General features: G+C 66.6%; 58 protein-coding genes, 1 tRNA gene and 1 pseudogene (1 of these 60 running past the window's edge). 23 read left to right on the plus strand and 37 right to left on the minus strand.

Features of this window, described 5'->3' with window-relative positions; genetic code table 11:
• From P8R42_18020 to P8R42_18030, 3 genes are all read right to left on the minus strand, one after another.
• A partial coding sequence (locus P8R42_18020; protein MDG2306505.1) for an enoyl-CoA hydratase-related protein occupies nt 1-525 on the minus strand: 525 nt, incomplete at its 3' end.
• A 10-nt stretch (nt 526-535) separates the two neighbouring features.
• Nucleotides 536-1303: an SDR family oxidoreductase gene (locus P8R42_18025; protein ID MDG2306506.1), complete on the minus strand. Its 768-nt coding sequence runs from the start codon at nt 1301-1303 to the stop codon at nt 536-538.
• 2 nt (nt 1304-1305) lie between these two features.
• A complete protein-coding gene (locus tag P8R42_18030; protein MDG2306507.1) occupies nt 1306-2478 on the minus strand; it encodes a thiolase family protein in 1173 nt (390 codons plus the stop codon).
• Between the two features lie 234 nt (nt 2479-2712).
• On the opposite strand from P8R42_18030, the gene P8R42_18035 reads away from it, so the two are divergent.
• Nucleotides 2713-4098, plus strand: a complete 1386-nt coding sequence (locus P8R42_18035) for a sulfatase (GenBank protein ID MDG2306508.1) — start codon at nt 2713-2715, stop codon at nt 4096-4098.
• Between the two features lie 51 nt (nt 4099-4149).
• Here the strand turns inward: P8R42_18035 and P8R42_18040 are convergent, their stop codons facing one another.
• Nucleotides 4150-6048, minus strand: coding sequence for a ferrous iron transporter B (locus P8R42_18040; GenBank protein MDG2306509.1), 1899 nt, complete (start codon nt 6046-6048; stop codon nt 4150-4152).
• Nucleotides 6045-6317, minus strand: a complete 273-nt coding sequence (locus tag P8R42_18045) for a FeoA domain-containing protein (protein MDG2306510.1) — start codon at nt 6315-6317, stop codon at nt 6045-6047. Before P8R42_18045 ends, P8R42_18040 begins: the two co-directional genes overlap by 4 nt.
• A gap of 134 nt (nt 6318-6451) precedes the next feature.
• Between P8R42_18045 and P8R42_18050 the strand changes: the two genes are divergently transcribed.
• On the plus strand, nt 6452-7819 hold the full coding sequence (locus P8R42_18050) for an MATE family efflux transporter (GenBank protein ID MDG2306511.1): 1368 nt from the start codon (nt 6452-6454) through the stop codon (nt 7817-7819).
• A 558-nt stretch (nt 7820-8377) separates the two neighbouring features.
• Here P8R42_18050 and P8R42_18055 read toward each other — a convergent pair.
• Nucleotides 8378-8752, minus strand: coding sequence for a protease inhibitor I42 family protein (locus P8R42_18055; GenBank protein MDG2306512.1), 375 nt, complete (start codon nt 8750-8752; stop codon nt 8378-8380).
• Between the two features lie 115 nt (nt 8753-8867).
• Here P8R42_18055 and P8R42_18060 point away from each other — a divergent pair, with 115 nt between their 5' ends.
• Nucleotides 8868-9371: a hypothetical protein gene (locus tag P8R42_18060; GenBank protein MDG2306513.1), complete on the plus strand. Its 504-nt coding sequence runs from the start codon at nt 8868-8870 to the stop codon at nt 9369-9371.
• On the opposite strand, the gene P8R42_18065 is transcribed toward P8R42_18060, so the two are convergent.
• Complete coding sequence (locus tag P8R42_18065) at nt 9368-10189, minus strand: sterol desaturase family protein (protein MDG2306514.1); 822 nt, start codon at nt 10187-10189, stop codon at nt 9368-9370. The two genes, P8R42_18060 and P8R42_18065, sit on opposite strands and share 4 nt — an antisense overlap.
• A gap of 89 nt (nt 10190-10278) precedes the next feature.
• On the opposite strand from P8R42_18065, the gene P8R42_18070 reads away from it, so the two are divergent.
• Nucleotides 10279-11154 carry a methyltransferase domain-containing protein gene (locus tag P8R42_18070; GenBank protein ID MDG2306515.1) on the plus strand — a complete coding sequence of 292 codons (876 nt, stop codon included), beginning with the start codon at nt 10279-10281 and terminating at the stop codon, nt 11152-11154.
• Here P8R42_18070 and P8R42_18075 read toward each other — a convergent pair whose 3' ends face one another.
• The 8 genes and pseudogenes from P8R42_18075 to P8R42_18110 all read right to left on the minus strand — a co-directional run bounded on the left by P8R42_18075 (nt 11155) and on the right by P8R42_18110 (nt 20243).
• The gene (locus tag P8R42_18075) at nt 11155-12696 is read right to left on the minus strand and encodes an SGNH/GDSL hydrolase family protein (protein ID MDG2306516.1); all 1542 of its coding nucleotides are present in this window, start codon (nt 12694-12696) and stop codon (nt 11155-11157) included.
• 5 nt (nt 12697-12701) lie between these two features.
• A pseudogene (locus P8R42_18080) lies at nt 12702-13057 on the minus strand (glutathione binding-like protein).
• Nucleotides 13058-13063: 6 nt separating this feature from the next.
• Nucleotides 13064-14356, minus strand: coding sequence for an Hsp70 family protein (locus P8R42_18085; protein MDG2306517.1), 1293 nt, complete (start codon nt 14354-14356; stop codon nt 13064-13066).
• Between the two features lie 38 nt (nt 14357-14394).
• Complete coding sequence (locus P8R42_18090) at nt 14395-16287, minus strand: ABC transporter ATP-binding protein (GenBank protein MDG2306518.1); 1893 nt, start codon at nt 16285-16287, stop codon at nt 14395-14397.
• The gene (locus P8R42_18095; protein MDG2306519.1) at nt 16284-17246 is read right to left on the minus strand and encodes a COX15/CtaA family protein; all 963 of its coding nucleotides are present in this window, start codon (nt 17244-17246) and stop codon (nt 16284-16286) included. The genes P8R42_18090 and P8R42_18095 overlap by 4 nt, the downstream gene beginning before the upstream one ends.
• Nucleotides 17247-17300: 54 nt before the next feature.
• Nucleotides 17301-17654, minus strand: a complete 354-nt coding sequence (locus tag P8R42_18100; protein ID MDG2306520.1) for an SGNH/GDSL hydrolase family protein — start codon at nt 17652-17654, stop codon at nt 17301-17303.
• Between the two features lie 142 nt (nt 17655-17796).
• On the minus strand, nt 17797-19185 hold the full coding sequence (locus P8R42_18105; protein MDG2306521.1) for an MFS transporter: 1389 nt from the start codon (nt 19183-19185) through the stop codon (nt 17797-17799).
• A 41-nt stretch (nt 19186-19226) separates the two neighbouring features.
• Nucleotides 19227-20243: a hypothetical protein gene (locus P8R42_18110; GenBank protein MDG2306522.1), complete on the minus strand. Its 1017-nt coding sequence runs from the start codon at nt 20241-20243 to the stop codon at nt 19227-19229.
• 89 nt (nt 20244-20332) lie between these two features.
• Between P8R42_18110 and P8R42_18115 the strand changes: the two genes are divergently transcribed.
• Nucleotides 20333-21097: an SDR family oxidoreductase gene (locus P8R42_18115; GenBank protein MDG2306523.1), complete on the plus strand. Its 765-nt coding sequence runs from the start codon at nt 20333-20335 to the stop codon at nt 21095-21097.
• A gap of 487 nt (nt 21098-21584) precedes the next feature.
• Here P8R42_18115 and P8R42_18120 read toward each other — a convergent pair whose 3' ends face one another.
• The 4 genes from P8R42_18120 to P8R42_18135 form a co-directional block, all read right to left on the minus strand.
• Entirely contained in the window at nt 21585-22019 is a 435-nt protein-coding gene (locus tag P8R42_18120) for a rhodanese-like domain-containing protein (GenBank protein MDG2306524.1), read from the minus strand.
• Between the two features lie 34 nt (nt 22020-22053).
• On the minus strand, nt 22054-23490 hold the full coding sequence (locus P8R42_18125) for a YdiU family protein (protein MDG2306525.1): 1437 nt from the start codon (nt 23488-23490) through the stop codon (nt 22054-22056).
• Between the two features lie 64 nt (nt 23491-23554).
• Nucleotides 23555-23875 carry an iron donor protein CyaY gene (gene cyaY / locus P8R42_18130; protein ID MDG2306526.1) on the minus strand — a complete coding sequence of 107 codons (321 nt, stop codon included), beginning with the start codon at nt 23873-23875 and terminating at the stop codon, nt 23555-23557.
• Nucleotides 23872-24903, minus strand: coding sequence for a hypothetical protein (locus tag P8R42_18135; protein MDG2306527.1), 1032 nt, complete (start codon nt 24901-24903; stop codon nt 23872-23874). Before P8R42_18135 ends, cyaY begins: the two co-directional genes overlap by 4 nt.
• Here P8R42_18135 and P8R42_18140 point away from each other — a divergent pair.
• Entirely contained in the window at nt 24894-25484 is a 591-nt protein-coding gene (locus tag P8R42_18140; protein MDG2306528.1) for a hypothetical protein, read from the plus strand. The genes P8R42_18135 and P8R42_18140 overlap by 10 nt on opposite strands.
• Before the next feature lie 13 nt (nt 25485-25497).
• Here the strand turns inward: P8R42_18140 and P8R42_18145 are convergent, their stop codons facing one another.
• Nucleotides 25498-26721 (minus strand): PQQ-dependent sugar dehydrogenase, encoded by a 1224-nt coding sequence (locus tag P8R42_18145; GenBank protein MDG2306529.1) that lies wholly within the window; start codon nt 26719-26721, stop codon nt 25498-25500.
• A gap of 157 nt (nt 26722-26878) precedes the next feature.
• Here P8R42_18145 and P8R42_18150 point away from each other — a divergent pair, with 157 nt between their 5' ends.
• From P8R42_18150 to P8R42_18170, 5 genes are all read left to right on the plus strand, one after another.
• On the plus strand, nt 26879-27067 hold the full coding sequence (locus P8R42_18150; protein ID MDG2306530.1) for a hypothetical protein: 189 nt from the start codon (nt 26879-26881) through the stop codon (nt 27065-27067).
• A gap of 83 nt (nt 27068-27150) precedes the next feature.
• Nucleotides 27151-28338, plus strand: a complete 1188-nt coding sequence (locus P8R42_18155) for an efflux RND transporter periplasmic adaptor subunit (protein MDG2306531.1) — start codon at nt 27151-27153, stop codon at nt 28336-28338.
• A complete protein-coding gene (locus P8R42_18160) occupies nt 28338-29060 on the plus strand; it encodes a hypothetical protein (protein ID MDG2306532.1) in 723 nt (240 codons plus the stop codon). The genes P8R42_18155 and P8R42_18160 overlap by 1 nt, the downstream gene beginning before the upstream one ends.
• Nucleotides 29057-31084, plus strand: a complete 2028-nt coding sequence (locus P8R42_18165; protein ID MDG2306533.1) for a hypothetical protein — start codon at nt 29057-29059, stop codon at nt 31082-31084. Before P8R42_18160 ends, P8R42_18165 begins: the two co-directional genes overlap by 4 nt.
• Before the next feature lie 35 nt (nt 31085-31119).
• Nucleotides 31120-33159 (plus strand): hypothetical protein, encoded by a 2040-nt coding sequence (locus tag P8R42_18170; GenBank protein ID MDG2306534.1) that lies wholly within the window; start codon nt 31120-31122, stop codon nt 33157-33159.
• 508 nt (nt 33160-33667) lie between these two features.
• On the opposite strand, the gene P8R42_18175 is transcribed toward P8R42_18170, so the two are convergent.
• Nucleotides 33668-33949 (minus strand): hypothetical protein, encoded by a 282-nt coding sequence (locus tag P8R42_18175; protein MDG2306535.1) that lies wholly within the window; start codon nt 33947-33949, stop codon nt 33668-33670.
• A 66-nt stretch (nt 33950-34015) separates the two neighbouring features.
• Nucleotides 34016-35062 carry a 2-oxoglutarate and iron-dependent oxygenase domain-containing protein gene (locus P8R42_18180; GenBank protein MDG2306536.1) on the minus strand — a complete coding sequence of 349 codons (1047 nt, stop codon included), beginning with the start codon at nt 35060-35062 and terminating at the stop codon, nt 34016-34018.
• A 15-nt stretch (nt 35063-35077) separates the two neighbouring features.
• Between P8R42_18180 and P8R42_18185 the strand changes: the two genes are divergently transcribed.
• Nucleotides 35078-35269 carry a hypothetical protein gene (locus P8R42_18185; protein ID MDG2306537.1) on the plus strand — a complete coding sequence of 64 codons (192 nt, stop codon included), beginning with the start codon at nt 35078-35080 and terminating at the stop codon, nt 35267-35269.
• A gap of 92 nt (nt 35270-35361) precedes the next feature.
• A complete protein-coding gene (locus tag P8R42_18190) occupies nt 35362-35604 on the plus strand; it encodes a hypothetical protein (protein MDG2306538.1) in 243 nt (80 codons plus the stop codon).
• Between the two features lie 220 nt (nt 35605-35824).
• On the opposite strand, the gene P8R42_18195 is transcribed toward P8R42_18190, so the two are convergent.
• From P8R42_18195 to thiS, 6 genes are all read right to left on the minus strand, one after another.
• Nucleotides 35825-36730, minus strand: a complete 906-nt coding sequence (locus P8R42_18195; GenBank protein MDG2306539.1) for an alkaline phosphatase family protein — start codon at nt 36728-36730, stop codon at nt 35825-35827.
• A 160-nt stretch (nt 36731-36890) separates the two neighbouring features.
• Nucleotides 36891-36963, minus strand: a tRNA-Ala gene (locus P8R42_18200).
• 108 nt (nt 36964-37071) lie between these two features.
• Nucleotides 37072-37440, minus strand: coding sequence for an RNA polymerase-binding protein DksA (gene dksA / locus P8R42_18205; protein MDG2306540.1), 369 nt, complete (start codon nt 37438-37440; stop codon nt 37072-37074).
• 78 nt (nt 37441-37518) lie between these two features.
• The gene (thiE, locus tag P8R42_18210) at nt 37519-38145 is read right to left on the minus strand and encodes a thiamine phosphate synthase (GenBank protein MDG2306541.1); all 627 of its coding nucleotides are present in this window, start codon (nt 38143-38145) and stop codon (nt 37519-37521) included.
• A gap of 23 nt (nt 38146-38168) precedes the next feature.
• Entirely contained in the window at nt 38169-38942 is a 774-nt protein-coding gene (locus P8R42_18215) for a thiazole synthase (protein MDG2306542.1), read from the minus strand.
• Nucleotides 38943-38954: 12 nt separating this feature from the next.
• A complete protein-coding gene (gene thiS / locus P8R42_18220; protein MDG2306543.1) occupies nt 38955-39155 on the minus strand; it encodes a sulfur carrier protein ThiS in 201 nt (66 codons plus the stop codon).
• 64 nt (nt 39156-39219) lie between these two features.
• On the opposite strand from thiS, the gene alr reads away from it, so the two are divergent.
• The 4 genes from alr to P8R42_18240 are packed head-to-tail and all read left to right on the plus strand — an operon-like array spanning nt 39220 to nt 43777.
• Nucleotides 39220-40335, plus strand: coding sequence for an alanine racemase (alr, locus tag P8R42_18225; GenBank protein MDG2306544.1), 1116 nt, complete (start codon nt 39220-39222; stop codon nt 40333-40335).
• A complete protein-coding gene (purH, locus tag P8R42_18230) occupies nt 40332-41891 on the plus strand; it encodes a bifunctional phosphoribosylaminoimidazolecarboxamide formyltransferase/IMP cyclohydrolase (GenBank protein ID MDG2306545.1) in 1560 nt (519 codons plus the stop codon). The genes alr and purH overlap by 4 nt, the downstream gene beginning before the upstream one ends.
• 9 nt (nt 41892-41900) lie before the next feature.
• The gene (gene purD, locus P8R42_18235) at nt 41901-43181 is read left to right on the plus strand and encodes a phosphoribosylamine--glycine ligase (GenBank protein MDG2306546.1); all 1281 of its coding nucleotides are present in this window, start codon (nt 41901-41903) and stop codon (nt 43179-43181) included.
• Nucleotides 43178-43777 carry an L-threonylcarbamoyladenylate synthase gene (locus tag P8R42_18240; GenBank protein MDG2306547.1) on the plus strand — a complete coding sequence of 200 codons (600 nt, stop codon included), beginning with the start codon at nt 43178-43180 and terminating at the stop codon, nt 43775-43777. Before purD ends, P8R42_18240 begins: the two co-directional genes overlap by 4 nt.
• Before the next feature lie 161 nt (nt 43778-43938).
• Here the strand turns inward: P8R42_18240 and P8R42_18245 are convergent, their stop codons facing one another.
• Genes P8R42_18245 through P8R42_18255 form a run of 3 tightly spaced genes read right to left on the minus strand, consistent with a single transcriptional unit; the run spans nt 43939 to nt 46715 of the window.
• Nucleotides 43939-44520 carry a c-type cytochrome gene (locus P8R42_18245; GenBank protein ID MDG2306548.1) on the minus strand — a complete coding sequence of 194 codons (582 nt, stop codon included), beginning with the start codon at nt 44518-44520 and terminating at the stop codon, nt 43939-43941.
• A complete protein-coding gene (locus P8R42_18250; protein ID MDG2306549.1) occupies nt 44520-45653 on the minus strand; it encodes a sulfite oxidase in 1134 nt (377 codons plus the stop codon). Before P8R42_18250 ends, P8R42_18245 begins: the two co-directional genes overlap by 1 nt.
• Before the next feature lie 24 nt (nt 45654-45677).
• Entirely contained in the window at nt 45678-46715 is a 1038-nt protein-coding gene (locus tag P8R42_18255; protein MDG2306550.1) for a hypothetical protein, read from the minus strand.
• A 78-nt stretch (nt 46716-46793) separates the two neighbouring features.
• Between P8R42_18255 and P8R42_18260 the strand changes: the two genes are divergently transcribed.
• Together P8R42_18260 and P8R42_18265 are read left to right on the plus strand one after the other, a co-directional pair.
• Entirely contained in the window at nt 46794-47981 is a 1188-nt protein-coding gene (locus P8R42_18260) for a mandelate racemase/muconate lactonizing enzyme family protein (protein ID MDG2306551.1), read from the plus strand.
• Between the two features lie 78 nt (nt 47982-48059).
• Nucleotides 48060-49304 carry a DUF1015 domain-containing protein gene (locus P8R42_18265; GenBank protein MDG2306552.1) on the plus strand — a complete coding sequence of 415 codons (1245 nt, stop codon included), beginning with the start codon at nt 48060-48062 and terminating at the stop codon, nt 49302-49304.
• A 9-nt stretch (nt 49305-49313) separates the two neighbouring features.
• Here the strand turns inward: P8R42_18265 and P8R42_18270 are convergent, their stop codons facing one another.
• A complete protein-coding gene (locus P8R42_18270) occupies nt 49314-49622 on the minus strand; it encodes a hypothetical protein (protein ID MDG2306553.1) in 309 nt (102 codons plus the stop codon).
• Nucleotides 49623-49938: 316 nt separating this feature from the next.
• Between P8R42_18270 and P8R42_18275 the strand changes: the two genes are divergently transcribed.
• Complete coding sequence (locus tag P8R42_18275; protein ID MDG2306554.1) at nt 49939-50517, plus strand: hypothetical protein; 579 nt, start codon at nt 49939-49941, stop codon at nt 50515-50517.
• Between the two features lie 14 nt (nt 50518-50531).
• Here the strand turns inward: P8R42_18275 and P8R42_18280 are convergent, their stop codons facing one another.
• The 5 genes from P8R42_18280 to P8R42_18300 form a co-directional block, all read right to left on the minus strand.
• Nucleotides 50532-52046, minus strand: coding sequence for a carboxyl transferase domain-containing protein (locus tag P8R42_18280; protein ID MDG2306555.1), 1515 nt, complete (start codon nt 52044-52046; stop codon nt 50532-50534).
• A gap of 4 nt (nt 52047-52050) precedes the next feature.
• On the minus strand, nt 52051-52398 hold the full coding sequence (locus tag P8R42_18285) for a nitrile hydratase accessory protein (protein ID MDG2306556.1): 348 nt from the start codon (nt 52396-52398) through the stop codon (nt 52051-52053).
• 3 nt (nt 52399-52401) lie between these two features.
• Nucleotides 52402-53016, minus strand: a complete 615-nt coding sequence (gene nthA / locus P8R42_18290; protein MDG2306557.1) for a nitrile hydratase subunit alpha — start codon at nt 53014-53016, stop codon at nt 52402-52404.
• Between the two features lie 16 nt (nt 53017-53032).
• Entirely contained in the window at nt 53033-53674 is a 642-nt protein-coding gene (gene nthB / locus P8R42_18295; protein ID MDG2306558.1) for a nitrile hydratase subunit beta, read from the minus strand.
• Between the two features lie 114 nt (nt 53675-53788).
• On the minus strand, nt 53789-55108 hold the full coding sequence (locus P8R42_18300; protein ID MDG2306559.1) for a peptidoglycan DD-metalloendopeptidase family protein: 1320 nt from the start codon (nt 55106-55108) through the stop codon (nt 53789-53791).
• Nucleotides 55109-55351: 243 nt separating this feature from the next.
• Here P8R42_18300 and mltG point away from each other — a divergent pair, with 243 nt between their 5' ends.
• The 3 genes from mltG to hemW form a co-directional block, all read left to right on the plus strand.
• On the plus strand, nt 55352-56347 hold the full coding sequence (mltG, locus tag P8R42_18305) for an endolytic transglycosylase MltG (protein MDG2306560.1): 996 nt from the start codon (nt 55352-55354) through the stop codon (nt 56345-56347).
• A gap of 48 nt (nt 56348-56395) precedes the next feature.
• The gene (lexA, locus tag P8R42_18310) at nt 56396-57016 is read left to right on the plus strand and encodes a transcriptional repressor LexA (protein MDG2306561.1); all 621 of its coding nucleotides are present in this window, start codon (nt 56396-56398) and stop codon (nt 57014-57016) included.
• Nucleotides 57017-57201: 185 nt separating this feature from the next.
• Nucleotides 57202-57671, plus strand: the 5' end (the start) of a protein-coding gene (gene hemW, locus P8R42_18315; protein ID MDG2306562.1) for a radical SAM family heme chaperone HemW. 706 nt of this gene lie beyond the right edge of the window; only the first 470 of its 1176 coding nucleotides appear in the window; the start codon lies at nt 57202-57204; its stop codon lies off the right edge, out of view.

The raw sequence follows: 57671 nt of genomic DNA on the forward strand, positions 1-57671 counted from the left end.
CTCGGCGACGCGCGCCACGAGCCCCAGCTCGTGTGCCTTCTCCGCCGTGATCGGATCGGCCGTGAGGGCCATCTCCATCGCGACGGCGTAGGGGACACGCCTCGGCAGGCGCATGAGCGCCCCACCGGCCGCGAACAGGCCGACACCCACTTCGGGGATGCCCAGCCGCACGCCCTTCGCCGCGACCATGAGGTCACAGGTCAGAGCGACCTCGAGCCCACCGGCCAGGGCAAAGCCCTCGACTGCGGCGATCAGCGGCTTCTTGGCTCCGTCGGCGAGGAACTCACCGAAGCCCTCGGGCATGCCTCCATCGAGGAACGCCTTCAGGTCCATGCCAGAGCAGAACCCTTTTCCAGCGCCCGTGAGGACGCCGGCGGTGAGACCGGCGTCCTCGTCGAGCTGCTTCGTTGCGGCCAGGAGCCCTCGACCCGCTTCGCTATTGATCGCGTTGCGCGCTTCGGGGCGGTTCAGCGTGATCAGAAGTACACGACCACGCTTCTCGGTCAGAACGGCATCGTTGGCCATGAAAGACTCCTTACTTGGGAGGCATGCGAATGCCGCCATCCACTCGGATGGTCTCGGCATTCATGTAGCTGTTGGTTACGAGCTCGAGAGCGAGCGAGGCGAACTCCTCGGGCGAACCGAGACGGTTCGGGAAGAGCACGTTGCGTCCGAGATTCGCCTTGAAGGCCTCCGACGCCTCGCCCTGGCCGTAGATCGGGGTGTCGATCAGGCCGGGGGCGATCGTGTTGACGCGCACGCCGATGGCGGCGAGGTCACGTGCGATCGGGAGCGTCATGCCGACGACGCCGCCCTTCGACGCCGAGTAAGCCGCCTGGCCGATCTGACCGTCGAACGCGGCAACCGAAGCCGTGTTGACGATCGCACCACGCTCGCCTTCGTTCTGAGGCTCCACCTTGCTCATCGCCGAAGCCGCGAGACGAAGGCAGTTGAACGAACCGATCAGGTTCACCCGAATCACGAACTCGAAGTTCTTGAGATCGAAAGGCGTGCCGTCACGACTGACCGTGCGAGCCGCGCTGCCAAGGCCGGCACAGTTCATCAGCACGCGAAGCGGACCCATGCTCGAAGCGGCATCCACCGCCGCCTGAACCTGCTCTTCGTTCGAGACGTCGGCCTTGGCGTACTTGCCGCCGATCTCCGCCGCGACGGAGTTGCCCAGATCGTCGTTCAAGTCGACGACGCAGACCTTCGCGCCGTTCTTCGACAGAAGACGGGCGGTCGCAGCTCCGAGGCCGGAGGCACCACCCGTAACCATCGCGGACGCTCCATTGATGTCCAACATTATCCGAGCCTTTCGATGATCGTGGCGTTGGCCATACCGCCGCCCTCACACATGGTTTGCAGACCGTAGCGACCACCGGTCCGCTCCAACTCGTTGAGGAGCGTGGACATGAGCTTCGTGCCCGAGGAACCCAGCGGGTGTCCCAGCGCGATCGCGCCGCCGTTCACGTTCACCTTCGCCATGTCGGCGCCGGTTTCCTTCTGCCAGGCCAGAACGACCGAGGCGAAGGCTTCGTTGACCTCGAAGAGATCGATGTCCTCGATCTTCATGCCGGTCTTGTCGAGAATCTTTTTCGTGACGGGGATCGGACCCTTCAGCATCGTAACCGGGTCGGTACCCGCGACCGCGAACGCGTGGAAACGCGCGCGGGGCTTGAGACCGAGCTCCTTGGCCTTCTCTTCGCTCATGACGAGCACCGCGGAGGCGCCGTCACAGATCTGCGAGGAATTGCCGGCGGTGATCTTGCCGTCTTCCTTGAACGCGGGGTTCAGGGTGCCGAGCTTGTCGACGTTCGTGCCTTCGCGGATGCCTTCGTCCGCCGAGTGGAGCTCCTCCGCATCACCGACGGTGACCGGCACGGGAACGATCTCGTTGGCGAAGCGACCTTCCTTCAGAGCCTGCACCGCACGCGTCTGCGACTCACACGCGAACGTGTCGAGGTCGAGACGGGTGATGCCGTACTCGTCGGCGATCATGTCGGCGCCGATGCCCTGCGGCGGGAGACCCGACTCTTCGTAGCGAGCCATCATGTCCTTCGAGAACGGGAAGCCGAGATCCTTCGTGTGGCTGACCGAAGCGCCCATCGGCGTACGAGTCATCACTTCGACGCCGGCGGCAACGACGACGTCGTAGGAGCCTGCGATCACACCCTGCGCGGCGAAGTGCAGCGCCTGCTGCGAGCTGCCGCACTGACGGTCGACCGTGGTCGACGGAACGGACTCGGGCCAACCGGCGGTGAGGACCGCGTTGCGACCGATGTTCAACGCCTGCTCACCGACCTGCATGACGCAGCCCATGATCACGTCGTCGACAATCGCGGGATCGATCTTGGTGCGCTTCTCGAGCGCCTTCAGCACGTGGGCGGCCAGGTCGACCGGGTGCCAGTCCTTGAGCTTCCCGTTGCGGCGCCCACCAGGCGTCCGCACGGCATCTACGATGACTGCAGTTGGCATCTCGTTCTTCTCCTTGGGTGTTGTGATGGGCGCGATCCGAATGCGGCAGTGCCGCTCTGCGGTCGCCTGCGACGATCCATTCGGGACCTCGTCCACTACCGAGATCCCTTGTTGCTTTTGGGGCTTCCGGGGCGCCGGGCGGCGCGGCGGACCCCCGAATTGCTCACAAACGGGAGCCTTCGGCGCAACGTTCGCGGCCTTGACAAGAAGGCGCCCGAACGGCCCTTTCGTGGGATGCCGACCCTCCTCCTGCGTGGCGGGGCCCTCCTTGCCGTCACGGTGGCGATCGCCCTCGCGGCCAGGCTCGCTGGCGATCACCCCCGGCCCCGGACCCAGCCGGACATCCTCCTGGTCACCCTCGACACCACCCGGGCCGACCACACGTCGGCCTACGGCTACCACCGGCCCACGACCCCCCGGCTCGAGGCCCTCGCCGCCGAGGGCGTCCGGTTCGACGCCGCCTACGCCCCAATGGCCACGACCCTCCCGGCCCACGCCACGCTGTTCACCGCCGAGTTGCCGCGCACCCTGGGCATCACCAAGAACGGCGCCGTCCTCTCCGAGAACAAGAACACGCTGGCCGAACGCTTGTCCGAATCCGGCTATCGGACCGCCGCCTTCGTCAGCTCCTTCCCGGTGGACCGGATGTTCGGCCTGGCTCAGGGTTTCGATATCTACGACGACGACTTCACAGACGGCAGCTGCCCGACCGCGATCCGCGAATGGGAAGGCTTCGACGTCGACCGGGGCTTTTGTCGGCGCGGCAGCAACACGACGGCCCGCGCGCTCGAGTGGCTCGGGGACGAGGGCTACCTCGATGCGGAGGGCGAGAAGCCGCCGCTCTTCCTGTGGGTGCACTACTTCGATCCGCACGCGCCGTACCTTCCTGCAAAAGAAGACGCCGCGCTGTTCCCGTCGCACGTCGACGGCTGGCTCTCTACGAAGACCGCCGCCTACGACGGCGAGATCCACTACATGGACCGAGCCCTCGGCGAGCTGCTGGACTCACTGGACCTCGGCGGACGGCTCGACGACACTGTGATCGTCGTTGCCGCCGACCACGGCGAAGGCCTGCTGCAGCACGGACACATGCACCACAGCCTCCTCATCTACGAAGAGGACGTTCGCGTGCCCCTCGTCGTGCGCTGGCCGACACGCGTACGAGGCGGTCGCGTGATCGATGAACCGGTGCAACTCGCCGACCTCGCACCGACCCTGCTCGAAATCGCCCACGCCGAGGCGCTGGAGCCGGGGATCGGCGAGAGCCTCACTGGCGCCCTCGTGCACGGCGCGCCACTCGACCCCAACCGTCCGATCTTTCTGCAGCGGCGCGAGTACGCCGAGCCGGTCGTCTCGGGGCACGCGGTCGCGGGCGAGAAACTTGGGGTACGCCGTGGCCGGTGGAAGTACATCGAGGCGCAGGAAGAAGGGACCGTCGAACTCTACGACCTCGAAACCGACCCCTATGAGCGCAAGAACCTCGCGGAGACCCGACCCGCCCCGCGGCAACGTCTCGAAGAGACCCTCCACGCGTGGCAAGCGTCGGCAGAGCGTCCCGCCCTGCCCCAGGTCGACCCCGAAGCCGAGAAGCGCCTCCGGGCTCTCGGCTACGTGCCCTAAAGAACGACACCGCGACGACCCCGCGCCCTGGTCCAGTCCCGCCGATGCCGCTCAGACGAAAGCGCGGGCCAGGTGATACGTGACGAAGCTCCCGACCCACGCCAGCCCGAGCATGTAACCGAAGGCCAGTGCAGGCCAGCGCCAGGTTCCCGTTTCCCTTGCCATGATCGCGATCGTCGACGTGCATTGGAGCGCGAAGACGAAGAACACCATCAGCGAGAGCGCGGTCGGAAGCGTGAACGCGCGCTGTCCGGTGCGCGGGTCCAGGTCGCTCACCAATGCGGAGCGCAGACCGTCGAAATCGTCCTCACCGCCCACCGCGTAGATCTGCGCGAGGGTCGAAACGATGACCTCGCGCGCGGCCAGGCTCGCGAGCAACCCGACGCCGATCTTCCAATCGAATCCGAGCGGAGCGATCGCCGGCTCGATCGCGTGCCCGACCCGCCCGGCAACGCTCGCCTCGAGGTCGGCGCTTGCCTGCTCCGTCGGAGTCAAGCTCGGATCAATCGGTGCGGACGGGAACGTCAGAAGTCCCCACAGAACGATCGACGCGATGAGGATGATCGTCCCTGCTCTCTTGAGGAACGCGGACGCGCTCTCCCAGACTTGGCGGCTGATCAACTTTAGCGTGGGCATCCGGTAGGGCGGCAACTCCATGTAGAACACCGACACCGAACCCTTCAACAAAGTCCGGTTCAGCGCCGCCGCGGAGGCGAACGCGGTGAACGCGCCGAGGAGGTAAAGGCCGAACATCACGAGCCCCTGGAGACCCAACGGCCCGAAAGCCGTCGCTGGAACGAACGCGGCAATGAGCAACGTGTAGACGGGCAGCCGCGCCGAACAGGTCATGAACGGCGCGACCAGGATCGTTGCGAGCCGCTCCCTCGGCGAGGCGATCGTCCGCGCCGCCATGATTCCCGGAACCGCGCAGGCGTAGCACGAGAGGAGCGGCACGAAGCTGCGCCCCTGCAGGCCGACCCAGCCCATGACCCGGTCGACCACGAACGCGGCGCGCGACATGTAGCCGACGTCCTGCAGGAAGTGCAGGAACGTGAACAGGATCAAGATCTGGGGGAGAAAGATCACGACCGACCCCACGCCCGCGAGAATCCCGTCGGCCCAGAGGTCCGTGAGGAGCCCCGCAGGAAGAACCTCACGCGAGACCCGGCCCAGCTCGGCGAACGAGGTATCGATGGCGTCCATCGCGGGCACCGCCCACGCGAAGATGCTCTGGAACAGCAGAACCATCACGCCGAGGAAGATCGCGATGCCGGTGACGGGATGCAGAAGCACCCGATCGAGCATGTCGGTACGCGAGTCCGGGTGCAGCGAGTCCGTTCCGATCTCGTCGCAGACGCGGTCGACCCACGCGAAACGCGCCGGCGCGGTCTCCGGCTTCGGCCCACTCGCTTGCGGCCAACTCGTCGGGTCCTCGAGAAACCGGCGCAACGGATCCAGACCAACGCCACGGTGGCCCACGACGCCCAACACGTGCACGCCGAGCACCCTCGAGAGCTTCATGGGGTCGAGCTGCCCGCCTCGCGCCTTGACCTCGTCGATCATCGTCGCGACGACGAGCGTCGGCAGGCCGCGATCGAGCGCCTCCCGCACGAGACCGAGTCCACGGCGAAGCGTCGTACTATCGACCACGACGACGAGCGCGTCAGGAAGTCGCTCGCCTTCTTGATCACCGGCGAGCACGTGCGTGACGACCTGCTCGTCGGGCGTCTCCCCGTGGAGAGCGTAGGTCCCGGGCAGATCCAGGATCTCCACGGCACCCCCCGAGCCCGTGAGGATCCCCTCGCGCCGTTCGACCGTGACGCCGGGGTAGTTGCCCACATGCGCACTGGAACCCGTCAGCGCGTTGAATAGCGTCGTCTTCCCCGCGTTAGGTGCGCCCACGAGGGCGACGCGTACGAGCGACGGCGTGAGAGCCGGTGCGGCGCTCACCCGGTCGTGACCTCGGCGCCGGCCTCGACCTCGACGCAAACCGAGTCGAGCTGCGCCGTCCTGAGGCAGAGGCGGTAGCCGCGCAGTTCGATCTCCACGGGATCGCCGAGCGGCGCGCGCCGGCGGATCTCGAGCCAGGTGCCGGGCACGAAGCCCAGGTCCTGCAATCGCAGGGGAATCTGCTCCCCGGCCGAGGGCTCGCAGACCCGACCCCGCTGGCCCGCTTCCAGGCGGGAAAGCGGGATCGGCTCTTTGAAATTGGTTTTCATTTTCATTTAAGCTATCCGGCCCCTGGAGGGACCGCAACACAGAGGACGTACCATCCGCGTCTCCACCCTCGTAGACCTTCGTTGCGCCGGTGCCGGTCGTTCGCTGACATGTGCCGGTGGGAAACGGGCACGCCGTGGCTTTGCTACCGGGAACGACGCCGCTCGCCGGCACCAGCACGAGTGAAACGCGGCGTGTGGTGTGGAACCTCGCCTGGCCCGTGATCCTGGCGCTCGTCTCGGAGTCGCTCGTCGGGCTCGTGGACATGTTCATGGTCGCTCGCCTCGGCGCGAGCGCCGTGGCCGCCGTCGGCGTCGGCGGACAGATCATGGGCGCCGTCACCGTGACGATGATGGCCATCGGGACCGGGACCGTCGCGCTCGTCGCGCGGTCCGTCGGCGCGGGCACCCTCGACGAAGCCCACGAGACGCTCGGACAGTCCATCCTCGCAGCGTCGACTCTCGGCATCGTGGCCGTGATTCCCGTCCTTCTGTGGGCCGAGCCCTTCGTCCAGGCGTTCGGCGTCGCTCCAGAAGTCACGGCCGAGGCGACGGTCTACGTACGCGCGGTCATGCTCGCCATCGCCCCGAGTTCGGTTCTCTTCGTGATCGGCTCCGCGCTTCGAGGCGCGGGCGACACGCGAACGCCACTCGCGATCGGGCTCGTCGTAAACTCCGTGAACGTGTTCGCGAACTGGGTTCTGATCTTCGGTCACCTCGGGTTCCCCGCCCTCGGCGTGCTCGGCTCGGCGCTCGCAACCGCGCTGTCGTTCACCCTCGGAGCCGTGTTGTTGTCCATCTTGCTCGCGGGCGGGCGCCTGCGGCTCCACGTCGAGCGACGGCACCTCGTACCAGACTTCACGATAATCCGCCGGATCTTCCGGATCGGTTACCCCGCGGCCATCGAGCAGTTCCTGATGCAGGTAGGCTTTCTCGTGTACCTGGTCTTCGCCGCACGGTACGGCACCGACGCCGTCGCCGCATACTTCATCGGCGTGCGCATCCTCGCCCTCGCCTTCCTGCCGGGCTTCGGCTTTGCGGCGGCCGCGAGCACACTCGTCGGCCAGCACCTCGGTGCCGGGGAGCCCGAACAGGCGGAGCGGGCCGGATGGATGTCGGCGTGGATGTCGGTCTGCCTCATGTCGACGGTGGGCGTCGTCGTGTTCCTGCTCGCCGAGCCGATTGCTCGATTGTTAGTGGACGAGGTCGGCGTGATCGCCGGCACGGCCTCGTTCATCTACATGCTGGGCATCGCGCAGCCCTTCATGGCCATCGACTTCACGCTCGGCGGGGCCCTGCGCGGAGCGGGCGATACCCGGTTCCCCTTGTGGACGATGCTGGTCGCCTTCTACGCCGTCCGGCTCGGGCTGTCGGCGCTCGCCGTTTTCGTGTTCGACCTGAGCCTCCCATGGCTCTGGTCCGCCCTGATCGCGGACTACGTCGTGCGTGCCGCGCTCAAGACGTGGCGCTTTCGGGGGGCGCACTGGCGCTCGATCGAAGTCTGAGCGCGTCCCACCGGGCGCGCCGCGGATCGCGCGCTGCTTCCAGCCCCGCCGCGACGACCGTATCCATCGCTTGGAACTCGAGCAGTCCCCACTCTCCCACCGGCAGGGGCAGCTAGAGTTCGCTCTCGCTCGTGGCGAGCCGCGTCGATCCTCGACCCCTTCGGCGCGGGTGAGATTGGTCGACACGCAGAAGAACGGCAGCGCCAGATCTTCAATGGAACGATCTCCGAATACGGCCCGGAAGGCTCGGCCCGTCCGGTGACCGCCGAGTAGGGACACCATCGGCAAGGTGGGATCGAGAAGACGCAGGGTGTGCCTGCGGCACATCTCGATCAGCGCTGCGGGCTCATGGCCGACCCCGAACAGGCCCGCCACCAGCGCACCCATGCTCGTTGCGCCGACCGCCCCCCGCAAGGGCAAATCTCAGCCGAAGACCACCAAACCGCGCCGCGCGGCCAAGCGACCCGGCGGCGGAGCTCGAACGTTCGACCAGCCACCGCGGAGTCGGCGCGCCGCGGCTCCGGCGCGTGGACCGAGTAGTCCGACGTCCCGTGCCGGCTACAGCACTTCGACCAAGTAGTCCGACGTCCGGGCCGGCGCGACGCCCTTTTCCCAGGGCCGCAGGTACACGAGCTTGATGTTCCCCCGCCCCGAGGCGACGCCGACGAAACTGAAAATGTCCGTTCCCCCGGCGCCGACCGCGTCCGTCACCTTCGCGTCGTAGCGGGTATCGACGAGCCGGACGACCTTTTCGTCGATGCTGCCGACCTGCCATCGGAAGCCGGTCGACGGGTTCGCGGGAAGCCGGATATCGAATTGTTCGCCCGCCGAAACCGTCATGCTCGCCGGCGGCGGCGTAGCCCGCTTCGGCGCAGAACAGGCCGCGAGGAACAAAAAGAGGAGAACGGGGAGGATCTGCCATCGCATCCGCATTCCGCGTCCCTACTACTTCTCGCCCGAATGCTCCATCCCGGTTGCTCCCGAGGGCGAATACGCATAGCAAAGCTTCGCGCCCGCCGGGATGCTGCGGGACGCGAGGAGGAACTGAATGAAGGTGAGACTCGGCGCCAGCGTCGCCCTGCTCGGCCTGCTCGCCGCGGGTTGCGCCACCACGGGCATTATCAATGCACGCTTGCACCTGCCCGGCCAGACCGCGGCAACCCCGATCCAGATGGAGTATCAGACCGAGCGCTTCGGTGCGGGCGGTTCGATGACGGCAACCCTGCCGAGCGGCGAGAGCTTCGAGGGCCGCTACCTCCAGATCACCTCGACCTCGAGCGGCGACACGCTCGGCACGCCCTGGGGCGGCTGGGGGCCGTGGGACCCCTACTGGACCGACTGGGGCTCCTACGGATCGGCCTGGGTGGGCGGCGTGGACTACGCCTCGTTCGTCCAGAACTACTCCGGCAAACTCGTCGCGACCCTCTTTGGAAGCCGTGGCGATACGATGCGGTGCCGGTTCCAGCTCGCCAACCCGATCGACGGCATCACTGGCGGTGGCGTCGGCGAGTGCCAGACGTCGACCGGCGACAAGATCGAGGCGCAGTTCTAGGGAAGCGTCTCCCCCTTCCGCCGCCGCAAGGGGTACAGCAGCTGAGCGGCGATGCCCTCGGGCACGTCGCCATCCGGAATCCCGAACTGATCCGGGACCCGATCCGTCGGCATGTGGAAGGTGCCAAACAGCAGATCGAAGGCCGGGAAGAGACCGGCGAAGTTCCGGTTCAGTCCCTGATCCTCCGCCGCGTGATGCCAGCGATGAAAGGCCGGCGTCGCGATCACGTATCGCAGCGGGCCGAAGGACCACGGCACATTCGCGTGAATGAAGAGGGAGTACACGTTCAGGATCGGTACGTAGGCGACGAGCAGCGTCGCGTCGAAGCCGAGGAGAACGATCGGCACCGCCTGCGCGACGCGAATCAGTACGTCGTTCACCGGATGCAGGCGAACGGACGAGAGCCAGTCCACTTCGGTCGACGAGTGATGGACGGCGTGGAAGGCCCACAGTCGCCGACCGTGTAGCCACCGGTGGATGAAATACGCAATGGCGTCGGCGAGGACGAGAAGCAAGACGAGCTGCAAGACCCATGGCAGCTCCGCGATCGGGCCGCTCGGCTGCACGAAGTTCTCGATGTGCTCTTTGGTCACCGAAACGCCGGAGGCCAATGCCAGACCCACGATGGCGAGCACGATGGCGACCCGCGTGATCGCCTTCGTCACGAGCGGCGTGAAGAACCAGTAGGTCACGTCGGTGGAAACGCCGGGCCGGAGCCGCCGCTGCTCCGGCCGGGCCGGAGCCATCCACTCAATCACCCCGAACACCACGCCGAGGATCATGAGCGCGCCGAGCAGTCCGGCAGCGCTGAGAGCCATGGGCGCATCGTACCTCCATCACCCCAATCGAGCACCCCGGCATAATGGATTGTCGCAGCTGCGTGTTTGATGGATGCTCAAAGCCCCCTATGCCTGAGAACACTGCGAAACTCCTGACCGATGCGCTCTGGCGCCTTCATCGACGCCCGGCGCTTCCCACCGCGTGGGAGGGCGGCGGCAACCTGCCCTGGCAAGAGCCCGCCTTCGCCGAGCGGATGCTGCGCGAGCACCTGGACGAGTCCCATGCCGCCGCGTCCCGCAGAGAGAGCGAACGGACCGCCCAGCTCGACTGGCTCTGGACCGAACTGGCTCTCGCACCCGGCATGCACGTCTACGACGTGACCTGCGGCCCCGGCCTCTACGCCGTGGAACTCGCGAAGCGCGGCTGCCGTGTGACCGGCGTCGACTTCTCTCCGGCTTCCATCGCACACGCGAGAAAACTCGCGGAGCAAGAAGGCGTCGCGGAGCTCTGTACGTTCATCGAGGCCGACATCCGCGAGGTCGAGGTCGACGCCGACTCGTTCGACGCGGCCCTCTTCCTCTACGGACAACTCGGGGTCTTCCCGAAGGACGATGCGGCCGCGCTCGTGGGCGAGATCGCCACGCGACTCCGCTCGGGCGCACGAATGTGCGTCGAGTTGCTCGACCCGGCCCGCGTCGACCGCGAGGTCGACAACTGGTGGTATACCGACAACACGGGTTTGTGGGGCGATGCGCCGTTCCTCCATCTCGGAGAGCGCTTCTGGGACGAGGAGACGCAGACGTCGAGCGAGCGTTTCCACATTCTCCACCTCGAGACCGGCGAGATGAACGAGATTCTCCTGTGCGACCAGACCTACACGGACGCCGCAGCCCGCACGCTCCTGACCGAAGCCGGCTTCAGCTCGGCCGACGTTCACCCAGCCTGGAACGACGTCGATCTGTACGACGCGCAGGAGTGGATCGTCTACATCGCGGTCAAGTGATCAGTCGATCGCGGCGCGGACGAGGGTTCCGGCGCGAGGAGCATAGCCGGTGAGCCCGTCCACGGCGTCGTGCGTGGGCTCGGTAACGAACCGATCGCTCTCGAGCGTGACCTCGACAAGAGGCGTCGACGAGGCAGGCGGCGGGAGCGGCACGGCCGTGGTCACGACCTCGCCCGGTCTCCCCCCCATCTGGATCTCGGCCACCTTCCGGCCGTCGACCAAGACCGTGGTCGTACCGTCGCTCAAGTTCGGGTGCTCGGGATACCGCACCTCGAGAGTGAGACGGGTCGCATCGGGCCCCCGTGCGAGCGCGAGGATCGCGTGGGGGGACAAGATTCCTCCCCGGTACACGCCGCCCACGATGGTTCGTGCCTGGTCCTTCGCGACGAGGCGACGCCCTCGTAGCTCCACCGCGGCAGGGATCCCATCCACGCCGAACGCCTTCTCCGCCTGCTCCCGCGTGAACGACTCTCCAGCCGCGTAGGGGCCGTACGGGCCGAACTCTTCGAGCTTCGCCGTGTCGAGAGGGAGGAGTTCGCGATCCGCCAGGAACCGCGCGACCCCAAGCGCCATGTAGCGGTGACCCTCTCGATTTGGGTGCCCATTTAGCGGGCGCAGGGTGTGCTGCCCCACGTCGAATGGCGCGACGGCGACCTCGCTCTCGACGAATTTCTGCCCCAGCACTTCGCCGAACCCGAAAACGAGCGGCTCATTCAGGAGATACATCACGTACGGCGCGTCGTAGTACTCGGCGAGGAGCTTTCGCAGACGATCGATCTCCGCGCCCGCGAGCGCGTAGCGTCGCACGGACTCCGGAATCAGGTAGGAGCCAATGAGGCCACGCGGCACGCGGCCGTGATTGCTCACCTGCCGAGGGCTGGCGACAGATGCGTGCGTATCCCCGAAGATTCCCTGCGAATCGTACGTGGCGCTCCGAACGTTGCCGAGAATGAAGCCGTGGCTGCTGTCGAGGTCGTTGTACCCGAGAACGTGAACGACGAGATCTGGCTCGATTTGATGTAGGTTGTGCTCGAGGAACGCGATCTCGGACATCAAGTTCCAACCACCCACCGCGACCGGGCGCACTTCGATCTCCCCGAGCGAGGCACCATCGGCGACCGCGCTTCGCAGCATGGTCTCGAGCTGCGCGGCGACGCCGTCTTCGTAAGGGGCAGCCGCCGCGGCGACGAAGCTGTCCCCGAGCAGCACGACGCGGAACACGCCGTCGCGCTTCCTCTCGAGTTCACGGTGATCGCGCAGGCCGCTGGCGTTCGTCCGTAGTTCGACCTGCGTCTGCCAGCCCCGCTGCCCCCGGAGATTCGGAACGAACGTGCTGTTCACCCGCTGATCGGGAACCGGCCAGAAGAGATCGAACCTCGATCCGGCCTGATCGCGGACCTCGTCCGGTGCGAGCCGCCCGAGCGGCGCCGCAGCCGGCGGCTCGGGTTCCGGCTGGAGGATCCAGAAGGCGAGGCCGAGAGCACTCGCGAAGAGCGCCGCGCCCAGACCACACGCGATCCATCCGAAGCGGCGGTTGTTCATCGAAGGTACGGGTACGATATCATGTCGGCGATCGTGTACTCGTCGCCCGCCAGGTAGCGGCGGTCGTGAAGGCAGTTGTTCATGACGCCGTAAAGCCGATTCGCCTCGTCGAGGAAGCGGGTCTGCGCGTATGTCTGATCGCGCCCGACTCGAAGAACGGAATCAGCGGCCCACCAACTTCGGGATCGTGATCGACGATCGCGGGCATCCGATTATTCGAGCTAATGCCGAGGAAGCTGTCGGTGAACTGAGCCCCCATTCCGATGCTGCACGGGACCCGGTTGTAGGGCATCCCGCACTCCTCGAGGAGGATCGTGACCTTCTTTCCGTTCGGTGTGGGCCAGTAGTGAAGATCGAGCATGGGTTCTTATCTCCGTTCGGCGGCGAGAAGAGCAAGCCCACGCGCCACCGTGGTGAGTTCGCGCCCACCCCGCAGCTTGTCGCGCCCGAAGCGGCTCGCGAAAAGGTCCCTTACGCAGGGGACCCGCGACGACCCACCCGTGAGGAAGACCCGATCGACGTCGCCCCCCTCGATCCCACACCGTTGCGTCAGCCGATCGACGCAGGAGGCCATCCGATCGAGATCCGGGGTCAGCCACTCCTCGAGTTCCTCCCGCCGAACCTCCTGGCGGAGCCGGCGGCGGAGGTGGTCGAACTCGAACGACGTCGAGTCGGCGTCCGAGAGCCCGCACTTCGCCGCTTCGACCGCGCGGTAGAGAAGGTAGCCCAGGTCCTGTTCGACGAGCTCGATCAGGGACTGGATTCGCGTCGGTTCGTCGGCCTCCATCTCGAGTCGCCGCAAAGTCTCCATCGTCTTGGGCACGGCGAGGAAGGAAACATCTTCCCAACGTTCGAGCCGCGAGTAGATCCAGCCGGGCATCGGAAGCTCGCGTCCTTCCAACGAACGTCGGCTCGTACCCAACCCGAGCCGGGGCGCGACCACGTGACGCACGATTCGGCCGTCGAAGGCATCACCAGCGACGGCAACGCCGTCGACACCCAGGATGCTCGCACGGCGATTCTCAGCCGCCCGAAACGAGGGCCCGAGCCGCACGAGGCAGAAGTCACTCGTACCCCCGCCGAAGTCGCCGATGAGAACAAGCTCGTCGTGGTCGAGCGTGCGCTCGTACTCCGAGGCGGCCGCGACCGGTTCGTACTCGAGCTCGATGTCCTCGAAGCCGGCCCGCCTGGCGGCGGCCCGTAAGCGCTCTTCGGCGCGTGCATCGCTCTCGGCGTCTTCCCGCCGCTCCCGGCCGGCCACGAAGTGGACGGGCCGCCCGATCAGAGCGCGCTTTCCATCGACGCCGAATTGATCCACGGCCGCATTGCGCAGAGGCGTCAGGATCTGCGCGACGAGGTCTTCCAACGTGAACTTCCACCCGAAGATCCATGCGTGGGTGAACAGGCGGCTCGCGAGGTGCGACTTGAGCGACTGCAAAAAGCGCCCCTCGCACCCCTCGTCGAGGTACGACTGAATCGCCATCGGGCCCGCCACGGGCTGGATCTTCGTCCGGCGATCCGCCTCCGTGGGAAAATGGAGAACCGACCGGAACGTGGTCGTCGTGCCGCCCGCTTCCGGGAAGCTCGCGAGTTCGCACGTTCCGTCGGGCAGGACCGCGCCCACAGCACTGTTCGTGGTCCCGAAGTCGAGGCCAATCAAGGGTCCTCCCTGTCGATGCGGTGTGGGGCGCCGACGCGTCAGTCGTCGGAGTAGCCGGCAGCCTGCAGGCGGAACATCTTCGCGTAGCGCCCGCCTCGTTCGAGCAAGTCGGCGTGACTGCCGTCCTCGGTGAGGCGTCCATCCTCGAACACCACGATCCGATCCGCCATCCGGACCGTGGAGAAGCGATGTGTGATGAGAATAGCCGTGCGCTCGGCGGCGAGCGAGCGGAAACGACTGAAGATCTCCACCTCGGCTTCGGCGTCGAGCGCCGCGGTCGGCTCGTCCAGGACGAGGATCGGCGAGCGGCGCATGAAGGCGCGCGCGAGCGCGAGTCGCTGCCATTGCCCCACAGAGAGTTCTTCCCCCCCGAACCAGCGACCGAGCCCCTGCCCGTAGCCCTCGGGCAAAGAGCGGATGACATCCTCGATCCCGCCGGCGGCCGCGGCGCGCTCGATCTCCTCGCGATTCTCCATCTCGGGGATCCAGCCCACCCCGATGTTCTCGGCGACCGTGAAATGGAACCGTACGAAGTCCTGGAAGATCACGCCGACACGCGCGCGTAGTGCCGCCGTCGAGAGGGTCGTGATGTCGGCGCCGTCGAGAAGAATCGTGCCCGTGGTGGGTTGGTAGAGGCCCGTGAGGAGCTTCACGAGCGTGGTCTTGCCCGCACCGTTGGGGCCGACGACCGCGATTGTTTCTCCGGGCTCGATCGTGAGCGTTACGCCTCGCAGCGACTCCCGTGCCGAGCCCGGGTACTGGAATGACACGTCTCGGAGCTCGATTCGGGGCGGCGTGCCGATCATCTCCGCCCCCGCCTCGCCGTCGTCGTCCCCCGAGAGCGCCATCAGCTCTCCGGGCAACGGCTCGTGCGGCTCGTCTTCCGGGATCGCCAGGTACTCGAAGAGATTCGTCATGAAGAGATTGTCTTCATAGAGCTTCGCAACGGCGAGCAATCCGTCCTGGAAGGACGTCTGTCCCTCACGGAAAGCAACGAGGTACAGGGTCATCGTCCCGACCGTGAGCGCCCCCGCGACCGCCTGGCTCACGACCCAGGCGTAACAGGCGTAGAGCGTCAAAACGCTGAGAACGCCCAGAATGATCGCCCAGTTCGCTCGACGCCTCGCGAGCGCCTTGTCCTCGCGATGAAAACGCTCGAAAAATGCGCGATAGCGACGCAGAAGAAGCCCCGACAGCGAGAAGAGCTTCACTTCTTTCGCGGTATCCTCACGCGAGAGCAGCACCTCGATGTAGTGGGCGCGCCGGTTGTCGAACATCCGCGAGCGGTTCAGGAGGAATGCCTTTCGACCGAAGCGCGCCTCCGCCAGGAACGGCGGCAACGCGGAGCCGAGCAGGACGAGCACCGCCCAGCCACTGAACCCCGCGAGAATCGTCGCGTACCCGGCAAGCGTGATGCTGTTTCGCACGAGCAACAACAGCTGCCGGACCACGTCGAGCGGGCGCGAACTGGCCTCACGACGCGCCTGGGACAGCTTGTCATTGAAGTCGGCGTCCTCGAAGTGGCCGTAGCTCACGTTTACCGCCTTCTCGAGGATCATCGTGTTGACCTTGAGACCGAGCGAGAGACGAAGCTGTGCCTGCGCGAGCTGGGTGAGCTGCGCGACCGAGGAGCGACTCACGACGAGGACGCATTCCAGCGCGACCCACCACAGCGCGCTCGTTCCGGCACCGGGGACTCCCTGCCCCGCCGCGACGACGTCGTCGATCAACCGTTTGCCGACCCACGCGATCGATACCGGGAGAAGGGCCGCGCCGAAGGTCAGCAAGACGATGCCGGTCGCGAGCTTGCGATCGGCTTCGACGAGAAGACCGAACGCCTTGCGCGCGTTGCGCAGAACGTGGCTGATCTCGCGCAGACGCTTGGGAGGTGCGCCCGCAGGACCGTCGCCGCGCGCCGGATCGTCCGTCACGCCACACCTACCGGAGCAGCGAAGGCCGCCGGCGCCCCGTCACCGGGCTCTTTCGCGAGCACGGCGAGACTGAGAAGTACGAGCGAGATCCAGATGACGTCGGAGAGCAGGAGGTGCACGAGCTGGATCCACACCGGGGCCAACCACCAGACGTTCGCGAGCCCCACTAGAAGCTCAGCGACATACGCACCGACCACACACTTCGCCGCAAGGCGAACGGCCGGCTCGGGCCGCGACGCGACCGACACCCAGGCTGCAGCGAGAACGAGGGCCCCAACGAGAACCGCGAGGGTCGGATGCCAGATCCGCAAGCGAACGAAGAGATGCGCGGTCTCCGAGAACGTCGCCGCCTTGCCCGCTTCGAAACTAGCGGCGGGAAAGAGCGTGTCCCCGAGCGCCGTCACGGCCCCACTCACACCGAGTACGAGCATCCCGACGAGCGCCGCGAGCAGGAGCGCCGTCGACCGACCGCGCCCCTCGAGCGACAACCACGCAGCGCCTGATGCCCACGCCGCACACGCGGTCATCACACCCACGAGAAGAAACGTATTGAGCAGATGGCCCGCGACCCAGAGCCCGCGTGCAGTGCGTGCGTCATCGGCGACGTACTCGAACAAGACGAGCCCAGCGCCGATGAGCGCCTCGGTCACCATGAAGAACAGCGACCATGCCGCCGCCCTTCGCGTCGGGTCGCCGGCGTCGAATCGACTCCGGGCGCCCCACCACATCCCTACGACCATGAACAGGGACAACCCACTCGTGATTCGGTGACCGAACTCGATCACAGTCGCGTACGCCGGCGAGTGCGGAACGATCTCACCGTTGCAGAGGGGCCAGTGACTTCCGCATCCGGCGCCCGAACCGGTGGCGCGCACAAACGCACCCCAGAGGATGACGAACAGCGTGAAGATCAGCGTGGCCCAGGCGAACCGCGCATACCCGGGATACGGCGCGCGCATCCAGTGAGATCACCATGCGGGGCGGCCGATTGCCACTGGCCGCTCGAGGCGCACCTACGGAGCGGGCGACAGCTGCAGGACCTGCGGGCGGAGCCGCTCCTGGGCGACGCAGGCGCTGCCCTCCTCGCTGAAGTGGACACGGTCGCGCCGGAGAGCCAGATCGAACTCCCCGCCGGGCCAGCTAGCGACGAAGCCTCCGAGGTCTAGAACGTGAACCCCGGAGCGGAGGCCTACCTGTTCCCGCACAAGCCCGTTCAGGCGATCGACCCGCACGGACTCGACGATTCGCGATCGAAGCCAGGGTGAGTACCGCCAGGCCGAGGGCGAGCACCCGGCGAGGAGCAGCGACGCGATCAGGAAGCCGGAGAGAGTGAAGCACGTCGAGACGCCGAGGAACCCACCCCGCATCCACGCGAAATCGGAATGGAAGAACAGGACCGCGAGAAGGCAGTGCGCGCGAAGCCCGTCGAGGCCCGGCGGATAGAGAAGTGACGGGCCGGTCCGTTTCGCGGTTTTCGGCGGCGGCGCCAGCGATACCCGTGCGGCTCTCCTAGCTCCGTCCCAGTGCCTTGCGGTCGTGCAGGCGCCCGAGGATCCGCGCGTGGGTCGCGCGAGTGATCGGATAGTCGGACGCGAGCCAGATCGAAAAACCAAGGAGGACCGCGGGCGCGATGGTCGCCAAGAGGAGGATCGCGATCCGTACGACTTCGTTTTGCGTCTCGCCCTGCGCGAAGCCCAACAGGTCGAGGCCGCCGAGAACGACGAGGACCACCAAGGCACCGGCGAGCTTTCGCAAAAACATGAACAAGCCGTTGTAGAGCCCCTCACGACGCTCGCCCGTCTCGAGTTCATCCTCGTCGATCACTTCGCCGAGCATTGCCCACGGCATCAGATCGACGGCGCCGTATCCGATGCCGGCCGCGCACACGAAGCCGTAGAGAACCGCATCGCTCGTATCGGGCATCGCGAGGACGAGAAATCCCTGGACCACCATCCAGACGGCACAGCCCGCGCGGAAGACATCTCCCTTGTCACGGCGGAGCGAGAGCCGGAGCCAAACGGGCAAAACGAAGATCGTCGTGAGGAGGAACGCGCTCATGGCGAGTTCGAACTCCGTACCGCGGCCGAGCCAATACGTGAAGTAGAGAATCAACATCGCGCCGACGAGATCCATCGCGACGCGCCCGGTGAGATAGAAGCCCATCAACTGCACGAACGACCGCCGCCGAAGCGCGATACGGAAGCTCTCGAGGACAGGCGTCGTGGCCGCTCGTGGCGCGAACTCCGGCCGCTCGAACGTAACCCGGTGAATCAGAAACCACGGCAGGACCATGGCCGCGCCATAGACGGCTCCGGCCGCGGCAAAACCCTGCGGCCCGCCTCCCAGCATCGCGGCAACCGGCCGGAGGGCAATCGCGCAGAAGACACCGACGATGGCGCCGATGGCGCGGTACGTATTGAGCGACGTGCGATCGTCGTAGTCGGTCGCCATCTCGGGAATCAGAGCGAGGTAGGGCACCGACACGACCGTGGAGGATACGCTCAAGATGCAATAGACCCCTGCGTAGTAGGCGAACATGCCCCACTGTGACGTGAAGCCCGGGTCAATCCAGAGCAGCGCGAACGAGGCGCCGAATGGGATGGCGCCGATGAGAAAGTACGGCCGTCGCCTACCCCCTGCGAGGTTCGTGTGGTCCGACAGCCTCCCCATCAAGGGGTCGGTCACGGCGTCGATGATGCGGCCGACGAACGGGATCAGGCCGGCCAGAATCGGACGGAGACCGGTCACCTGCGTCAGGAAGTAGGTAGTGTAGACGATCGACAGTGCGGACAACGCCGTGTTGACCGTGAGATCGCCGAGGGCGAACACCGTCCTGGCCGGTGGGCTGAGTCGCAACTCTCCGGTCGAACCCTCCTCCACTCCTTCGGCCCCATCCACGCCACAGTGGCCTTAACACACGGCCCCTTAGGTAGAACAGCCTACTTCGGGTCGGTTCGGGCAGGTATTCGCCGACTCTTCCGCAAATGCCGCGTGAGCGCCTTCGCGACTCGCCGGTGCCCAACCCGGCTCGGGTGTCGATCCCCCTTCAGAACGAACCGCCGCCAGCTCTTTCCCTCGAGCGCGTCGCTGACGAGGAGAACGTCCAGGCCGCGCTCCCGCAGCAAGGTCGCTACCTCGTCGCCGTCGTGATCCCAGAACACGACAGTAAAGCGAGCCCCCCAGCGTTCGCGCACGAGTTCCGCCGAACGCGCAACGATCTCGACGTACCGCTCGCGATCAGCCTGCCGCTCTGCCTCGGTCGCCAGAAGGGACCACTGAAAGAGAGGCCGAAGCGGACCGAGCCGGTTCAGCATCTTCGCCGCCGTCACTGTGGCGCCGGAGCGAAAGGGCCCCACGAAAGAAACCTCCCCGTCCGAGCCAACGACGTACTCGGGACCGCCCAGATCCCACGCCGCCCGCCCCGCCGCCCGCATCACGTGACCGCCGATCCCCTGATAGACCACATACTCGACGCCCTCGGGAACGAGCGCGTCGAGACGATGGGTCTCGAGCGAACGCAGCATTTGGTGGGGGCCGTAGCCATGAAAGCCCGCGTTCAGGATCCGGGTGTCGTCACGCAACCAGGAAGCGAGACTGGCGGGCAACGACTCGTCGTCCTCCACGCCTTCGCCGAACGTGAACGAACCACCGAAGAAGAGCACGGCCGGCCCGGTGTCACCGCTGCCTGGCACCGCGCGCAGTCCGTTCTCGTCGATCGTGTACTCGACATCGTAGAGAACCTCGCCATCGAGTTCCCGCGAGGAGCGAACGCGAACACCTGGCGCCGGAACGGTTCCGAGCTCGGGATCCTCGCGAAAGTACGGCTCGGCGCCTTGCGGCTCTTCGACCTCGTACTCCGGCAGAGGACGCCCCCCGACGATCGTCGTCACGACGCCGACCGTCACGAGACCCAGGACGAGCCCCACGCAGATCATAGCCAGACGCGAACGAAACACGGCCCCGACTTAGCACGGAGAGCTCGGTGTCGCGCCCCGAAGTGGTCTGGTAGACCTCTGGCGAACGCAGCGAACTCGGAGGAATGCTCTTGAAAGATTTGTTCTCGGTCGAAGGAAAAACGGTCCTGGTGACGGGTGGCTCCCGCGGCATCGGCGAAATGATCGCCACGGGATTCGTCGAGAACGGAGCGAAGGTCTACATCGCGTCGCGCAAGCAGGTGGACTGCGACCGCGTCGCAGAGGAACTCGGGAGCCGCGGCACCTGCATTCCGATTGCCGCGGACCTGTCGACGGAAGTCGGAGCCAAGAACCTGGCCGATGCGATCGCCGAACGGGAGCCGGCCCTCCATGTCCTGGTGAACAACGCCGGGGCAAACTGGGGCGCCCCATTCGAGGAGTACCCGGACGCCGCGTGGGACAAGGTTCTCGCCCTGAACGTGAAGTCGGTCTTCCACCTCACGAAGTTCTGCACGCCCCTCCTCGAGAAGGGCGTCCGCGAAGGCGACCCGGCCCGCGTGATCAACACCGGCTCCATCGACGGCATTCAGGCTCCGCTGCTCGAGACCTACGCGTACTCCGCCAGCAAGGCCGCCGTTCATCACATGACCAAGGTCCTCGCGCGAAAGCTCGCCTCCAAGAAGATCACAGTAAACGCCATCGCCCCGGGCCCGTTCCAGAGCAAGATGATGGCCGCCACGCTCGACAACTTCGGTGACGCGATCGTGGAGAGTTGCCCGCTCAAACGAATCGGCGAGCCAGAGGACATGGCGGGTGTGGCGATCTATCTGTCGTCGCGCGCGGGGGCGTATGTGACGGGGGTGGTGATTCCGGTGGATGGGGGAATTCGGATTTAGGGGAGGAACTCCCCACCATCCTGCAAGTCTCAGGCAGCGGTCTTTCTGAATGCAGGATCGGTAGGGACTTTCTCCAATCTGGGCAGTTCTCTAGTCGTCGCGCTTATCGCGTCTCGTCGGGCGAGCCATCGGTGGTTCGTCTTGATTTCCGGCGGGCACGGAAGCTTCTACTGACCTTGGCCGGGCGCCGGAGCGCACATCAGCCCACGTCCCGGAGTCGGGTCGGTCGTCGTGAAGCTCCCCGGGGAGGAGCGGACGCCGCACGCCCGGGGCGCCGCAGCCGTTCTGACTCTGCTCGGCGAACCAACGTTCGTCGAGAACTTCCCCGGGGACGGCCCGCAGGAGCACGTCCGTACTGTCGACTGCAGCGGGAGGAGCCACCGTTCACCAACCACGCCGACCACGTCTATAGTGAACACCACCCACACCAGCGTCACCGACACCACTTCTCGGCTCCGCGCGACACGCCGCCGCGTCGCGGCGCCCCCTACCCCGCCGAGAGTTCGTCGTACGACCGACCCGGGAGGGCCGTCGTTTCCACCGACAATCCCGAGTCTTGCCAACCGGCCACAGCGACCTGGCCGCTCGGGTCGCGAGCGCCGCCGAAGCCGCCCTGCATGTTGATGACGTCGGAGAAGCCGAGGCCCGTGAGGATCTCGGCGGCGCGCTGAGAGCGGCCGCCCGATTGACAGCCGACGATGATTCGCACGCGCTTGTCGAGGCTGCTCGTCGCGACGCGTTCGAAGTCGGCGTTGGGTTCGGGGCGCCCCGTGGCTTCGTCGAGGTGAAGCAGCGGGATGTTGAACGCGCCCGACGGATGGCCCGCCTTGAACTCCGGCTCCGACCGCACGTCGAGGTACACCACCTTGCGATCTTCGCCCAGCGTCGTCGCCGCCTCTGAGGGTGTCGTCTGTCCTACCATCGCCTCACTCCCATGCTCCCCCTACCCGACGAGACTACTCCTCGAGCGGAGTCAGAGCGAGCCCCACGGCCTTCGCCATCGAACGAATCGACGCGATTTTCTGGTCGAACGCCGACCAGCTGTCGCGCTCGGCGATCGCTTCCCAGATCGACTCGATCTCGTCGACGAGAAGTGTTTCTGGCGCTTCACGGGAGAAGTACGCGTCCTGCAACCGCGATGCGTCGGCTGGATCATACCCACCGAGTAGTTTCCGAAAAGCTGCGAAGGGAGGCTCCGTGTAGTGCGCCGCGGCAGGTCCTCGCGCAGCTCGCTCCTCACTTGCCGCACCACCCCACCAGTCGAAGAAGAACTGCTCGTAACCGACGTCGCTCTCTTGGAGGAACGCCCGGCACGCGCTCTGCAGATCCTGGTCGCGCTCGTCACCCTTGGGCAGTAAGCCGAGGCGCGCGAGCAGCTTCCGTCCGTAGTGATGCACGAACCGCGCATTGAACGTGTCGAGCACCTTCTCCAGGGCCGGAACCGACGTCACCACCGTGAGGGTATCCGCGAGACGCGCGACGTTCCACAACACACTCTGCGGCTGGCGCCCATAGGCGTACAAGCCCGAGTGATCGAAGTAGGCCGCCGTAAACCCGAGATCGTAGGTCGGCAGGAACCGAAAGGGGCCGTAGTCGAAGCTCTCTCCGGTGATGTTCATGTTGTCGGTGTTGAGAACACCGTGAACGAAACCCGCGGCCATCCAACTCGCACACAGCTCTGCACTCCGTTCGACGACCAACTGCAGAAACGCCGACGGCGTATCGTCGTGGCTCTCTTCTAGAAGCTCCGGCGCGTAGTTCTGAATGCTGTAGTCGAGAAGCCGTTCGATCTTGTCTTTCTCTTCCAGCGCGAGGAAACGCTGGAACGTCCCGAAGCGAATGTGCGAGTGACCGAGCCGCACCATCACGGACGACCGCGTGGGCGACGGCTCATCGCCGCGCTGCAGGCTCTCGCCGGTCTCGAACAGGCTGAGAGTCTTCGACGTGTAGACGCCGAGGGCCTCCAACATCTCCGTCGCGAGCACTTCGCGCACGCCGCCCTTCAAGGTGAGGCGTCCGTCGCCGTCACGGGACCACGGGGTGCGGCCGCTGCCCTTAGTCGCAAGGTCGAGCAGCCGGCCGTCCGTGTCGAGCACCTGCGCAAACAGGAAGCCCCGACCATCACCGATCCGCGGATTGTAAGAACGGAACTGGTGGCCGTGATAGCGCTGCGCCAGAGGCGCGGGGAGATTGTCCGGGAGCGGCTCGAAGCGAGCGAAGTGCGCCTCCCATTCGTCCGCGGTCAACTCGCCGAGCCCCACGCGCTCCGCCCACCGCTGATTTCCGAAGCGCAGGATCCGCCGCGGAAAGTCCGCCGGCTCGACCGGGTCGGCGAAGCCCTCGCCGAGATCGAGAAACCGCGGTGCCGGCCGATATGTCGCGGAGACCGGCACGGCTAGGAGCTTGACCCAAGAGGGGTCGGCGTCTGGTCGGCGTGAGCCATCTTGGGTCAGGCTCCTAGATCGAGACCGAGCGGCCGATCTTCTCGCTCACCACTTCGGCGACCTTGCCGTACAGGTCGTGACCGTCGCGATCGTCGAGCCAGCTATCGGCACTCTCGTTCCAGTCGTAGTGGAACGCCCGAACACCCGCGGCAAGCCACATCTGGTTGTTTCCCGACTGACGGTTGAGAACGAAGCGCGCCCCGTCGGGGAACTCGAGGGAGACCATCCCGTCGGTGGTTGAGTAATCAACCTCATCGGGATCAAAGTCCTCGAGCCAAGCCTCCACTCGCGAGAGACAGGTGTCGGCGCGGTGCAGGTATTCCTGGCTTGTCATGAATCCGAGCCTAGCAGAGGCACCTCCACCTCGCTGCCCGTGTCCGGCAGGTCTCGATCCGCTGCCGCCGGCGCCTCGTCGATCTGCCCCGAGAATTCGACCTCCCGCGTGACCGCCAACGTCAGGCCCGCCGCACCGTCATCGGTCAGGTCGCAACACTCGTCCGTGTAGACCGGCTCTTCCACTTCGCCGAGCGCATCACCGAGGAAGTGAGAGGAGACTCCGTCGCGCGACAGTCGCTCCGCCAAATCCCTCAGCCGTCGGTATAAGGGCGTCACGTCCGCGCCGATCGCATCGGCCTCGTGCTCGGGATCGTCGTACGGGTTCGGTTGTATGAAATGGAGAACCGGTTTGTTCCGCCCGAGACCGATCAGGTCCATCAGCCGGATCCGATCCTCCCACGCATCGAAGTATCGCTCCGAACGCTCCGCCAGACTTCCGGCTTCCGGCCCCCGCACGCTCCGTCCGGCAAGCGGTGCGTAGATCTCGGCGGAGGGATAGTCGGCGGGCCATCCCTTGCGTCCCGCGTCGGAGAACTCCAGGACTTCCCCCAGCCCATCGACGACGAGCGCCATGTCGATCGTGGGGAGATAGGAAGCGAAGGCATGGAACGTCTGCGGTTGCCGCCAGCCTTCCACCGCAAAGGGAAGGACCGTGACCCGCGTGTAGCCCTTCGACTTCAGACCGGGCAGAAGGGCTTCCTCGATCGCCTTTGCCTGCTTTGCGACCTGCAAAGCCGCCGATCCACCGAAGACCCCCACGACGAACTCCTCGTCCCCACGAGAGTACGGATACTCCCGACCGCCGGCTTCGAAGCCGTGACCATTCACTCCCTCCCGACCTGGGGCGTACGTGTAACCCAGGTACGGATGGAGCTCGAACCGCGCATCCGAACCGCGCTGCGGCCCTTCAGCGGCCACCCGCGTCGGCCCGGCGAGCTCTCGCCGACCGTCCGACTCGCACGCAAGCGTGGATGCAAGGAGGGTGAACAAGAGCATCCGCAAGACCGTGGCCGCAGGTGACTTCATTCCACGAGGATGCCCGGCCTCACGCCAAGATCAAGGTGGTCGCTCTTAACAGCCCCCGCCTCCGTGGCAGCCGAGCCTTCGAGCGCATCTGCGCGAAGAGCCCTCCCGCAATGCATATAGTAGACGACTCGGTCTCGGCTCGCGCCGCCGAACTCCACAACCAGTCCCACGCGGCCAAGCCGTTCCCGCACACCGTCACCGACGGGTTTCTACGCCCCGAGCTCTGCGCACGGCTCGTCGCCGACTTCCCGTCCTACGACGAAGAGAAGTTCCGCAACGAGTGGGGCGAGCTCGGCAAAGCGGGGCCCGAGAACCTCCCGGCGATGGGCCCGGCCATGAATCGCTGCGCCGTCTTCGAGACGAGCGATCACTCGTGGCACGACATCACGATCTACACCGACCGCCCGCTTCCCGATCACATCCGGGCGGGACGCAAACTCGAGTACCTGTGCGGGCGGGCGATCGACTACGCGCACAAGGCGTTGGAGGAGGAGACGGAGCACGAGCCCGAAGGCTGGCTCGAGCGCACGCTCCGGAAGGCAGCGCGGCAGCTGGCAAGCTTGCGCGGCGCCTCCCGCTAGACGCCCAACGCTTCTACGGCAGCCCCTCGATCCGGTAGACCGACCCGAACGAATCTAGGACGTAGAGGTCGCCCCGCGCATCCTCGCCGAACGACGTCACGTTCTTCAACCGGTCGCCGCGCGGATCCAACATCGTTGTCAAATCCATAGCGTCGACGGCCTCTCCATCTACCCACCGAAACGATGAAACGTGACCCGTGCAGTAGTCGGCATAAAGGTAGCGACCGACGAGGGCCGGTGCGGACGGACCGCGGTAGACGTAGCCCCCGGTGACCGAGCAACCGTCTTCACGCCCATAAGCGACGACCGGCGCGACGAAGCCATCGATGCCGCATTCGAGACGCGGTTTGTCCGAGACCCACGGTGGGCGGAAGCACACCGAACCCTCGACCAGGTTCCATCCGAAGTTGAGCCCAGATGCGCCTGCCGGCGCGACGTCGACTTCCTCGAACTCGGCCTCTCCAACGTCGCCGATGAACATGTCGCCGGTTTCGCGGTCGAAGCTGAACCGCCACGGATTGCGCAGGCCCCAATGCCATACGTGAGGGTTTTCCACGCCCGGGTTGCCGGCGAGCGGCTCCGGAAAGGTCAGAGGATCGAACCGCAAGATCTTGCCGCGGAACTCCGCGAGGTTCTGCGCATTCCCCTCGGGATCCCCGCCCTGCGCACTGTCGCCAAGAGAGAGGTACAGCGCATCGTCGGGGCCGAACACGAGCATCCCGCCGTGGTGGCTGACGGACGACTGCGGCACCTCGAGAATCTTGCGCTCCGAATCCGGGTCGCCGCGAGCCGGGTTGGTGAGATCGACCGAAAACTCGGATGTGACCGAGAACAGCGAGGACGTCACCTCGGAAGTATAGTTGACGTAGAAGAGCCCGTTGTCGGCAAACTCCGGATGGAACGCCAGCCCCAGAAGCCCGAGCTCGCCGCCCGACCGTACCCGGTCGGTGAGATCCAGAAACGTCACGGCACCGCCGTTGCCGGTCAGGAGCTTGATACGGCCCGGCCGCTCGACGACGAACAGTCGGTCGGGATCCTCTGGCAACGAGGTGAGGAAGAGAGGCATCGAAAGGTCCCCTGCGACCCGGGCAAGCCGGAGGTCGTCCAGCGAGGCCTCTCGCGGCGGCGTGATCGTCGGCGGACCAGGCGGATCGCCGCCGCCGCCGGACGACTCTCCACCACCGCCACCGCACGCCATCGCGGTCGTCACCAGCAGAGTCAGCACCGCGCGCAGCACGGCCGCCCCCTGCCAAGATGCACAGAGCTCCGCTCGTCTACCCCTTGACCACGCACTCATCTCGACATCTTCGCTTCCCACGTGGCGACGTCAACCTCCGCATCGTCCAACCCATGGCCGTCTTCTTGGCCACATGCCGCTTTGCCCAGCACCTGCGATGCTCTCCGTCCTTCGCACGACGATCTTCCTGGTCCTCGTCGCCACGATCGCGCTCGCAATCGCGCGCGCGGCCGATGTCTCCACCAAGGTCATCGTCGTGGACGCTTCGCGCACGGACAGTCGCGTCCGGCCCGTGGCGGCGGATACCTCTTCTTGCGCGTCTCTCATCCCGACCGCCTGTCTGTAGGAGCATTCGCCTCAGTCCTCAACTCAGACTCGGCCTGATTGGCAATCTGGCTCCGAATGACCTAATTGGGCTTCGGCGAAGGCATGCGGAACGTCGGGACAGGAGCGCTAGGCGCACTCATCGCCTTGGCGCTGCTCGGCTGCGACCCTACCCAGCCGCTGTTCGGCCCCCGCGAGGTGGACGTCGCTCCCGCCGGCCGGCGCACTGTGGCCGAAGTCGTCGACTACTCCGCCCGACTGGAAGCCACGGCGCGCGTCGACGTGCGAGCACGCACCGAAGGCTACCTGCTCGAACGCGGCTTCGAAGACGGCACAGAGGTCGAGCAGGACACCGAGCTCTTCGTCCTGCAGCCCGATGCCTACGACGCCGCTCTCCGCGCCGCTCGTGCCGAACTCAAACGCGACGAGGCCGCGCTCGAAGCGGCCCGCAAGAACGTGACCAGGCTCTCCGCCGGCAAGAGCGACCCCGAGTCGGTCGAAGCAGCCACTCTCGCACAAACCACCGCACAGGCGGCGGTCGACTCAAGTCGAGCAGCCGCCGATCTCGCGCAGGCGGACGCGAGCTACACCACCCTGCGCGCGCCGATCGACGGACGGATCGACGGCCACCCGGTCGACGTGGGCAACCTCGTGTCGAAGGGCGACCGGCTGGCGACGATCGTGCAGCTGGATCCAATCTTCGTGACCGCCGACGTCCCCGCGGACAGCCTCGCGCAGCTGCAAGACTCCCACACCGAGACACCAGTCGTCACGCAAGTCGTCAAAGCCGACGGCACCGTCCACGAGCGAGCCGGCCGAGTGCAGACGATCGAGGGAGAGATCGACGCGGAGACGGGCACGGTTCGCGTCCGCGCCGCGATCCCGAATCCGCGCACCGACCTCCTGGCGGGCCAGGACGTCACCGCGCGATTCCTTCTGCGATGGCACGTCGACGCCATCGTCGTCCCGCACTGGACTGTCGAGGAAGACAGCGACGGAGCCTTCGTGCTCGTCGTGGGAGGCGACGGGCTGATCGAACGCCGCGCAGTCGAGCCCGGCCCCCGGTCCGGCGGAGAACGGGTCGTGCACGCCGGGCTCTCCGAGGGCGACCGCGTCGTGGTCGGCCGGCGAAGTGCGGCGGTGCCCGGACGACGCGTTGCCCCGGTTGCAAAAGAGATCACGCCGGAGCCGACCCCCATCCTCGGACCGTACGTGTCGGCACCGTCGCCAGCCCCGCCGACCCCGAGACCGTCGCCCGCGGCAACCGAGCGCACCGAGAGGACGCAGCCCTGATGCTCCACGTTCTCGGCTTCGTCGCGTTCCCCGTCCTCGCCGGTATCGCCGGTGGAGCCCTCGCCGCCTTTCGGCCGCCCGGACCTCGGCTCGCGAGCGCCGTGCAGCACTTTGCGGCCGGCGTCGTATTCGCCGCGGTCGCCGTAGAAATCCTTCCCGGGATGTCGCATGGAGCCCATCTGTCGGAGGTCGTCGTCGGGTTCGTCGTCGGCGTCGCGCTCATGCTCACCCTCGGCGCCTGGGAGCGGCGGGCCGAGCAGGCCGCCGAAGCGAGCGCCGCCTTTCCGACCGCCGCGTTGATCGCCGTCGGCCTGGACCTCGTGATCGACGGCTTTCTCATCGGCGTCGGCTTCATCGCCGGGGAGAAGGAAGGCCTGCTCCTCACCTTCGCGCTAACGCTCGAGGTGCTCTTCCTCGGACTCTCGGTCGCCGCGCTCCTCGGCCGATCCGGGGCGACGGCCGGAACGATCCTCCTTACGACGGGTGGACTCTCTCTTCTGACCGCGGTCGGTGCCGTTGCGAGTGCCACCATCGGTCCGAGCCTATCGCCGCCCATGCTCGTGGGAGTCCTGTCGTTCGGTTGTGCCGCCCTGCTCTACCTCGTGACGGAGGAGTTGCTCGTCGAAGCGCACGAGGCCACACCCGACAGCAGTTGGCGGACCGCGATGTTCTTCGTAGGCTTCCTTCTCGTGATCCTTCTCGATCTCGAGGGTGCCGGGTGAGCAGCACGACCCGATCCGGGCTCGCCGCCGCTCTGCTCTATTTCGCCATCGCGCTGTTCGCCAACCGAGCCGTGCTCGCGAACCCGTTCACTCTTCTGCCGACGCCCCTCGACTACACCCGAGCCGAGAAGCCCGGTTTGATGCTCGTGTACGAAGCCGATCAAGATTTCGTCGTGACCTACATGGCACGCGTCGCGCGCGCGTTCGCGTTCGCACCGTCGAAGATCACCGACGTCGGGCTCTGCAACCCGATGCAGCAGGCGTACACTCTCGGGGAGCACATGTTCGGCGAGGGCCTGCTGGGCGCGCTGCCGTACCGCCTGACACAGGATCCGATCTTCACGTTCAACTCGGTGGCGATCCTGAGCACCTGGATCAGTTTCCTCGCGATCTACACCCTCGCGTTCTACTGGACCGGCAGCTTCGCGGCCGCGTTCCTGGCCGGGCTTCTCTTCGGCCTGATCCCATCCCGGCTAAGCAACCCCGCGCACATCTTCATCTTCGCGAATGCCTGGTCGGCGCTCGCGCTCGTGGCCGCCCACCGGCTCTTCACACGCCAGCGCTGGCTGGACGCGGCGCTCCTGACTCTCTGCCTGTGCTTGCAGCTTCTCGAGAGCTTCTACCCGGTACTCGGACTCGCGATCATCGGCGGTGCCTATGGGCTCTCGCTGTCGATCAAGCACGCGGCGAAGCTTCCCCGGCTCGCGCCGAAACTCCTCGCCGTCGCTGCGGTGACCGGCGTGCTCGCGTGGCTCCTGTTCGGCCCGTACCTCGAGACCCAGGAAATCTGGGGAGTCCTTCAGGCCCGCAAGCGCATGCTCCTTTCACCCTACAGGTACCTCCCCGGCGAGGCGGCCTCTCCCGGATGGTTCCTCTCGATCCTCGCGGGAGTCGGACTCCTGGACCGCGCGCGAGGCGCGCGCGACCGGGACGACCCTCGCCTACCCCTGCTCGCTGCCGGCTTCCTGATCTTCTGGTGCACCGTGTGGTTCCTCTGGGTCCCCGGCCTCGGAAACCTTCCCTCCCCGCTTATTTCTCTCGCCGGTTACGTCCCCGGAATCGGATCCGTTCGCGCGCTCGCCGCACTCCAGCACGGCGTGCTCCTCGTCCTGTCGGTCTTCGCCGCGTATGCCGTCCTGGCTCTGACCGAACGATTCGCGCTTTCCGGCCGAGTCGCCATCACGACGGTACTCGCGGCTGGGATCCTCGCCCAGACGTTCCATCCTCCGACCGCCCGCGCGACGTTCGCTGCGACGGCCGATCTCGTGGGCAAGCCGTCTCGACCTTCCGCCGAGAAGCTCGATCTCCTGGCGCAGCTGCCCGACGGGGCCGTGCTCGACCTGCCGCTCTCCTACAAGCCGCGCAAGAAGCTCCAGACGATGCCGGGCTATCTCCTCGCTGCCGCGTACTACGATCAGCGAACCGCCGCTTGCTACAATTCGTTTTTCTCGGGCCTGCAGACCGAGGTCGAAAGGCTCGTCGAGGCGCTTCCCGACCCGACCGCGGCGAAGGCACTATCGGCCCTCGGCTTTCGCAGCTTGCTCGTCCATCACGTCAAGTCGAATGCCGAGCCCCACCGCCTCGAGCCACTCCTCACGAACGAGTGGCAAACCCAGTTCCTCGGTCGGACCGAGGAGACGTCGGCGTACCGACTCGAGGCCGGACCGGTCACAGAGCGCTTCGAGGCGATCGCGAGCAAGCACGCAGGACTCCGGCGCAAGCAGGTGAAAGGTCCACGCGCCGATGTCGCGATCCGCTTCCACCGAGGTATGGGACCCACCTTCCGCCACCCCGACCCGATCGTGCCGTCCGACATCCTCATTCGCGTGCGTAAGCCCAACGGCGATCTCGTGGCGGAGTCCACGGCTCGCATGCTCCTCCCCCTCGCGCTGGCAACCGGCGGCCACACCGATCGACGAATCGAGATCGACGTCCCGGAGGCGCCCGGTGCCTACCGGGTCGAGGTCGTTCGCACCGAGGAGCCCGACCTGGTCCTCGCGAGTCGGATCCTCAGTGTTCGTTGAACGAGGCAGAGGCTAAGCTCCGACGTGATGGGTCGGTGCAAGCAGCGAAGGAGATCTACGTGAGCCCGCGCGCGGGCGGGATCGCCGCGGCGCTGCTCTATCTCGGTCTGTCCCTGTTCGCGAGTCGGGCGGTCCTCGTCGCACCATCCGAGCTGCTACCGCTCCCCGTTCGTCACGAGAAGCCCAGCCTCCAGAGGCTCTACCAGGCGGACCAGGACTTCGTCGTCGGCAACATGGCACGAGTGGCGGGAGCGTTCTCGCTCGAGCCCTCGCGGCTGGACGACCCGGGGCTTTGCGCGCCGATGGATCGGCCCTACACCCTGGGCGAGCACATGTTCGGGGAGGGCCTGATCGGCGCCGTCCCCTACCTCGTCACGCGCGACCCCATCCTCACCTTCAACTCCGTTGTCATCCTGAGCACGTGGATCAGCGCGATGGCGATGTACGCACTCGCCTTCTACTGGACCCGCAGCATACCTGCCGCTCTGATCGCGGGACTGCTCTTCGGCTTTCACCCGCACCGGATCAACAATCCGGCACACCTCTTCGGCTTCGGGAACGCGTGGACGGCCGTCGCCCTCCTCGCCGCACATTCCCTCTTCGCGCAACGACGGTGGCGCGACGCCGCGCTCCTCGCAGTCGCGCTCGGGTTACAACTTCTCGAGAGTTTCTATCAGGTTCTCGGCCTCGCGATCCTCGGAGGAACGTACGGCGCGTTCCTGCTCGCTCGCTACGCGCAGACACTCCCGGCGCTCCTACCGAAGCTGCTCGCCGTGGGCGTGTTCGTCGGCGGATTCGCGTGGTTGGTCCTCGGACCGTACCTCGAGACCCAAGAGGTGTGGGGTGTTCTGGGGGGGCGCAACCGACTCCTGGCTGCCGCCATCAACTACTTGCCGGGCCGCTCGGCTTCACCCGGGTGGATCGCGTTCGTGCTCGCGACCATCGGATTGCTCGACCGCCTCCGAGGCCCCCGCACCCGCGACGGCGACGACCCGCGCGTCGCGCTCGCCCTCGCCGGGTTTCTTCTCTTCTGGTGCTCGGTGCTTTCCCTGCGGATTCCGGGGCTCGGAACCTTCCCGTCGCCGCTCCTCACGATCGGCGCGTCCATCCCCGGCATCAATGCGGTGCGCGTGCTCGCCGCCTTGCAGTTCGGCGTGTGGCTGATCTTCGCGTTCTTCAGCGCGTACGGCGTGCTGGCGCTCGTCGAGCACATGCCGCGAAGAGTTGGCGCGGCGATGACGGTCCTGCTCGCGATCGCCGTCGCGCTACAGACGTTTCACCCCACACTGTCGTTGCGGTCGTTCGCGACCCGGGCCGACCTGGTGGGGTATGCAGCACGCCCTGCGGAGGCCGAACTCGAGCAACTAGCGAAACTGCCGCCCGGCGCCGTGCTAGACCTGCCTCTCGACTTCAAGAGAGGAAAGATCCGTCTGATGCCCGGCTACCTGCTCGCTGCGGGCTACCACCGCGAGCCGGTCGCCGCCTGTTACAATTCTTTCCTCTCGGGTCTCCAAGCGAAGATCCAGCAGCTGACCGAAGCGCTACCCAACCGGAGAGCCGCGCGTGCACTGTCCGCGCTCGGCTTCACGAGCATCCGCATCCACCACAGACACCGCGGGATCGGGACGCGGCTCGATTCTTTCCTCGAAGCACCCGACTACACCGAACTCATCGACCAGACGCGAAACGTCTCTCTGTACCGGCTCCTGCCGCACCCCGTGACAGAAGACTTCGCGGCGATCGCAAATCCGACCCCTCCGGGAAGCCGCGCCGTGGCCTCCCCACCCACCGCCGGCGTGATCTTTCGGTTCGTAGGCTCCGAGGGGCCGACGTTCCGCCATCCCGATCCGATCCTTCCCTCCGAAGTCATCGTTCGCTGGCGTAATCCCGCGGGCCCGACCTGGAAGGAAACGAAGGCTCTCGTCCTTCTCCCACCGGCCCTCGCCTCGGGGCAGCACGCCCAGGTCCAAGTGAACGTCGACGTGCCGCCGGAGCCCGGGCTCTACGTCGCCGAGCTTCTGCGAGCCGAAGAGCCGGGCCGGGTCCTCGCGAGTCGACACGTGACGGTGCGCTGACGGGCGCTAGCGCCGACAGCAGACGGCGGTGGCGTCCAGCAGGTCTTGGCTTCTTTCGTTTTCTCACCGGCAGGGTCGAACACGGTCGCCCGCCGCACAAAGCAGTCATCGCCAGCTCCGAAATCTACCGGGTTTCCCGGGCTGAGTTGCGCCTTTCGGCAACCCGTCTTCACGTCGCGCGCGTAGACCGCCCCGCGCGGTCCACGACACAGAACCATCGACTCCGGGACCTCGCGGGCACAGCGTGGGCGACGCGGCTCGGCGCTGCCGTCGATGTCACCGTTCGTGTCGGCGACAACCTGCGAATCCCCCGGCGTCGGCTCCGCCCGGACGGAGGAGGTTCCGGGTGTGACAACGCAGGCGAGGAGAAGGAGGAGAACGCGGCGGACACAGAGACTCATCCACCGCGGCGTTTCAAGCGACACACGAACGCGCCTGGCCTGGTCGGGCTGTCCTGGCCGGTCGGGGCGGTCTCAGCCGGTCGGGCTGTCCTGGCCGGTCGGGGCGGTTACCAGCCGCCTGCGTCTTCCTCCGGGGTGTCCGTCTTCGCGCCGGCCGCGTTCTTCGACGCCGCCTCGGCTGCCTCCGCCTGCGCGGCTCCCGCGTCGACTTCGTCCATCACGCCGCCAGTGTCCCCCGGCGTCTCGATGTCCTCGACGTACTCGGAAGGAGCGACGATGCCGCCGCCTTCCTTTTCGTGACTACCGGCGTGCGAGGCTCCGGCGAAGCTCACGGTCAGAACGATTGCTGCGAAGGGGACTACTCGGCGCGTAAGAATCGATCGAAACACTTCAGACCTCCTTGGGGAAAACCAGACTCCACACTTATCCCGAGGGCCGCGGTCACGCCAGCGGCGTCAGCGGGAAATCCGGTAGTCGGCAACCTGCACCTCTTCTCCGACATTCGCATAGTCTCCCGCCGCCCGAAGGCTGCGGAACTCCCCCCACGGGACCGGTCGATAGCGCGGCGCACGACCGGGATCCGGCAGCGGCGCACAGACGGCGTCGTAGCTCGGATTGAAGAAAAACGGCGCGCTGTAGCGCTCGGTTCGATCGCTGACGACGACGCGATGTAGGGGCGAGCGATACCGGTCGTTCGACCAGACCTGCATCATGTCGCCGATGTTGACGACGAGCGCGCCCGGAATCGGTTCGACACCCAGCCAGCCGGCATCCGTTCGGACTTGGAGTCCACGCTCATCGGTCTGCGCGACCAGCGTCAGGGCACCGGCGTCGTTGTGCTGGTTCACTCCGAGCCGGCCTTCGATCGGAAGATCGAGCGTCTCCGGCGACGCCGGGTCGTCGCAAACGGGGTAGTGGTTCAATCGCACGAAGCTCGAGTGCATCGGCCGGAAGTGAGCCTCGAGGGTCTCCGGCGATGCGTCGAGGCCCGTCGCCATCCCGCCCAGCAGCCGGAGCGCAACACGCTCACACGCCTGGAGGTACTCCAACATCGCGCAACGGAAACCGGGGAGATCGGTCGGCCAACGATTCGGACCATCCAAGCCGGCGTTCGACGGGTCATCCTCAGGCCGATCGGGATGCGGCAGACGGCCGAAGTCGTAAACCTCCTTCCAATCCGGCGTATTCTTGGTGAGCTCCTTGTCGTAGTAGCCCCACGGATGCACCTCGGTGCGGAGCACCTCGCGTTTCACGGCGACGGGTTGCTGGAAGAAGCGGTGCATATCGTGCCGGAGCCGATCAATGCGTTCGGCCGCGATCCCGTGGCCGACGATCTGGAAGAAGCCGATCTCGCGACAAGCGGAGGCGATTTCGTCTACGACGTCGCGCGCGAGCGGGGGGAGAGTAGACTCGCCCTCCCCCGAGCCGAGATCGATCGTGCGCACGTGGACCACCCGAGCATTGTGATCCGTCAGGTGCTCGGAACGCAATCGACCCGACATGATAGAGGGCGCTCTATGCCCGAGACGAACGTGCCGCCGGTTCTTTCTGAAGAGAGACCCGCAAACGCCCAGCTCCCTCTAGAGCGCGCCTTCAGCCTTCCGCCGCAGGCATACACCTCGCATGCGCTCTTCGATCGCGAGACCGAGCGTGTACTTCGACCCGAGTGGCTCTGCATCGGCCCCGCGGAGCAGGTGGCGAGTCGGTGACTACGCAACGGTCGACCTCCTCGGAGAGAAGCTCGTCGTCACGCGCGACGAGGCCGGCGAAGTTCCAGTTCTCTCTCGGATCTGCGCGCACCGTGCCGCCAAGATCGTCTCCGGAACGGGGAACGCCGCCGCGCTTCGGTGCCCGTGCCACTCGTGGGCCTACGGGATCGACGGCGGCGCTCCTCGGCTCGAAGGTCCTCGTCGACAACTTCATGGAGGCGTACCACCACATCGCGATCCACCGAGACCTACTGCAGCCGATCTTCCCCGCTCGGCTGTTCCATGTCCCCGACAACCAAGGGCCCTACTCGGTCCTGGCCATGCCTACCAGATAGCACACGCCCTCTCCGCCGATCACGAACCTGCCGGGCCACGGCACGCTCGAGGAGTGGCAAAAGAAGCGCCTTCTGGCCGCCGTCGTGTTTCCGTTCCACCTCTTTCTCGCCCGGACACTCGTCGCTGATCTGGTACCAGCGGACCCCCGAGACGGTGGATCGAGCGGATGGTGCGCGAGCGGTAGCCGGTCGCGCGAGCGACGTCGTCTCGTCGGCGCGGTTAGCGCAAGCCGACGGGCGTCCCGTCGAGGTCCCAAGCCGGGTCTATCTCGATTTCGAGCCACTGGAGCGCAGTCGCGGCAACGTCCGCGATCGAGGGGGCCGGCTCGATCGTGCCGCTCGCGGCACCGCCACCGGAAACCAGAACGTAGATCGTCTGCTCTGCCGTCGTGATCCCGCCATGGGAAACGCCGAGACCGCCGTGATCGGTCGACGACAGGATCAGCCAGTCTTCCTCGTCGATCGTGGGCCGCCCACGCAGAGCGTCGAGCACCGTCCCGATGTGACCATCCGTGATCGCGATGCGCTCGAGGTACTCGGGGATGTCGGGCGAGAATCCGATCGCGTGACCGGTGCCATCGACTTCGTCGAAATGGAGAAAGAGGAAGTCCGGGTCTCCGTCGCGCAGAAGCGCAGCCGCCTCGGCGGCCACCTCGGCGTCCGTCGGCAGCTGCCGGTCGACGTCGGCGTCGGTCAGGATGAAGAGGTTGATCGGATCCCAGTGCACGATCGACGCCGTGACGAGCTCCGACTGTGCTGCCTCGATCCGGGTGGTGACCGGCGGGTGCGCGTCGAAGGCCGGATGCAGGAAGAGGTTCGTCAGCACCTCGTGCTTCTCCGGCAACACACCCGTCAACATCGTCGACCATCCGGGCCCGCTAGACGACGGCGTCACCGTCTGCGCCGCATACGACACGGCCCCGCCCGCAATCAGCCCATCCAGATTCGGCGTCACCGCGACCTGCAACGCATCCGGCCGCACCCCATCAATCCCGATGAGCAAGACCTTCCGCGTTCTCTCGACCGCCGGAGCCCCACCGCCACCATCTGAAACCGATGCCCCATCCCCACACCCAACCACGACCACACAAAGCCCCACGATCAACCAACCCAACTTCGTCCTCACGAGAACTCCTGTCCAGGGGGGGGGACGTTGGTTAATCTCGCCGAAAACGTTTAGCGAGACACCCCTCCTCCGTTCGACTAAACACTTTCGGCGAGACTAACCAACGTCCCCTCCGACCTCCGAGGCTGGAGCCCCGCCTTGCGGCGGGGCTCCCCCGGAGTGGAGCAGAAGGGATTTGAACCCTCGACCCCCACGTTGCGAACGTGGTGCTCTCCCAACTGAGCTACTGCCCCAGGAGGTGTGAATCCCGGCGGATGGGCGCCGGACTCCGGAGATCTATCAACGGGCTCTCCCACCTTCAAGATGGGGCCCGAAGGCGGTCCGGCGCCAGGCGACGGAGCCTAGCGCGAACTCGCGGACTTTTCGGCTTGTTCCTGCTCTTCCTTGCAGCGGATGCAGAGAGTCGTGACCGGTCGGACCTGCAAGCGCTTGGCCCCAATCGGCTCTTCGCACTCCTCGCAAAGTCCGAAGGAGCCCTGCTCGATCCGCTCCATCGCTTCGTCGATCTTGCTGATCAACTTTCGTTCGCGGTCGCGGATGCGGAGTTCGAGATTGCGCTCACTCTCCATCACCCCGCGGTCGGTCGGGTCCGGGAAGCCCTCGGCTTCATTGTCGCCCATGTCGTGTGCGGTACGCCCTGCCTCGCCGATGAGCTGTTCTTTGCGCTCTTCGAGAAGCTCGCGGAAATAGACGAGCTCGTGGGCGGTCAACGCTTCGGCCGCGGGGAAGACATTTCTCTGCAACACGACTACCGAAGCTATCAGCAGGGCATTGCGAAGAGAAGTACGTTAACGCGACGCGAGCGCTTCCTTGAACGCGCGAACGGAGCCTGACGGATTGTCTGACGACAAAATCGCGCCCATCACCGCAACCCCACACGCACCGCATGCAAGGACATCGCCGACGCGTTCGACCGTGATCCCACCGATCGCCACGACCGGGACGTCCGAAGCACGCGAAAATTCTGCAAGTCTCTCGAGACCTTGCGGTGCGCCATAGCGCTGTTTGCTGGGTGTCTCGAAGATCGGGCCGAAGATGAGATAGTCGGCGCCCGCACTCGCCGCGATCTCTTCGCGACCGTGAACCGAACGACCGATCAGCGCGCCCGGCCCGACGACCGACCGCGCATTCTCGACGGCCAGACCCGCGCCCGGAAGATGAACTCCGGCGGCGTTCGCCGCACGTGCGATGTCCGCCCGATCATTCACGAGCACGCGCGTCGTGCCGCCCGCGCAGAGTTCGACGAGTCGTCGCGCCCGCTCGAAAACTCTGCGGCCATCGAGACCCTTCTCGCGCAACTGGATCGCTCCGACCCCCGCGTGCTCCGCGGCCTGCAACACCTGCCATTCCGCCGCAGCGAAGATTTCGTCCCCGTCGGGCGCACCGAAACGTTGCCGGTCCGTGACCAGAAGCAACGGCGGGTCGAACGGCGCGTCGGTCAGTCGAGCATCCCCTCGATCGGACTCGACGCCGTGGCGTACAACTTCCGAGCGATCCGCCCGGCGCGGTAGGACAGGCGCCCGGCCTCAACACCCAGGCGCATGGCTTCGGCCATCTTGATCGGGTCGTCGGCGCCGGCGATCGCAGTGTTCATGAGGACCGCATCACATCCGAGTTCGAGGGCACGCGCTGCGTCGGACGCACAGCCGACGCCCGCGTCCACGATGACGGGCACCGAGCTCTGCTCGAGGATGATTTTCAGATTGTAGGGATTCCGGATGCCGAGACCGGAACCGATCGGCGCGGCGAGCGGCATGACCGCAGCACAACCGATGTCCTCGAGCTTCTTGCAGGTGATCGGGTCGTCCGTGACGTACGGCAGGACGACGAAGCCCTCCTCGACCAGAATCCGCGACGCCTCGATCGTGGCGGCCACGTCGGGGAAGAGCGTCTTCTCGTCTCCGATGACCTCGATCTTCACGAGGTTCCCGACGCCGGCTTCGCGCGCGAGTCGCGCCGTCCGGATTGCCTCGTCCGCGGTGTAGCAGCCCGCCGTATTCGGCAGGATCGTGAACTCAGTCGGCGGAACGTGGTCGAGCAGGTTCTCCTTGCCGGGGTCCGTGATGTTCACGCGGCGCACCGCAACGGTGACCATCTCGGCGCCGCTCGCGTCGATCGCCCGACGGGTTTCCTCGAAGTCCTTGTACTTGCCGGTGCCAACGATCAGCCGCGACTTGTAGCTCTTTCCACCGAGAAGGAACGGATCATCCATGACGCAGGCTCTTCATCCACCGCCGACGAATTGTACGACCTCGACGACATCCCCAGCGGTAAGCTTCGTCGTCGAGTAACTCGGGCGCGGCACGATATCGCGGTTCAATTCGACCGCGACGCGACGGCTCCCGAGACCGAGAACTTCGAGTAAATCCGTGAGCGAGGAGTCGTCGCGGACATCGCGCGGCTCGCCGTTCAACTGAATCTCCACGAACCAGGACATAGTGGCGAGCCCCCGTCTTTACAACCTGGATTCGGCTCTGGTAGCCGCATGCATGACCCCGCGCGCCGTCTGCACAATCAACCTGGACGCGCTGGCGCACAACCTCGGGGAGATCCGCCGGATCGTCAGCCCCGACACGAAGGTGTGCGCGGTCGTGAAGTCGAATGCCTACGGCCACGGCGCCGTTCCCGTTTCCCGAGCACTGCTGGGGGCCGGAGCCCACATGCTCGCTGTGAGCAACTTGGACGAGGCCCGCGAGCTCCGTGAAGCAGGGCTCGTGGTTCCGATTCTCGTCCTGAGCGGCATCGAGCCGGCCCACACGCCGGACGCGATCCGCCTGGGCCTGGTCCCGGTCGTCTGGGACACGGGCGACCTCCACGCACTCGCCGCCGAGGTTCCCCCGGGCGCACGTCTCCCCGTCCATTTGAAGTTCGACACCGGAATGCGCCGCCTGGGCGCCGACGACGCCGGACGCCTCGCCAAGGCGGCCGCGAGCCTCCCCGTGTCGGTGGGCGGCGTTTTCTCGCACCTGGCCTGCGCCGACCTGCCCGGGCACACCAGCGTCGACGACCAGATCAGCGGGTTCGAGAAGGCCGTTTCCGAGGTCGAGGCCGCGGGGCTCCGACCACAGATCAAGCACCTGGCAAACAGCGCCGGCGTCCTCGCCTCTCCGCGCGCCCACTTCGACATGGTTCGGCCAGGTCTCCTGCTATACGGATGCCTTCCGCAGCGCCGCCCCGACCCGTCGGTACCGTCGCTGGATCTCCGACCAGTCATGGAACTCAAGACCAGAATTCTCCACGTGAAGACGGCCCCTCGCGGCGTCGGCGTCGGCTACGGCTGGACGTTCGAAACCGAGCGGGAGACCCGGCTCGCCATCGTGCCGGTCGGCTACGGCCAGGGCTACCCCCGCGCACTCTCGAATCGCGGGGAGGTCTCGGTGCGTGGCAAACGCGCCCCCGTGGCGGGCACGGTCTCCATGGACCACACCACCATCGACGTCACAGAAATCGAAGACGCCCAACCAGGCGACGAAGTCACGCTCTGGGGCGGACCCGATGGTCCCGACGTGATGGACCTCGCGGAGCGAGCCGGCACGATCGGCTACGAACTCCTCACCCGCATCGCCCGCGACGCACCGCGGATCTACCAAGGAAGGAACGAATGAGCGACAACACACCGATCCGCCGCGCCCTGATCTCGGTGAGCGACAAGGCAGGCATCCTCGAGCTCGGACAGGGCCTCGCCCAACACGGCGTCGAACTGCTCTCGACTGGCGGTACCGCAAAGATGCTCCGCGAAGCCGGCCTCGCGGTCATCGAAGTCGCCGAGCACACCGGCTTCCCCGAGATGCTCGACGGACGCGTTAAGACGCTGCACCCGAAGATCCACGGCGGCCTCCTCGGCCGGCGCGATCTCCCAGAGCACGTCGCGGCGATGGAGGAACACGGCATCCCGCCCATCGATCTGGTGTGCGTCAATCTCTACCCGTTCAAGGAAGTGACCTCGCGTGGCTGCACGTTCGAGGAAGCGATCGAGAACATCGACATCGGCGGCCCTTCGATGCTTCGGTCGGCTGCGAAGAATCACTCCGCCGTGACTGTGCTCACCGACCCGGCCGACTACGCAGTCGTCCTGGAAGAGATGAAGGCGAACGGGGGCGCGACGACGCTTGCCACCCGCGCGCGCCTCGCCAAGCAGGTGTTCCGCGCGACGGCGGCCTACGACGGAATGATCGCCGACTATCTCGGCGGCCAGGACAAGACTGAAGAAGCCCCGTTCGGCGAGACCATGCACCTCGCGCTGCCTCTGGAATCCCATCTTCGGTACGGCGAGAACCCGCATCAGAAGGCCGCCCTCTTCGGTCGGTTCACCGAGATTCTCGAGCAACTGCACGGCAAGGAGCTCTCGTTCAATAACATCGTCGACATCGACTCGGCGCTGCGGTTGATGATGGAGTTCTCGAGCGATCCGCGTGCGGTCGTTGCCATCCTCAAACACAACACGCCCTGCGGCGTGGGCGCCGGAGACTCGCCCCGCGACGCATACCAGAAGGCGTTCGAGACCGACCCAGAGTCCCCGTTCGGCGGCATCCTCGTCTCGAACCGCACGTGGGATTTGCCGCTGGCCGAAGCCGTCGACGAGATCTTCACCGAGGTCCTGATCGCTCCGGATTTCACACCGGAAGCCCTCGCCCTTCTCCAGAAGAAAAAGAACCGTCGTCTCATGCGCTGGCATCAGGATCAGATGCCGACCGAGGAGCTCGACATCCGCGGCGTCGCCGGCGGCTTCCTCGTCCAGGACCGCGACACGAACCTCGAAGACCCCGCCGCATCCAAGGTCGCGAGCAAACGTGCTCCTTCTTCTGATGAGCTCGCTGCGATGACGTTCGGCTGGCGCGTCGTGAAGCACGTCAAGTCGAACGCGGTCGTCCTCGCGGGTCCCGACCGAACGCTCGGCGTCGGCGGAGGACAAACCTCACGCGTCGACTCCGTTCGCATCGCAATCGACAAGGCGAAGCGACGTGAGCTGAATCTTCAGGGAAGCGCGCTTGCGAGCGACGCGTTCTTTCCCTTCCCCGACGGCGTCGAACTCGCACTCGATGCCGGCGCGACCGCCATCGTACAACCCGGCGGCAGCGTGAAAGACGACGACGCGGTCGCCGCCGCCGACGCAAAGGACGCGACGATGGTCATGACCGGCGCGCGCCACTTCCGGCACTAGGACGAGCGGATGACCGACATCCTGGTCGTAGGAGGCGGCGGGCGAGAACACGCACTCGTCTGGAAGCTGCGGGCGTCGCCCCGCGTAGGGCGTATACTGTGTGCTCCCGGCAACGCCGGGATCGCGAAGGATGCAGAGTGCGTAGCGGTCTCCGCCGACGACGTACCCGCGCTCGCCGACCTCGCCGAACGCGAGAAGGTCGACCTCGTCGTGGTCGGCCCCGAGGCACCGCTCACCGCGGGCCTCGTCGACGAGCTGACCCGTCGTGGCGTCCGGGCGTTCGGCCCGAACCAAGCCGGCGCCGAGCTCGAGGCCAGCAAGGCGTTCACGAAAGGCCTTCTCGACGAAGCCGGCGTCTCAACCGCCGCGTACGGCACCTTCGAGGACGCGGACGCCGCCCATGCCTACCTGGACGAGGTCGGCGCGCCGATCGTCGTGAAGGCGGACGGCCTCGCTGCGGGGAAGGGTGTTACCGTTGCGGAGACGCTCGACGAGGCACGGGCCGCCATCGACTCGATCATGCGGGACCGGGTGTTCGGCTCTGCGGGCGCCCGCGTCGTGTTGGAAGCCAAACTCGGCGGCGAAGAAGCGTCCTTCATCGCACTGACCGACGGCCGCACGGTGCTCCCGCTCGCGACCTCGCAGGACCACAAACGAATCGGCGACGGCGACACCGGCCCCAATACCGGCGGCATGGGCGCCTACTCCCCCGCCCCGGTCGTCACGCCCGAGCTGTTCGAAGAAGTGACAAAGACGGTGCTCGAGCCCGTGGTCGCCACGCTCCGGAAGCGCGGCATCGTGTTCAAAGGCGTGCTGTACGCCGGGCTCATGATCGAAGACGGCAAGATCGGCGTACTCGAGTTCAACGTCCGCTTCGGCGATCCTGAGTGCCAGCCCCTCCTCATGCGGCTGCAAACGGATCTCCTCGACTTGATCGATGCCGTCGTCGACGAGCGCCTGCACGAAATCGAACTCGAGTGGGACTCGCGCGCCGCCGCCTGCATCGTCTTGGCCGCCCCCGGGTACCCGAGCACGCCCGAGAAGGGTGCGACGATCCGTGGGCTCGACGAGGCCGCGGACGTGCCCGACTCCTACGTGTTCCACGCCGGTACCGGGGCGAGCGGGGGCGAAGTCGTGACCACGGGTGGCCGTGTCCTCGGCGTGACCTCGCTCGGCGAGACGATCGCGAGCGCCGTCGAGCGCGCGTACGAGGCCACCGCGAAGATCGAGTTCCCCGGCATGCAGCTTCGCCGGGACATCGGACGGCGCGCGATCGCGCGGGGCGCGTGATCGACGAAGGCGAGATCCAGCGCGCCGCCGCAGCCCTCTCGGCGGGAGACCTCGTGGTCTTCCCCACCGAGACCGTCTACGGCATCGGCTGCGACGCACTGAACCCCGAAGCTCTCGCTAGGCTCTGTGCGGTGAAGCGGCGACCGGCCGAGAAGGGCATCGCGGTCATCCTCGGCAACGCCGCGATGCTCGAACAGATCACGACCTCGACAGCGGGCGACGTGGCCAAGCTTGCCGCGGCGTTCTGGCCCGGGCCGCTGACGCTCCTCGTACCGGCGCGACCCGACCTGCCCACCCCCATCGTGCGGGAAGGCCTCACCGGCTGCCGCGTGTCGAGCGACGACATCGCCCGCCGGCTCTCGGCCGCTCTCGGTCGCCCGCTCGCCTCCCCCAGCGCCAACCCAGCCGACCTCGAATCGGCGCACGACGCCGCGACCGCGCGGCGGTACTTCGGGGACGACGTCTGCGTATACCTCGACGCCGGCCGACGCGAAGGGAAACCGTCGACGATTCTCGACCCCGGTCCGCCCTACCGGATCCTGCGGCCCGGCCCGATCGACGGCCCGGCGATCCACGCGGTGCTCGCGGGCTCCTGAACAGATCCCGACGGAGGTAGGGCGGGACTTCCCATTCCCGATCGGGAGGCTTACTGGGCGCGGGAGCCACTACCGTGCACATCACTCCGCACCCCGGCAGAGGGCCGGCCGAGTTCCGAGTGGGGGGGGGCACCTACGCCCGAAGCGTCCGAACCAACCCGCTACTCCGACGCGCCGGGGAACCGCCTCAGATACGCGAGAAGATCACCTACGCCCGCGTCGTCCATGGGCCGGCCGGGCATCATCTCGCCTCGCCCGCCCCGAACGATCTGCGCGAAGTCGGGCGCGCGGTACAAGAAGTACATGTCGACGAGGTTGAGACCGAGATCGCCCCGTGCGCTCGCCGCGTGACACCCGGCGCAGTCGCTGTCGTACAACGCCTTCCCTCGCTCCGCGTTACCGCCGGCGAACGGCCCGTCCGGGAGCGGGAGGAGTTCCGCCCGCGCCACATTCGGCGCCACGCGCTTCGCGACGAACGGCCCCGCATCCGGGCCGTAGTTCGCCCACAGGTACGCGACGAGCATGTCCTTCAGGTCGTCGTCATCCGCCTGGGCACCCCAAGAGACCATTTTGTCGACGGTCGCGCGCCACTGCTTCTCGTCCAGACGCTGCTGGTGAATGAGGTCGGCTCGGTGGCAGACCGCGCACAGCGCCTCGACCGCCTCCGCGCCATCATCGTCCGCTCTAGCTGCCGCGACCGGAAGAAGCAGCGTCAAGCCGACCGCCAACGCGAGCGCGCGCATCACGCGACCTCCACAGAGACGCGGTGCCAACCGTTCCAAAAGTAACCGCTGGGATTCCAAGACGGCGTCTCCGGCTGCACGTTCCCCTTCGCGTCAGTCGCGCGCGCCGTGACGACGGCCGTCCCTCTTGCGAGCTCGACATCGGCCCGGAACACCTGCCAGCGACCCAGGCCCGGCTCGCCTTCGAGCGACGCGTCGACCCACGTCTTGCCGTCGTCGCCCGATAGCTGGACCCGCTCGATCGCACCGTGGCCGGAGAATGCGACGCCCGAGACACCGCAGCGGCCCGCGGGAACCGACCGCCCATGGGCCGGCTGGGCGATCACCGACTTCACCGGGAACTCGTGCACGGGACTCATCTGATCGTGCGGCACCGCCACCCCCGGCTTCACCGGTGTGTCTGGCATCCGGTACGCCTTCTGCATGAAGAAGCCGGGCTCCTCGTCCTTCTGCGGGCGAATCTCGGTGAGCCACTTCGTCCAGTTGTCCGCCGCCCATCCCGGCACCACCAGGCGCGTCGGGCCGCCGTGCGCGAGCGGAATCGGCGCACCGTTCATCTCGAAGGCCACCACCGTCGTCGGATCGAGCGCTCGGTTGAGCGGGATGCTCCGATGGAACGCGGGGGTCGTCGGGAGCGGCGGCAGGTCTGCGCCGATCAGCGCCACGTGGGCAGCCGCCTTTCCGACACCCGCCTTCGCCAACAGGTCCGCCAGGCGAACGCCGCGCCACTCCGCCTGGCCCATCGCCCCGTGCCCCCACTGTACGCCGGGCACGCGCGGACTGTACAAGGAGCGGCCGCTCCCGGCGCAGACCGTGACGGCGGTGACGGTCACCGACGGAAGCTCCCGAAGTTCAGCGGGAGTGAGCGAGACCGTTCGGCCGACGTCTCCGACGATGGAGAGAGCGCGCTGTGCCCGCAGCGCCGGTGGCCGGAAGTGGCTTCGCACGAAGAAGTCGTCGTTCGGCGTGATGAGCCTGTCGAACGACGAGAGCGGCGCCTCGAGCTGTTGCGGTGAGTGGCCATACTCGAGAAAATCGGCGGCCCGCGCCGGGGCCGCCAGAGCCGCAACAGCCGCACCACCCGCGGTCGCAAGAAAATGACGACGCGACAGCGTCCACGAGAGTCCCCTCATCCGCACCTCACGCGAGCCACAGTATCACGAACCACGCCGATAGGGAGCCACGTCCATGCCCAGTGGCCCGTAGCGCGCCTCGATCGCAGCGACGTGGTCCTCCGTCCAAAACGCGTCCCCCGGTGACGGGAACCCCAGCACGCAACGCTGCTGGACCGACGACGTCGCGACAATTCGTTCCATCACCTGCGAGCGACGATACATAGCCCACGTCCAGCCGGTGTGAAGCACGCTGATCCACTCGCTCGCCGCTTTGCGAAACGTCATATTCTGTACGAGCCGCAGCGCGCCGATGTCGAGTGGCGTTCCCCGGTGCCACGTATCGTGCCGATACAGCAACGCGGTGCCGACACGGTATCTCACGTAGCGCTCGCGCGGATAGAGATGCTCGGCCCGCCACCGGGCTACGTCCGGAGCTTCCTCGCGAAGAAGCTGCTCGGCCTGCAAGCGGTCGTTCACCCACGGCAGCGCACCGACGCCCGGCGTCTTCACGATCGGCCACTCGTACGCGGGATCGTCCGGCCCCTCGCGGGGCACGACGGCGGTCGGTCCTCCGCATTCGCCGACGTCGCTCAGGTAGACGATCAGCTCGACGGCTTCCGGTTCGTGCCAGCGGGGCGGGTGGAGGAGCGTGTGGTTCGGATAGTCGACGTGGATCCGCTGATCGCGGTTGTCGCGAGGATGGGTGCTCGGGTTCTTCCGACCGTACTTTGGCCACAAATCCGACTGCGTGAGCCGAACCTCGGAGACCGGCACCGAGAGCAGCTGCGAAAGGGCCGTGAGGAGGCGCGGATGCAGCGTCAGTGCATTCACCGCCGCGCTCGGCGTCGGAAACTCCATGCGCCCCTGGCTCCCGAAGTCGGCGTGGTCGCTTGGCGGCTCGGTGCCAAACGAAACGAGTGCGTCGCGCCGCGCCTGCGCAATGAGCGCCTCGGGAAACAGCCCGTGGACGAGCGCGAAACCCCGCTCCCGCCAACTGGACACCTGTGAGGCCGTGAGGGCCGGCCCCCGCTCGACCAGCGGCTCTGCGGGTTCGGATTCGATCCAGCGCTCGCTCGACATCGTACGCCGATCTAGCGCAGACCGAGCGGCAGAAGAAGCCGGTTCCCATTCCTTCGCAAGCGGTAGTATCTGCAGGAGATGAAGATCCAGGATCTCCAGACCTTCATCGTCGGCAACCCGCCGCCGGGCTTCGGTGGGCGGTACTTCATCTTCGTGAAGCTCACGAGCGATGACGGCATCACCGGCGTCGGCGAGGTCTACGCCGACACCTTTGGCCCAAAGACCGTCGTCGCGATGGTCGAAGACGTCTTCGGACGCCACCTGGAGGGCGCCGACCCCTTCCGGATCGAAGCGCTCTGGCGGAAGGTTTACGGCCGCGGCTACTCGATGCGTCCGGACCTCTCGCTCATGGGCGTCCTCTCCGCCCTCGAGAACGCCTGCTGGGACATCATCGGCAAGTCTGTCGGGAAACCAGTGTACGAGCTCCTCGGGGGACTCGTGCACGAGCGCCTACGGTCGTACACCTATCTCTACCCGAGGCCGGACGACACGGCTGACGTGTACATCGATGCCGATCTCGCCGCGAAGCGCGCCGCGGAGTACGTCGCCCTGGGGTTCACCGCGGTGAAGTTCGACCCCGCGGGCCCCTACAGCGTGTTCGATCCGCGGCAACCGTCTCTGGAGATCCTGGACCGGAGCGAGGAGTTCGTCTCGAAGATCCGCGACTCCGTCGGCTCGAAGGCCGATCTGCTGTTCGGCACGCACGGACAGTTCACGCCGTCGGGCGCCTTGCGCCTCGCGCGACGGCTGGAGCCGTACGACCCGCTCTGGTTCGAAGAACCGACGCCGCCGGAAAGCCCCGAACAGATGGCGCGCGTCGCTCGGCAAACACGGATCCCGATCGCGACCGGCGAGCGACTCACCACCAAGTACGAGTTCGCCCGCGTCCTCGAGACCGGAGCCGCATCGATCCTCCAGATGGCGCTCGGCCGCGTCGGTGGTCTGCTCGAGGCGAAGAAAATCGCGGGAATGGCGGAAGCGCACTACGCCCAGATCGCGCCCCATCTGTACTGCGGCCCGGTCGAGGGCGCGGCGAACATCCAGCTCGCCGCCTGCTCCCCGAACTTTCTCCTCCTGGAAGGAATCGAGACCTGGGGCGGATTCCATGCGGACGTCCTGAAAACGCCGATTCGCTGGGAAGACGGCTACGTGATTCCCCCGACGGAACCCGGGCTCGGAATCGAGCTCGATGAAGACGTGCTCGCGACCCACCCCTACATGGGCGATCGCCTCCACCTCGAGATGGACGAAGAACCGGCCGGATGAAGCCCTCCGGGGCTTTCGCTAGATAAAGGCGATCAGCCGGGATCACACCCCCGGCGCTTCGCCAGCCGAGGAGTCCACGTGGCCACGATCCGTCCCTTTCGCCCCTTCCGCTACACCCCCGAAGCCGGCCCCATCGCCGAACTCGTGGCCCCGCCCTACGACGTGATCAGCGAGCCGGAGCGCGCCCGGCTGCGGACCCTGCGCGAAGCCGGTGCGATCCACGTCATCCTGCCCCTGGGCGAAGAAAAGTACCGCACGGCGGCGGACCTGCTCGAGACCTGGAAGGCGGCCGGCCTCATCGCTCAGGAAGACAAGCCTGCGATGTACCTCTACTCGCAGGGGTTCGAGATCAACGGCGAAACGTTCGTGCGCTGGGGGCTCCTCACATCGCTGCAGCTGGAGGAATTCGACGACCGGATCGTTCTGCCCCACGAGCGCACGCTCGACGGTCCGAAGGCCGACCGGATGCAGCTCATTCGAGCCTGTGAGACGAACCTGAGCCCGATCTTCACGTTCATCGACAAGTCGCTCGGGCTCGCCGGAATGACCGACCGCGGCGAGCAGATCGTCGATTTCACGGACGAGGCCGGCGTCACCCAGCGCGTGTGGCGCCTCACGGACGAGTCGCTCATGGCCGAACTGATGGAGAAGATCTCGAGCGAACCCGTCTACATCGCCGACGGACACCATCGGTACGAGACGTCGCTCGCCTACCGAAACGAGCGACGGAACGAAGCCGGCGCGCCGACGGATCCCCAACCTTACGACTTCGTCCTCACGCACATGTGCTCGACAAAGGACCCGGGCCTCGTCGTGCTCCCGACGCACCGACTCCTCGCCGACCCCGCCCCGCACGGCGAGCTGCTCGCGAACTGGGAGGCGAACTGCAAGATCACCGCCTTCGACGACGCGATGGCGCTCTGGACGGCTCTGGGAGTCGGACCGGTCGGCGAGCGCGTTCCGCGTCTCGGCATCCTCCGTCGCGGTGTCCCGGGCGGGCTTCTCCTCGAACCGGGTGACGGCGCCCGCAAGCACCTCGACACGCGACCGCCCTCGCTGTCCGCCCTCGACGTCACGTTCCTGCACGAAGTCGTCCTGGACGGAGTCGCGCCCGACCGATTCAAGTATACGCACGACGAGCACGAGACGATTACCGCCGTCGAAAAAGGCGAGACGGAACTCGCGGTCCTCCTGCCGCCGCCCGGCGTCGACGACGTTCTCGCGATCGCCCGAGACGAGCTCACGATGCCGCAGAAGTCGACGTACTTCTATCCGAAGGTTCTCTCCGGCCTCGCGTACAACCCGATTGGCCGCAAAGACTGAGGCGACCCGTCAGGGATCGACGTCTACGGGGGGCGGAGCCAGCAGCTTCTTTAGCTGGTCCATCGACATGCACTTGGCCCCCAGAATCACCATCGCCCCGTTGCCGGCGACACCGCCGGATTCGGTAAGCCCGTACGCCAGCGCCGCCTGACTCGCGCTTCGGCTGTTGTTGCAGGCCTTCTCCGTCGGGAACTGTCCGTTCACCACCCAGCTCGCCAGGCTGGCGCCCGTCACGACGGTCCCATCCGGGCGGACCGGCGGCTGAAGCAGGACCCAGGTGAGGACCCAAAGAGAAGCCACGAGCGATCGGTTCGGCATGAGCCATTGTACCCAGACGTCCGGGCCGAACGAGGAGCCTATGGCGAAAGCCCCGTTTTTCCTCGGAAATTAGACCGACCCTGAACAACTCGGCGCCGAACGGGACGTAGCCAGGAGAGCATGAAGATGGCCTGTCTGGTGCTCTCGATCGCGCTTGCGTCCGGTCTCACCGCGGTGCCCACTCGCACGCCTGCCGCCGACCTGCCCCATGAATACGGTGAGGCCTTCGACAACGCCTCGGCCCGCGATACCGACGTTCAGGCCCTCGGGGACCTGAAGCGCCGACTCAAAGACCTGGAGGACACTCCTCTACGAGGTGTCGTACCGGGTGTTCACCGCGCAGGGAGAGAAGCTGGGCGAGATCCGCCTCATACGCGAGTGGAGCCCGCTGAACTGGAATGACAGCGCAACCCAGCCGACGATCCAGGGCGTCGTCGAAAACGTGCGGAGCGGCAACAAGGAGGCGCTCGCGTGGGTCGCCGAGCGCGATCACGCCCGCTCCGACCCGGGCATGACCGGGTGCGCGGAGGAGGTCCACAGAGAGAGCGCGACTCGCCCAGCTCGGAGAATTCCGCGCCGCCCAGCGGCAGCCGAAAACCGACGCCGCACGCGCGCGTGCCCATTGCGGGAAGGCGCAGAACCAACAGCTCGCCTCGGCGCTGGTAGGCGGCCTCATTCCGCTGATGAACTCGATGTCCTCCTTTTAGAAGACCGGCCCGAGCGCGGCCCAATCGGCGCACGTGGACGCCGCGGTCCGGCGCGCGGGCGAATATCGTTCTCGTCGCACGAGGAGCCGCCACAGCCGCCCGACATGGACCGGTTCCTCGAGAAGTACCGCTCCCAGGTCCGGTCGATCCCGCAAATACGCGACGACTACCTCCAGCTGCGGGTGTAATCCGGGCGTTCGCGTCAGGCGAGGCGGTTGTCGAGCAAGGACAGCCCGTTCAGGACGCCGTTGCGAAGCTCGCGCGGGTCGAGGATGTCGTCGTACCCGAGGCGGGCTGCCATCTTCCACGCGCCGGCAGACTGCTCTTTGACCAGCCGCGCGCGCTCTTCGTCGTCGAGCTTCGCGGCCTTGCCGCCGCTGTCCGCCGGCATCGCGCCCAGCGTCACCGTCGGCAACGCGTAGCAGAGGGTCTGCCGGTCGAAGGGGTTCTGCGCCATAATCGACGTGCCGAAACCGAACGCTTTGCGAAGCGTCACGTGGATCTTGGGAGACGTGAGACGGCGCTGCGCCTTGTACATCTTCCCCGCCCACTTGAGGATGCCCGATCGCTCCGCGGCGGTTCCCGCCATCACACCCGGGTTGTCCGCGAGGAAGAGGAACGGGAGGCCGAACGCACCGACATTGTCGATGAAGTCGGCCGCCTTGATCGCGGCCGCACTGTCGATCGATCCCGAGCGCACCGACGGATCGTTGGCAACGATGGCGACAGCCCGACCCCCGATGAAGCCGAGCGCCGTGAGGATCGACGCCCCGTAGCGCGGCTGCACTTCGAAGAGGCTTCCTTCGTCGACCAGCATCTTCAGCACCGGCCGCATCGCGTACACGCGTCTCGGGTTCGGCGAGATGTGCCCGAGGATGTCGTCGAGCAGACGTGGGCCCGTGTCCGGCGCCTCACGACGGCGCTGCGAATCGCCCGCGTAGGCCGGGAGGTACTCGAGATACCGGCGCGCCATCGCGATCGCTTCTTCGTCGTCGGCGACGACGTTGTGCGCCACACCTGCCTCGTCGGCGCAGACCTGCGGGCCCCCGAGCTCTTCCTTCGTCACGTCCTCGCCCGTGCCCGCCTTCACGAGCGGCGGTCCGGCTGTGAACATCGCGGCCGACTCGGTGATGATCGTGAGATCGGACAGCGGTGCGGTGAGCGCGCCGTGTCCGGCCGAAGCGCCCAGGACCAGGCACACCATCGGGACCTGCCCCGAGAGATCGGCCAGCGAGAGCAGGTCGTTCGGCGCGCGCCCCGGGCTCTCAGTTTCGGTGAGTCGGTGGCCGGCGCCGTCGAGCATGAAGATCAGGGGCATGCGCTCCTGCGTAGCGAGCTCGCAGATCCGGTAGCGCTTCGCCATCGACACGTTGCCGATTGAGCCGCCGAGCACGGTGAAGTCCTCCGCGCCCGCGAGCACGGGGCGGCCGTGGATCTTGCCCATGCCCGCGACGAGGGCATCGGCGGGCGCCTCGGAACTACCGGCGAGCGGACCGATCTCGACGAAGGTGCCCGGGTCGAAGAGAAGCTCTATCCGGCGACGCGCGTCGAGCTTCCCGCGCTGGGTCATGAGGCGCTCGATCCGTTCGGGCCCGCCCATCGCCCGCGACGACGCGCGGCGCTCGGCCAGTTCTTGGAGGATCGGCTCCCAGTCCTTGATACTGTCGCGGCTTCGGCTCACCTCGTCGCTCGTACCGAACCCGCCCTTGGTAGCCAAACGGTCAGTGATCGTGGCCCGCCGGACGGGCTGCCAGGGAGGCGCGCCGTCCGCTCAGATCTCCCTTGGCGCAGAGGCCCTTTTCGGTGACGAGCCGCTCGAAAGCACCGAGCCAGCGCTCATAGTAGTGGTAGTCCGCACCGCTCGGATGCGCCCGCTCCCACTGCCCGATCTCGTCGATCAAGAGATCGCGGAACTCGTCCCAAGCGAACGCACCGCTGTCGTACAGGGCCATCGTCAGGCCGAAGAGCCGTCCCTCCCAGACCTCATCGAAAACCAGCTCACCGTTCTTGCGTGGCGGCGCGGCGGGACCGACTGCGTCCAACACGCGCGGGGTCTTGGGGTCGGCCACGAGTCAGCTCTTCGACGGATCGCGCAGACGACCCGTGCCGATCATCGAATCGCGCGTGACGAGCGTCGCGAGGCGCTCGGTGTCCCAATCCTCGCAGCCCGACGGGCGCTCGGGCAGGACCATGTATCGGAGCTCGGCACTCGAGTCCCAGACGCGAACCTCCAGATCCGGGTCCAGATCCAGGCCCATCTCCGAGAGGACCTTGCGGGGCTCGCGCACGACGCGCGACCGGTAGGCGGGATCCTTGTACCAGGCGGGCGAGATCCCGAGGAGGCCCGAGGGATAACAAGAGCATAGGGTGCAGACGACGACGTTGTGGACGCCGGGCTCGTTCGGGACGACGACGAGCGGTGCCTCGGGGATCATCGCGAGCTCGAGTTCGCCGACGGTCGTGGTCGCGTCGGCAAGCAGGCGGATTCGGAAGTCGTCGTCGGTCCAGGCACGTGCGACGACGCGCGCGCCGTTCATCGGACCGATGTCCTCTTCGAAGAGACGGATGATCCCGTCGATCGCTTCGGCCGTGACGATGCCCTTCTCGGTCAGAATCGTCTCGAGGGCTTCCGCGCGCAGCTCGTTCTCCGAGTGCTCGTGGTCGTGGTCGTGGTTTTTTCCGGACACTCTCGCTCCCTTTCGGTCAGACGGGTTCCAGGTACCGATCGAACAAGTCGACCGACACCGGAGCCCCGGGCTCGGCCGTGTCCCCCCAGAGCTCGCGCCCCTCGAAACGAACCGAGAAGAGGTACTCCGGACACTCCCCCTGCCCGTGCGCGTTGGTGTCCGGCAGGATGCACGCGGGGTGAACCCGCCCCACGACGCCGCACTTGCCGCGTACGTATCCCGGCAGCCGCGTGTGGCCCTGCGGGTGGAGGTTCCGCACACGGACCGCAGCCCCAACCGCGAACCGCGGCGCGGCCTCGACCTCACGGAAGAATCCATCGGCCGGGGGTCCCGCAGTGGCCCGCACCGTCGCCGACGGCGCGCGGGTTCCGTCCAGAGCCTCCTGGAGTTCACCGGCCCGCAGGAGGCCGCGTGCGACGAGCAGCGACTCCGCTGCCCGAATCCAACGCCCATAGTACCCGACACGAAGGTAGTCCTTGGGAGCGATCCTCTCGATCGCATGCCGAAACGCGTCCACGTTCCCGATCCCCACACCCAGCAGCACGTAGACCATCCCGTGAACCCGGGCCTCCCACTCCTCGCGAAAGACCGCGTCGCCCGTCTCCGCAGGCACAGCCCCAAAGCCGTGCATCCCACCCATGTCGTGAATCCCATCCATAGGGACGTTGGTTAGTCTCCCCGAAAACGTTTAGTCGCGCGCCGCTCGAGACGGATCGCGAGCATCGACTAAACACTTTTTGGGAGACTAACCAACGTCCCCCCCTCCGGGACCTCAGAGGTCGCGGGCGTCGGCGAAGCGGGTGAGGCGGACGGGACCTTCGTCGTCGAGGGTGCCCAGGGCGGAGACCAGGCGGGTCTTGGCCTTTTCGAAGCTGTCGCCGGTGAGGCGGGTGGGCTTCTTGTACTGGACCTGCTTCAGGGCCTTCAGGGGGTCGACGAAGCGCTTTCCGTGGACCAGCGAGAAGTGCAGGTGCGGGCCGGTGGCGAGCCCCGTGCTGCCAACGTAGCCGATGACGTCACCGCGGTGAACGCGCTTGCCGCCCTTGATGCCGCGCGCGTAGCGCGTGAGGTGACCGTACATCGAATCGTACTTCACGTTGCGGCCATGATCGATGCGGATCGTGCGACCCATCTGGCCGTGCCACTTCGCGTACTCGATCTGCCCGTCGGCGACGGCGCGAACCGGAGTGCCGTGAGGCGCGGCGAAGTCGACGCCGAGGTGCGGACGGCGACGACGCGTCTTCGGATGCAGTCGCGAGGTACTGAAGCGTGAGCTGATGCGCGTGAACTCGACCGGGTAGCGAAGGTCCGAATCGGCGCGGACGCGCTGAAGCGGGACACCCTCGAGGTCGACATACGTCTTCTCGCCGTTGTCGTCGGCGCGCAGCGCCGTGTGGGACTTCCCGCGGGTCTGGACCTCGGCGGCCAGAACCTGGCTGCCGCTCGGGATCTGATCGCCGTCCTCGGTGATCTTGACCTCGTAGAGAACGCGGAACGCGTCGCCCTTCCGGAGGTGCTTGAAGTCGACCTTGCTCGAGAAGATTCCGGCCATCTGGCGGACGACCCGGGAGGGCACGCCGGCGGAAAGGCAATCGGCGGTGATGTTCGAAGCGACCGTACCCGACACGCCGCGAACCTCGGTCGTCGAGGGGACTTCGCCCTTGCGGGCGACGATCCCGCCGTCTTCGCCACGCTCGGCGACGAAGACGTTCAGGCGGTCGATCTCGTATTCCAGGCCGCTGAGCTCGCCCTGAGCATCGAAGCTGAGACGCAGGTCCCGGCCGATCTTCAGCCGGGCGAGATTGAACACGTTGCGCGAGGAGCGGTACCAGGTGAGAGCATCGCTCTTGGGGACACCGTTGCGCCCCAGCATCCCGAGAAAAGTATCGCCGTTGCGGACGCGGACGACGCGATCGACGTCGAGCGCATTGGCCTGATCTCCGAGAGCGGCCTGGCCGATCCAGACGAGATCGAGGACGGTAGCTTCGCTGGGGACTTCGGCGAGCAAAACGCCCTGTTCGGCATGAGAGGAGCAGGAGTGTGTTGGATTTTCACTTCCCACGACGTCCATCGAGTAGGCGGTCGTGCTCACTCCGAGCGCCGATGCGCTCAGTACTGCCAGCAAAACCGCGACACCGAGTAGACCCCCACCCCCGGCTCGCGCTGCATCCGGCTTGGTTGGATTCTGCAGCGTGACCTCCTCCTCTCGTCTCGTCTCGAGTCGAAGCCGTTCAGCTCGCAGTTGATTCCACAGATGTCAACCGAAAGGGACCATCCTAGCGCCTTTGTTAGGCTCCCGAAGTCGGCGCCCGCTCGTTAGGATGCTCGCTCGGCCATGACTCGACGCATCCTCGGCGCACTCTTGATCGCCCCCCTCTTGGGATTGACCGCCATTCTACTGGTCGTCCGCCACACCCTCGAGGAACGTGGGCCTCGTCTCGACGTGCCCGCGGCGATCAGCATCGGCGACGGCGAGTCCCTGCCGGCGATCGCGGCCCGCATGCAGCAACGCGGCGTGCTCGTGCGTCCGGAGGCCTTCCTCGCGCTCGCGCGCTGGCGTCAAGTGGACCGACAGGTGCGCAGCGGCGTTTACGAGTTCGAGGGCGGCGCCACCGCCGGAGAGGTCCTGGAGGCCTTGGTGAGCGGTCCCCAGCGGTTCGAGTTGGTGTCCATCCCCGAGGGCTGGACGGCTGAGCGGATCGCCCTGCGCCTCGAGGCGGCCGGCCTCGGGTCCGCGGAGCACTACCAGGAGCTCGCGGCGAACCCGGATTTCGCAGCATCCTTGGGAGTTTCGGCCGGAGGCTTGGAGGGTTACCTCTTCCCGGACACCTACTCCTTCGGCGACGATCCCACTCCGGAAGAGGTCCTGGGACGGATGACGGCCCGCTTCTTCGAAGTCTTCGACGAGAGCCTCCACGCAGCCGCCGAGGCCAAGGGCCTCACCCCGCACGAGGCGATCACTCTAGCCTCGATCGTCGAGACCGAGGCCGCGATCGCCTCCGAGAGGCCCCTGATCTCAGCGGTCTTCCACAACCGGTTGAAGCGCGGAATGCCGCTCCAGGCGGACCCCACGGTCCTCTACGGAGTCCCCGGGCGGACCAAACCCATCCGCCGCAGCGACCTCAAGCGGGCGACGCCCTACAACACCTACGTGATCCGCGGCCTCCCGCCCGGCCCCATCGCGAATCCGGGCCTGGCCTCCCTGGAAGCCGCCGTCTACCCGACAAAAGGGACGAAAGCACTGTATTTCGTGGCGCGAAACGACCGGAGCCACGAATTCAACCAGTCCCTCTCAGCCCACACTAGGGCCGTGAGAAAGTACCAAAGATAGGTCAATTCGGGGTTGATCACCCACCCACCTTCGCCTAGTCTTCGCCCCATGACGGATGCGGCTTCGGCTACGCTGACCAAGCGCCAGAAAGAGCTCCTCGACTTTCTCGACCAGTACATCCAGCGCCACGGCTTCGCGCCCACGCTGGACGAGACCGGGAAGCACTTTGGATTGACGTCGCTTGCAACCGTGCACAAGCACCTGACCAACCTCGAGCGGAAAGGTCTCATCCGACGCCGCTCGGGCCTGAGCCGGGCGCTCGAAGTCGTACCGCAAAGCAAACGCCTTGAAGGCATCGAGCTCCCGCTACTCGGAATGGCCGCCGCGGGCACGCCCATGGAGGCAACGCTCGACAACGAGCGAATCATGGTGCCCGATACCCTCGTGCGGAAGCAGGAGAGCTTCGCACTCAAGGTCAGCGGCGAGTCGATGCGCGACGCCGGGATCCTCGACGGCGACGTCGTGATCGTCGAGAGCCGCAGCAGCGCCGATAGCGGTGAAACGGTCGTCGCCGTCCTCGACGGCGCCGCGACGATCAAGAAGATGCACCGCGAATCGGGCGGGCGCATCCGGCTGCAGCCGGCCAACGACGCGTTCGAGCCGATCCTGTGCGATGAAGATCAGGTCGAGATCCGCGGCGTCGTCGTCTCTCTGCTCCGGAAGTATTAAGCCGCTCAGAGGCCCGGCGAGCTGCCGACCGCGGGAGGGCCCGGCGAGCTGCCGACCGCGGGAGAGCCTGCCGGCTCCGAGCCGGCTGACTGCGGCCCAACCGGCGGCCGGGACGCATGCCCCGGCTTGCGGACGGTCGCGTTCCGGGCTCGCCACCGCGGTCGTCTGGCAGTACGCTGCCCAGAGTGACCCAACCGAGCGCCAGCGTCTATCTCCACATCCCGTGGTGTCTCGCCCGGTGCCCGTACTGTGACTTCAATACGTACGCCGCGCGCGAGTGGCCCGAGGACGAGTACCGCGCCGCACTCACGGCGGAACTCGCATGGTTCGCCGAGCGCGCTCCCTTCAACGACGTGACCGTCGGAACCGTGTTTCTCGGCGGCGGGACCCCGTCACTCTTCGCTCCGGACACGATCGCCGCCCTCCTCGAGGCCCTGAACGAGCAGTTCCCGACCGCGCCCGACCTGGAGGTCACTCTCGAGGCAAACCCCGGCACGGTCGACCGTGATCGACTCGCGGGGCTCCGAGATGCTGGCGTAAACCGGCTTTCGATCGGCATCCAGAGCTTCCAACCGCGCCTTCTCGAGGCATTGGGCCGGCGCCATTCGGTCGACGAATCACGCGCGGCCCTCGACGCCGCACGAGCAGCCGGCTT

The organism is Candidatus Binatia bacterium (assembly GCA_029243485.1).
Taxonomy (GTDB): Bacteria; Desulfobacterota; Binatia; order UBA12015; family UBA12015; genus VGTG01.

Bases quoted from the DNA above. Each gene is read 5' to 3' on its own strand.
- P8R42_18030 (MDG2306507.1), bottom strand. From the start codon at position 2,478: ATGCCAACTGCAGTCATCGTAGATGCCGTGCGGACGCCTGGTGGGCGC.
- P8R42_18035 (MDG2306508.1), top strand. From the start codon at position 2,713: ATGCCGACCCTCCTCCTGCGTGGCGGGGCCCTCCTTGCCGTCACGGTG.
- P8R42_18045 (MDG2306510.1), bottom strand. From the start codon at position 6,317: ATGAAAACCAATTTCAAAGAGCCGATCCCGCTTTCCCGCCTGGAAGCG.
- P8R42_18055 (MDG2306512.1), bottom strand. From the start codon at position 8,752: ATGCGGATGCGATGGCAGATCCTCCCCGTTCTCCTCTTTTTGTTCCTC.
- P8R42_18060 (MDG2306513.1), top strand. From the start codon at position 8,868: ATGAAGGTGAGACTCGGCGCCAGCGTCGCCCTGCTCGGCCTGCTCGCC.
- P8R42_18065 (MDG2306514.1), bottom strand. From the start codon at position 10,189: ATGGCTCTCAGCGCTGCCGGACTGCTCGGCGCGCTCATGATCCTCGGC.
- P8R42_18070 (MDG2306515.1), top strand. From the start codon at position 10,279: ATGCCTGAGAACACTGCGAAACTCCTGACCGATGCGCTCTGGCGCCTT.
- P8R42_18075 (MDG2306516.1), bottom strand. From the start codon at position 12,696: ATGAACAACCGCCGCTTCGGATGGATCGCGTGTGGTCTGGGCGCGGCG.
- P8R42_18095 (MDG2306519.1), bottom strand. From the start codon at position 17,246: ATGCGCGCGCCGTATCCCGGGTATGCGCGGTTCGCCTGGGCCACGCTG.
- P8R42_18100 (MDG2306520.1), bottom strand. From the start codon at position 17,654: ATGCGGGGTGGGTTCCTCGGCGTCTCGACGTGCTTCACTCTCTCCGGC.
- P8R42_18120 (MDG2306524.1), bottom strand. From the start codon at position 22,019: ATGGTAGGACAGACGACACCCTCAGAGGCGGCGACGACGCTGGGCGAA.
- cyaY (MDG2306526.1), bottom strand. From the start codon at position 23,875: ATGACAAGCCAGGAATACCTGCACCGCGCCGACACCTGTCTCTCGCGA.
- P8R42_18135 (MDG2306527.1), bottom strand. From the start codon at position 24,903: ATGAAGTCACCTGCGGCCACGGTCTTGCGGATGCTCTTGTTCACCCTC.
- P8R42_18150 (MDG2306530.1), top strand. From the start codon at position 26,879: ATGCTCTCCGTCCTTCGCACGACGATCTTCCTGGTCCTCGTCGCCACG.
- P8R42_18155 (MDG2306531.1), top strand. From the start codon at position 27,151: ATGCGGAACGTCGGGACAGGAGCGCTAGGCGCACTCATCGCCTTGGCG.
- P8R42_18160 (MDG2306532.1), top strand. From the start codon at position 28,338: ATGCTCCACGTTCTCGGCTTCGTCGCGTTCCCCGTCCTCGCCGGTATC.
- P8R42_18180 (MDG2306536.1), bottom strand. From the start codon at position 35,062: ATGTCGGGTCGATTGCGTTCCGAGCACCTGACGGATCACAATGCTCGG.
- P8R42_18185 (MDG2306537.1), top strand. From the start codon at position 35,078: ATGCCCGAGACGAACGTGCCGCCGGTTCTTTCTGAAGAGAGACCCGCA.
- P8R42_18215 (MDG2306542.1), bottom strand. From the start codon at position 38,942: ATGGATGATCCGTTCCTTCTCGGTGGAAAGAGCTACAAGTCGCGGCTG.
- alr (MDG2306544.1), top strand. From the start codon at position 39,220: ATGACCCCGCGCGCCGTCTGCACAATCAACCTGGACGCGCTGGCGCAC.
- purH (MDG2306545.1), top strand. From the start codon at position 40,332: ATGAGCGACAACACACCGATCCGCCGCGCCCTGATCTCGGTGAGCGAC.
- purD (MDG2306546.1), top strand. From the start codon at position 41,901: ATGACCGACATCCTGGTCGTAGGAGGCGGCGGGCGAGAACACGCACTC.
- P8R42_18245 (MDG2306548.1), bottom strand. From the start codon at position 44,520: ATGCGCGCGCTCGCGTTGGCGGTCGGCTTGACGCTGCTTCTTCCGGTC.
- P8R42_18250 (MDG2306549.1), bottom strand. From the start codon at position 45,653: ATGAGGGGACTCTCGTGGACGCTGTCGCGTCGTCATTTTCTTGCGACC.
- P8R42_18255 (MDG2306550.1), bottom strand. From the start codon at position 46,715: ATGTCGAGCGAGCGCTGGATCGAATCCGAACCCGCAGAGCCGCTGGTC.
- P8R42_18260 (MDG2306551.1), top strand. From the start codon at position 46,794: ATGAAGATCCAGGATCTCCAGACCTTCATCGTCGGCAACCCGCCGCCG.
- P8R42_18270 (MDG2306553.1), bottom strand. From the start codon at position 49,622: ATGCCGAACCGATCGCTCGTGGCTTCTCTTTGGGTCCTCACCTGGGTC.
- nthB (MDG2306558.1), bottom strand. From the start codon at position 53,674: ATGGATGGGATTCACGACATGGGTGGGATGCACGGCTTTGGGGCTGTG.
- mltG (MDG2306560.1), top strand. From the start codon at position 55,352: ATGACTCGACGCATCCTCGGCGCACTCTTGATCGCCCCCCTCTTGGGA.
- lexA (MDG2306561.1), top strand. From the start codon at position 56,396: ATGACGGATGCGGCTTCGGCTACGCTGACCAAGCGCCAGAAAGAGCTC.